Annotated in this window: 44 protein-coding genes and 3 pseudogenes (1 of these 47 running past the window's edge); 37 read left to right on the top strand and 10 right to left on the bottom strand. The window is 56.1% G+C overall.

Annotated elements, in window-relative coordinates; all coding sequences use genetic code 11:
- Positions 1–1,086 carry the 5' portion of a porin gene (locus tag AWB78_RS30540; protein WP_062610357.1) on the bottom strand. It extends 90 nt beyond the left edge of the window, so only the first 1,086 of its 1,176 coding nucleotides appear in the window; it begins with the start codon at positions 1,084–1,086; its stop codon lies beyond the left edge, outside the window.
- A 439-nt stretch (positions 1,087–1,525) separates the two neighbouring features.
- On the opposite strand from AWB78_RS30540, the gene AWB78_RS30535 reads away from it, so the two are divergent.
- Positions 1,526–2,884 (top strand): MFS transporter, encoded by a 1,359-nt coding sequence (locus AWB78_RS30535; RefSeq protein ID WP_062610356.1) that lies wholly within the window; start codon positions 1,526–1,528, stop codon positions 2,882–2,884.
- 270 nt (positions 2,885–3,154) lie between these two features.
- Positions 3,155–4,750 carry a carboxylesterase/lipase family protein gene (locus tag AWB78_RS30530; protein WP_082883476.1) on the top strand — a complete coding sequence of 532 codons (1,596 nt, stop codon included), beginning with the start codon at positions 3,155–3,157 and terminating at the stop codon, positions 4,748–4,750.
- A 200-nt stretch (positions 4,751–4,950) separates the two neighbouring features.
- Here AWB78_RS30530 and AWB78_RS45410 read toward each other — a convergent pair whose 3' ends face one another.
- Positions 4,951–5,523: an SDR family NAD(P)-dependent oxidoreductase gene (locus AWB78_RS45410; protein ID WP_198399385.1), complete on the bottom strand. Its 573-nt coding sequence runs from the start codon at positions 5,521–5,523 to the stop codon at positions 4,951–4,953.
- A 464-nt stretch (positions 5,524–5,987) separates the two neighbouring features.
- Here AWB78_RS45410 and AWB78_RS30525 point away from each other — a divergent pair, with 464 nt between their 5' ends.
- The 23 genes and pseudogenes from AWB78_RS30525 to AWB78_RS50150 all read left to right on the top strand — a co-directional run bounded on the left by AWB78_RS30525 (position 5,988) and on the right by AWB78_RS50150 (position 33,390).
- Positions 5,988–7,589 carry a Re/Si-specific NAD(P)(+) transhydrogenase subunit alpha gene (locus tag AWB78_RS30525; RefSeq protein ID WP_062610354.1) on the top strand — a complete coding sequence of 534 codons (1,602 nt, stop codon included), beginning with the start codon at positions 5,988–5,990 and terminating at the stop codon, positions 7,587–7,589.
- Between the two features lie 13 nt (positions 7,590–7,602).
- Positions 7,603–9,015: a Re/Si-specific NAD(P)(+) transhydrogenase subunit beta gene (gene pntB, locus AWB78_RS30520; protein WP_062610353.1), complete on the top strand. Its 1,413-nt coding sequence runs from the start codon at positions 7,603–7,605 to the stop codon at positions 9,013–9,015.
- A gap of 969 nt (positions 9,016–9,984) precedes the next feature.
- Positions 9,985–10,932 (top strand): helix-turn-helix domain-containing protein, encoded by a 948-nt coding sequence (locus AWB78_RS30515; RefSeq protein ID WP_062610352.1) that lies wholly within the window; start codon positions 9,985–9,987, stop codon positions 10,930–10,932.
- Positions 10,933–12,264: 1,332 nt separating this feature from the next.
- Positions 12,265–13,752 carry an aldehyde dehydrogenase gene (locus AWB78_RS30510; RefSeq protein WP_062610351.1) on the top strand — a complete coding sequence of 496 codons (1,488 nt, stop codon included), beginning with the start codon at positions 12,265–12,267 and terminating at the stop codon, positions 13,750–13,752.
- A gap of 30 nt (positions 13,753–13,782) precedes the next feature.
- A complete protein-coding gene (locus AWB78_RS30505; RefSeq protein WP_074173567.1) occupies positions 13,783–15,444 on the top strand; it encodes a GMC family oxidoreductase in 1,662 nt (553 codons plus the stop codon).
- Positions 15,445–15,579: 135 nt separating this feature from the next.
- A complete protein-coding gene (locus AWB78_RS30500; protein ID WP_062610366.1) occupies positions 15,580–16,317 on the top strand; it encodes an SDR family NAD(P)-dependent oxidoreductase in 738 nt (245 codons plus the stop codon).
- A gap of 69 nt (positions 16,318–16,386) precedes the next feature.
- Positions 16,387–17,259 (top strand): alpha/beta fold hydrolase, encoded by an 873-nt coding sequence (locus AWB78_RS30495; protein ID WP_063959050.1) that lies wholly within the window; start codon positions 16,387–16,389, stop codon positions 17,257–17,259.
- 458 nt (positions 17,260–17,717) lie between these two features.
- Positions 17,718–18,887, top strand: coding sequence for an ABC transporter substrate-binding protein (locus AWB78_RS30490; protein WP_062610348.1), 1,170 nt, complete (start codon positions 17,718–17,720; stop codon positions 18,885–18,887).
- Positions 18,888–19,004: 117 nt separating this feature from the next.
- Positions 19,005–19,880, top strand: a complete 876-nt coding sequence (locus AWB78_RS30485; RefSeq protein ID WP_062610347.1) for a branched-chain amino acid ABC transporter permease — start codon at positions 19,005–19,007, stop codon at positions 19,878–19,880.
- An 85-nt stretch (positions 19,881–19,965) separates the two neighbouring features.
- Positions 19,966–20,823: a branched-chain amino acid ABC transporter permease gene (locus AWB78_RS30480; RefSeq protein ID WP_157697674.1), complete on the top strand. Its 858-nt coding sequence runs from the start codon at positions 19,966–19,968 to the stop codon at positions 20,821–20,823.
- A gap of 16 nt (positions 20,824–20,839) precedes the next feature.
- Positions 20,840–21,586 (top strand): ABC transporter ATP-binding protein, encoded by a 747-nt coding sequence (locus AWB78_RS30475; RefSeq protein ID WP_062610345.1) that lies wholly within the window; start codon positions 20,840–20,842, stop codon positions 21,584–21,586.
- The gene (locus AWB78_RS30470) at positions 21,576–22,298 is read left to right on the top strand and encodes an ABC transporter ATP-binding protein (RefSeq protein WP_062610344.1); all 723 of its coding nucleotides are present in this window, start codon (positions 21,576–21,578) and stop codon (positions 22,296–22,298) included. Before AWB78_RS30475 ends, AWB78_RS30470 begins: the two co-directional genes overlap by 11 nt.
- Before the next feature lie 102 nt (positions 22,299–22,400).
- On the top strand, positions 22,401–23,231 hold the full coding sequence (locus AWB78_RS30465; RefSeq protein ID WP_062610342.1) for an enoyl-CoA hydratase: 831 nt from the start codon (positions 22,401–22,403) through the stop codon (positions 23,229–23,231).
- Positions 23,232–23,253: 22 nt separating this feature from the next.
- Positions 23,254–24,405 carry a CaiB/BaiF CoA transferase family protein gene (locus AWB78_RS30460; RefSeq protein WP_062610340.1) on the top strand — a complete coding sequence of 384 codons (1,152 nt, stop codon included), beginning with the start codon at positions 23,254–23,256 and terminating at the stop codon, positions 24,403–24,405.
- Between the two features lie 174 nt (positions 24,406–24,579).
- Positions 24,580–25,761, top strand: coding sequence for a CaiB/BaiF CoA transferase family protein (locus tag AWB78_RS30455; protein ID WP_062610338.1), 1,182 nt, complete (start codon positions 24,580–24,582; stop codon positions 25,759–25,761).
- Between the two features lie 233 nt (positions 25,762–25,994).
- Positions 25,995–27,179, top strand: a complete 1,185-nt coding sequence (locus AWB78_RS30450) for a porin (RefSeq protein WP_062610335.1) — start codon at positions 25,995–25,997, stop codon at positions 27,177–27,179.
- A 969-nt stretch (positions 27,180–28,148) separates the two neighbouring features.
- Positions 28,149–28,405, top strand: a pseudogene (locus AWB78_RS48585) (cupin domain-containing protein); the annotation flags it as partial.
- Positions 28,397–29,143: an SDR family oxidoreductase gene (locus tag AWB78_RS30445; protein WP_062610365.1), complete on the top strand. Its 747-nt coding sequence runs from the start codon at positions 28,397–28,399 to the stop codon at positions 29,141–29,143. The pseudogene AWB78_RS48585 and the gene AWB78_RS30445, both read left to right, overlap by 9 nt.
- Before the next feature lie 28 nt (positions 29,144–29,171).
- The gene (locus AWB78_RS30440; protein ID WP_062610333.1) at positions 29,172–29,669 is read left to right on the top strand and encodes a (R)-mandelonitrile lyase; all 498 of its coding nucleotides are present in this window, start codon (positions 29,172–29,174) and stop codon (positions 29,667–29,669) included.
- On the top strand, positions 29,659–31,281 hold the full coding sequence (locus AWB78_RS30435) for a carboxylesterase/lipase family protein (protein WP_082883475.1): 1,623 nt from the start codon (positions 29,659–29,661) through the stop codon (positions 31,279–31,281). The genes AWB78_RS30440 and AWB78_RS30435 overlap by 11 nt, the downstream gene beginning before the upstream one ends.
- 74 nt (positions 31,282–31,355) lie before the next feature.
- A complete protein-coding gene (locus tag AWB78_RS30430) occupies positions 31,356–32,135 on the top strand; it encodes a carboxymuconolactone decarboxylase family protein (protein WP_074173572.1) in 780 nt (259 codons plus the stop codon).
- Positions 32,136–32,264: 129 nt separating this feature from the next.
- On the top strand, positions 32,265–33,248 hold the full coding sequence (locus AWB78_RS30425) for an aldo/keto reductase (protein WP_062610329.1): 984 nt from the start codon (positions 32,265–32,267) through the stop codon (positions 33,246–33,248).
- Entirely contained in the window at positions 33,235–33,390 is a 156-nt protein-coding gene (locus tag AWB78_RS50150; protein WP_445344267.1) for a LysR family transcriptional regulator, read from the top strand. Before AWB78_RS30425 ends, AWB78_RS50150 begins: the two co-directional genes overlap by 14 nt.
- Positions 33,391–33,821: 431 nt before the next feature.
- Here the strand turns inward: AWB78_RS50150 and AWB78_RS30420 are convergent, their stop codons facing one another.
- Positions 33,822–35,402: an isocitrate lyase gene (locus AWB78_RS30420; RefSeq protein ID WP_062610327.1), complete on the bottom strand. Its 1,581-nt coding sequence runs from the start codon at positions 35,400–35,402 to the stop codon at positions 33,822–33,824.
- Positions 35,403–35,724: 322 nt separating this feature from the next.
- Between AWB78_RS30420 and AWB78_RS30415 the strand changes: the two genes are divergently transcribed.
- Complete coding sequence (locus AWB78_RS30415; RefSeq protein ID WP_332460121.1) at positions 35,725–36,735, top strand: LysR family transcriptional regulator; 1,011 nt, start codon at positions 35,725–35,727, stop codon at positions 36,733–36,735.
- Positions 36,736–36,850: 115 nt separating this feature from the next.
- Here the strand turns inward: AWB78_RS30415 and AWB78_RS46865 are convergent, their stop codons facing one another.
- Positions 36,851–37,297 (bottom strand): hypothetical protein, encoded by a 447-nt coding sequence (locus AWB78_RS46865; RefSeq protein WP_157697672.1) that lies wholly within the window; start codon positions 37,295–37,297, stop codon positions 36,851–36,853.
- On the opposite strand from AWB78_RS46865, the gene AWB78_RS49865 reads away from it, so the two are divergent.
- A complete protein-coding gene (locus AWB78_RS49865; RefSeq protein ID WP_374729498.1) occupies positions 37,184–37,987 on the top strand; it encodes a zinc-dependent alcohol dehydrogenase family protein in 804 nt (267 codons plus the stop codon). The genes AWB78_RS46865 and AWB78_RS49865 overlap by 114 nt on opposite strands.
- Positions 37,988–38,069: 82 nt before the next feature.
- On the opposite strand, the pseudogene AWB78_RS30405 reads toward AWB78_RS49865, so the two are convergent.
- Together AWB78_RS30405 and AWB78_RS30400 are read right to left on the bottom strand one after the other, a co-directional pair.
- Positions 38,070–38,746: pseudogene (locus AWB78_RS30405) on the bottom strand (IS630 family transposase); the annotation flags it as partial.
- A 118-nt stretch (positions 38,747–38,864) separates the two neighbouring features.
- Positions 38,865–39,458: a DUF2889 domain-containing protein gene (locus tag AWB78_RS30400; protein ID WP_062610321.1), complete on the bottom strand. Its 594-nt coding sequence runs from the start codon at positions 39,456–39,458 to the stop codon at positions 38,865–38,867.
- A 501-nt stretch (positions 39,459–39,959) separates the two neighbouring features.
- On the opposite strand from AWB78_RS30400, the gene AWB78_RS30395 reads away from it, so the two are divergent.
- A complete protein-coding gene (locus tag AWB78_RS30395; protein WP_062610363.1) occupies positions 39,960–40,769 on the top strand; it encodes an enoyl-CoA hydratase-related protein in 810 nt (269 codons plus the stop codon).
- A 554-nt stretch (positions 40,770–41,323) separates the two neighbouring features.
- Here AWB78_RS30395 and AWB78_RS30390 read toward each other — a convergent pair.
- From AWB78_RS30390 to AWB78_RS30375, 4 genes are read right to left on the bottom strand one after another with little or no spacing between them, the layout of a single operon-like run.
- Positions 41,324–42,601, bottom strand: coding sequence for an acetyl-CoA hydrolase/transferase family protein (locus AWB78_RS30390; protein WP_062610319.1), 1,278 nt, complete (start codon positions 42,599–42,601; stop codon positions 41,324–41,326).
- A gap of 10 nt (positions 42,602–42,611) precedes the next feature.
- Positions 42,612–43,034 carry a Zn-ribbon domain-containing OB-fold protein gene (locus AWB78_RS49860; RefSeq protein WP_062610317.1) on the bottom strand — a complete coding sequence of 141 codons (423 nt, stop codon included), beginning with the start codon at positions 43,032–43,034 and terminating at the stop codon, positions 42,612–42,614.
- A complete protein-coding gene (locus tag AWB78_RS30380; RefSeq protein ID WP_062610315.1) occupies positions 43,031–44,242 on the bottom strand; it encodes a thiolase family protein in 1,212 nt (403 codons plus the stop codon). Before AWB78_RS30380 ends, AWB78_RS49860 begins: the two co-directional genes overlap by 4 nt.
- Positions 44,235–46,484, bottom strand: coding sequence for a CaiB/BaiF CoA transferase family protein (locus AWB78_RS30375; RefSeq protein WP_157697671.1), 2,250 nt, complete (start codon positions 46,482–46,484; stop codon positions 44,235–44,237). The genes AWB78_RS30380 and AWB78_RS30375 overlap by 8 nt, the downstream gene beginning before the upstream one ends.
- 500 nt (positions 46,485–46,984) lie before the next feature.
- Here AWB78_RS30375 and AWB78_RS30370 point away from each other — a divergent pair, with 500 nt between their 5' ends.
- The 9 genes and pseudogenes from AWB78_RS30370 to AWB78_RS30335 all read left to right on the top strand — a co-directional run bounded on the left by AWB78_RS30370 (position 46,985) and on the right by AWB78_RS30335 (position 57,294).
- A complete protein-coding gene (locus AWB78_RS30370) occupies positions 46,985–47,770 on the top strand; it encodes an enoyl-CoA hydratase/isomerase family protein (RefSeq protein ID WP_062610311.1) in 786 nt (261 codons plus the stop codon).
- A gap of 27 nt (positions 47,771–47,797) precedes the next feature.
- Positions 47,798–48,574: an SDR family NAD(P)-dependent oxidoreductase gene (locus AWB78_RS30365; RefSeq protein ID WP_063959049.1), complete on the top strand. Its 777-nt coding sequence runs from the start codon at positions 47,798–47,800 to the stop codon at positions 48,572–48,574.
- A 20-nt stretch (positions 48,575–48,594) separates the two neighbouring features.
- Positions 48,595–49,737 (top strand): acyl-CoA dehydrogenase family protein, encoded by a 1,143-nt coding sequence (locus AWB78_RS30360; protein WP_062610307.1) that lies wholly within the window; start codon positions 48,595–48,597, stop codon positions 49,735–49,737.
- Between the two features lie 104 nt (positions 49,738–49,841).
- Positions 49,842–50,621, top strand: coding sequence for an SDR family NAD(P)-dependent oxidoreductase (locus AWB78_RS30355; protein ID WP_062610305.1), 780 nt, complete (start codon positions 49,842–49,844; stop codon positions 50,619–50,621).
- Positions 50,622–50,834: 213 nt separating this feature from the next.
- The gene (locus tag AWB78_RS30350; RefSeq protein WP_062610302.1) at positions 50,835–52,226 is read left to right on the top strand and encodes an MmgE/PrpD family protein; all 1,392 of its coding nucleotides are present in this window, start codon (positions 50,835–50,837) and stop codon (positions 52,224–52,226) included.
- An 8-nt stretch (positions 52,227–52,234) separates the two neighbouring features.
- Complete coding sequence (locus AWB78_RS30345; RefSeq protein ID WP_062610299.1) at positions 52,235–54,418, top strand: CaiB/BaiF CoA transferase family protein; 2,184 nt, start codon at positions 52,235–52,237, stop codon at positions 54,416–54,418.
- Positions 54,419–54,637: 219 nt separating this feature from the next.
- Positions 54,638–54,979, top strand: a pseudogene (locus AWB78_RS49855) (EamA family transporter); the annotation flags it as partial.
- Complete coding sequence (locus tag AWB78_RS49850) at positions 54,915–55,448, top strand: DMT family transporter (RefSeq protein ID WP_374729497.1); 534 nt, start codon at positions 54,915–54,917, stop codon at positions 55,446–55,448. The pseudogene AWB78_RS49855 and the gene AWB78_RS49850, both read left to right, overlap by 65 nt.
- Positions 55,449–55,944: 496 nt before the next feature.
- Positions 55,945–57,294, top strand: coding sequence for an MFS transporter (locus tag AWB78_RS30335; protein ID WP_096031872.1), 1,350 nt, complete (start codon positions 55,945–55,947; stop codon positions 57,292–57,294).
- The last annotated feature ends 377 nt before the right edge of the window (positions 57,295–57,671 follow it).

The raw sequence follows: 57,671 nt of genomic DNA, 5'->3' as shown, positions 1-57,671 counted from the left end.
TCCCGTAGACGACGTTCCCGACGCCTTTTGCCAACCGGCGCCGAGATACACGTCGGTGCGTTTGGAAAGCAAATAATCAGCCATTGCCATGACCTCGTGGTAATGCTGGTTACCTAAAGTGGCGCCGTTCGCCGCCGTGACGCCTTTTCCGACCGTATAGTTATACGCGGCCGAGAGAATCACAGACGGTGTGAAGAAATACTGCACGCCTGCATCTATGTCATTGAAACGCGCGGTCGCTCCCGATAGCGCGGGGCTCAGATTGGCGTATTGAACATTTGAAGCAGAGGCGGCAAAAGTAACCGGTCCGAGCGTATAAGTCCCGGCTACGATAGCAACTTGGTAAGCGGATGCACTGACGTACCCGCTGTTGAGAGATTGACTAAGTTGCGATGCCCCGTTAGCGTTTCCTGTAAAGAAACCAGAACCGGGCATTGAAGACGTAGGATTCTTGAAGTATTCGAACGCTGCTCCAAGCTTGACCGGTCCACCTGCAAAGCCGACACCTATCGAGTATCCACTGTTGGCCGTCGTGTTACCCGGGACACCGCCGACGGAGTATGCGCCGCCGAAGGAAAGTCCCGCGACGGTAGGGCTCATATAGCGCACCGTGTTGTTAACGCGCACCGAGTTAGCTGTGTTATCTAGATCGCCTGGGTGCGTGAAAACGACTGATCCGATCAATCCCGCCGCCGTGAGAGGCTCAGCAAAGTAAAAGATCATGTCGTACTGACGCCCGAGCGTAAGAGACCCATAACGAGTGCTGCTCAGGCCCACATATGCCTGCCTACCGAATGCGGTTCCACCCTGACCGAACTGACCGTTGTTGAGGTTGACGCCGGACTCGATTTGAAAGATTGCCTTCATCCCGCCACCAAGGTCCTCGTTGCCAAGCAAACCCCACCGGCTTCCATAGATTCCAGTTAAAGAATCCAAGAAGATGCGCTTGCCACCGTTGGGTCCCCCGGTGTTACTCAAGTACATCAACCCTTCATCAAGAACCCCGTACAGCGTTACGGAACTTTGCGCGTAAGCGGATGAACTAAATGCAATAGCTAGTCCGATGGCTGTAGCTGCCTTTCTCATTGCTCGTCTCCGGCGTTGTGTATCGTCTTATGTCTCTATTGGCAGGGATGCAAGCCACGCGCGGCCCTCCGGGCTCAAACGTCGAGCTTGTGCGCGAAACGCGCATATATCACCTAATACGAATCTAACCTGCGGATATTGATGCGACTAGGTGCCAATATCGGGATAGCCTTATGCAGCTGAGCATGAATTGAAGGAAGATTTCCTCGCTATACTTCGAGCACGGAGACAGGCCGGCTAACGCGGTGAGGTTCGCGGATTGGTATGAAGCGGTGCTTGAGGCCCTAGCGTGTTGTTTTTGGTCGCCACCACATATGAACTGTCTTAATGACAGAGTTCGGTGCAGATTGTCCCGTTCGTAACCAAATAGTACGAGAAGGCCGCCACGGACGTTGGCTGTTAAAAAGGCAAATTAGCCGATAAAGATCCAGGAGACAACATGCAGTCATTTGAGAACGGGACGATAGCAGCTGCTGCTAAAGTCGACGACGCCCATGAATTGGAGCGGGACGTTGAGCGACGGACTATTGCGAAGGCTGCTACTCGGCTCATCCCACTCATTATGCTGTGTTACTTCACGGCTTATCTTGATCGTACTAATGCTGGAATAGCGGCGTTGCAAATGAACAAGGACATCGGCTTGACCGCGTCGATGTTCGGCTTCGGCTCCGGACTGTTCTTTCTCCTGTACTTCACGATGGAGGTTCCTTCGAACCTCTTGATGGTGCGGTACGGAGTTAGACGGTGGGTCGCTAGGATCATGTTCACGTGGGGACTCGTTGCGGGAGCGATGGCATTCGTCAAAGGACCCATCGGGTTTTATGCAATACGTGCTTTGCTTGGCGCTGCCGAGGCTGGCTTCATGCCAGCAATTGTTTACTATCTCGGGCAGTGGTTCCCTGCCCAGTATCGAGCACGTGTGTTAGGAGCCTTGAATGTAGCAGGTCCGGTCACGTTTCTTATTGGTGCGCCGATCTCCAGCGCCTTGCTTGGTCTGGATGGACTTTGGGGTTTTCGAGGTTGGCAATGGATGTTCATTGTCGAGGCAGTACCTGCACTCATACTCACCGGGGTTGTGTTGAAATGCCTGCCTGACCGCCCGACCGCCGCAAAATGGTTGACGAGCGAAGAATCTGCTTGGCTGACCAATCGGTTAGCGGCCGACGACCGCGAAATAGAGGAAAACGTTCGACACTACTCTGTAATACAGGCGATTCTTTCAATGCGCGTTCTGCTTCTCGGTTTCGTGATGTTCAACGTTGTTGTTACCGTTTACAGCATTGGTTTCTTTCTGCCGCAGATCGTCCAGACTTTTGGGCTGAGCGATTTCAAAGCTGGCCTCATCTCGGCGATTCCTTTCATTGCTGGCAGCATTGGCATACCTCTAATCGGTTGGCGTTCGGATATTGCTAAGGAACGCTATTACCACACCGCCGTTCCGCTACTTATCGCTGCGGCAGGACTCGCGGTAGCTGCACTGAGCCCTGACCTGATGATCAAGATGATTGCGTTTAGCGCAGTAGCGTTTGGAGCTTATGGTTGCGTTTCAGCGTTTTGGACGCTGCCATCTACATTCATGTCCGGTGCGGCGATGGCGACAGGGATTGCGGTGGTGAACTCGATTGGCGCACTAGGTGGGTTCGCTGGACTTTGGATTATGGGATTGTTGAAAGATGCAACTGGGACGTTCAACGGAGGCCTATATTTTGTAGCCGCAATGGATGTATTAGCAGTGGTCGCGCTTATGGTCCACCGATCGCTGAAGCGGACGAAAAAAATTCGCGCGCTGCACCAATAAAACATGCGATAGCAGTTTTTGACTCCCGTGGCGGTGCGGATTCTTCCAATTGCGGCGAGGTTATGTTCGAAGAGACCGCATCTTCTTCGATAGGTCATGGATTTCTCGCGCTAGCTTTAGGTAGGCGTTAGCGTTGGCGTACATACCCGCGAATCAATTGTTCCATAATTAGCGCACGTTGCCGATTGACACTCGCTTGTTCGGCAGTGGCTGATATCGCGGACGTTCAGTATGAGTTTTTAGGTCATAGTCCAAAAAGTAGGAGACAGCATGGTCAAGTTCAGACGTATTGGGTCGATCGCTGCATTAGCAGTAGCCGGTGCAATCGCAGGATGTGGGGGCGGAGACGGTTATCGTAGCGCGCCATCAATCATTGTGAATACCGACAACGGGCCGATGCAAGGACTTGACGATGGGACGATGAAATCGTATATCGGAGTGCCTTATGCCGCGCCGCCGGTTGGCGATTTGCGGTGGCAACCTCCTCAATCACCGCAGCGATGGACAAAGACATTTGATGCGACACGATACGGCAATTCATGCCCCCAGAATGCTGATCTTGGGGCGTTTGCGTCGGCCGGCGGTGAAGAAGACTGCTTGTATCTGAACGTCTACGCTCCGGACGACCGTTCCAGCATTAGCGGGCCTTTGCCGGTGTTCGTCTGGATTCACGGAGGAAACCTCACAGTCGGTCAGGGTGCCGACTATAATCCGCACGATTTGGTGGTCAACGGAAAGGCTATTGTTGTAACGTTCAACTACCGCCTCGGCGTATTGGGCTTTTTTTCCCAACCAAACATTGACAATGAAGGCCATACGTTCGGCAACTACGGGCAGATGGATCAGACGTTCGCGCTTGATTGGGTTCAACGCAATATCGCAGCGCTAGGGGGAGACCCAAAGAATGTGACCATCGCTGGTGAGTCGTCAGGCGGGACTAGCGTTCTCGCGCAGATCACCTCACCTTTGGCTGCAGGAAAGTTCCAACACGCCATTGTCATGAGCGGTGGCGCGGAAATCATCCGCCATCCGTTTTTCGGCGCCTCACGGCCTGTTGAATACGCTCGTAAGTTGGGCACTGACTTCACGACAGCGGCGGGCTGCGGAGATCTATCGGCTGCTTGCTTGCGCAAGCTGAGCGCCAAGCAGGTGCTTGCTTTACAGAATCCGTTCATTGTCAATCAAACGATCATCGACGGTACCTTTATGCCGATGCATCCTGGGGATGCGTTGCGCACAGGGAAATTCAATGACGTAACGATCATTGACGGAACGACGCGCGACGAGGGAACCTTTTTTGCAGCGCTTCCCGAGAATGCTACCGGAAAGGCAATGACGGCGGATGGATACAGAGCTGGCCTCGTGTCGTGGTTCGGAGAAACGTCGGCGACGGTGGCAGGCGAATACCCGCTGTCAAACTATGGTTCACCGTCGGAAGCGTATGCAGCAGTCGCTACCGACTATTTGTTTTCCTGTCCCGCTATGAACATTAACAAGTGGACGTCTAAAAAAACCCGTGTGCACGCGTACGAGTTCGCGGACCGCACCGCCCCGTCCTACATTCCCCCGACTAGCTTCCCGCTCGGTGCAGCCCATACATTCGAGTTGGCGTACATCTTCCCCGGTTTCCATGGGGGGAACGGTTCAACGGCCGAGCTCAACGCTTCGCAAAAGAGCTTGTCCGAAGAAATGGTGAGATTTTGGACGACCACATCGAGCAGTGCTTCCTGGACAGACTGGCCGGCCTATACGTCTGAGCAAGCGAACGTACTACAATTTTCCCTGCCGGGCCCTCAGGTGATCAACGGTGCTGGCTTCGAGAAGTATCATCACTGTGCATTTTGGAACGCCCTTGGCGTCTATTGATACCACTGGCATGCCAACGAGTCGCGTATAAACTCGACCCAAAGGAGGGGCAGGCAAGGCCTGAGCGAAGTGGGCATGTCGGCGCAGACGTCGCGCAAATGGCTGAAGGCATCTGAAGCCGATAAGCTGAGTAGCTCCGGATTGAAGGTTGTCGCGCCATAGCAGCTAGAGTTTTCACGTCTGCCAGCTGAGAACAAGCGCTAGCAAATGGAGCTGTGAGGAATGGCCCGTGTATGGGCAGTTCGGAAGAATAGGTGTGCCCCGACTCGGAGCGACGTATTAGCCGCTCCGAAATTCGCAAAACTATGCCCTTTATAGTTCTTGCGCCGACAGAAGATCACTTCATCCGGTCCACGTCGTCCGGCTGGCTCACCGCGAATGCGAACATTCGGGCGTAACTGCTTTGGGGAATGCCCACGCGATTGACGTATTCTCGATTGGCTATTTGAACGTCCGCGTCGCTGATGTGGTGAAGAAGCTCCCTCGTAACTGCTCCCGGCGAGATGAGCGTGGTTCGGATGTTGTAGGGTTAACTTCTTGAGGAGGTCCCTTGACAACGCGCGCACGGCGTACTGGGTGGCCGAATAGACAGCCGACGAAGGGAACACCTTGTGCGCGGCTACGGACGCAGTCGTAACGATGTGACCGGACTTCTGCGCTTCCTCTGCATTCGCGCTTCGGACAACTGCATGCCCACCTTGGGCAAGCGGCGCGGCGACCAATACCAACTCGGAAATGGCTGGCTTGTTTCGATATACGCGACAAGGGATCACTCAATAAAACGGGAATCGCCCGACGTCTGGACTTTGCGTACGAATTGCTCCTGGACGGCTTGTCCCGCATGCCATCGGGCGACGGGATTGCAATTGGCTTTTGGTGCGTTGCTCCAAGCTGTATGCGAATTCTTGACGATTGCGACAAGAGCGCACATCTTGTGCGGGTTTGTACCTAGTAAGGTGCGGAAGCGCCCATGACAATAGGGTGTTCGCCAATACGATTTCGAGACATAGGCGGCTTCCACAAACAAACGATTGACATACGTCGGCTCCACCTTAGAATGGCGATTGCTGCACCGCACCACAGACTCTTTGCTCTTCCTTACCGTCGTTGATCAATTCCGACACCTCGAAGTGCACGCGGGTATCTCGAGGTGTCGGAATTGTTCGTGCTCCTTAGGCAACAAGAGCTGAAGCACAGACCAGAGTTCCTAGCGATCGCCATTACCTCAATTGACAACATGACATTTCTGATTGGAATTCCTCAGGAGACAGCCACCGGGGAGCGGCGTGTAGCAAGCGTGCCCGAGGTGGTCGAGAAACTGATCAAGCTTGGGTTGTCGGTTGCCGTGCAAAGCGGCGCCGGAGCAGGTGCGAACTTTGGCGATGACGACTATCGCGCGGCCGGTGCCGAGGTCGTGGCGTCGGCCGCCGAACTGTGGGCTCGCAGCGATATCGTTTTCAAGGTGCGCGCCCCGAGCAGCGAGGAAGTGGCGCTCATGCGCGAGGGCAGCACGTTGATCGGCTTTGTCTGGCCGGCCCAGAATCCCGAATTGATGCAGCAACTCGCCGCGAAACGGGCTACCGTACTAGCCATCGACTCGCTGCCGCGCACGCTGTCACGCGCGCAGAAGATGGACGCGCTCACCTCGATGGCCGGCATCAGCGGCTACCGTGCGGTGATCGAGGCAGCCCATGCTTTCGGCCGCTTCCTGAACGGTCAGGTCACTGCCGCCGGCAAGGTCCCGCCTGCCAAGGTCTTCATCGCCGGCGCGGGCGTCGCGGGCCTGGCTGCAATCGGCACCGCGGCCAGTCTCGGTGCGATCGTGCGCGCCAACGACACGCGCGCCGAGGTGGCCGACCAGGTCAAATCCCTGGGTGGCGAATTCGTCAAGGTGGACTACGACGAGGAAGGCTCGGGCGGTGGTGGCTACGCCAAGGTCATGAGCGAGGGCTTCCAGCAAGCGCAGCGCGCGATGTACGCGCAGCAGGCCAGGGACGCGGACATCATCATCACGACCGCACTGATTCCCGGCAAGCCGGCTCCGAAGCTCATCACCGCCGAGATGGTGCAGTCGATGATGCCGGGCAGCGTGATCGTGGACATGGCAGCGGAGCAAGGCGGCAACTGCGAATTGACCGTGCCCGGCGAGGCCGTGGTGCGTCACGGCGTGACGATCGTCGGCTACACGGATCTCGCCTCGCGCCTGGCGCGGCAGTCGTCCACGTTGTATGGCAACAACCTGCTGCGCGTGGTCGAGGAACTGTGCAAGACCAAGGACGGCACGATCAACGTCGACTTCGACGATGACGCCATCCGTGGCCTCACGGTCATCAAGGAAGGCAACATCACCTGGCCGCCTCCGCCGATCAAGCAGCCGGCCGTCGCCCCCAAGCCTCAGTCAGCCGCGCCGGCAGTGGCCGCGCCCAAAAAGAGCAACGGCCACGGCCAGAGCGAGCCGATGTCGGCGAGGTCGCTGGCCGTCGTGTTCGGCATCGGTGCACTGGCGTTCTTGCTGGTGGGGCTGTTTGCGCCGGCCACGTTCCTGTCGCACTTCACGGTGTTCGTGCTGGCCTGCTTCATCGGCTACATGGTGATCTGGAATGTCACGCCGTCGCTGCACACGCCGCTGATGAGCGTGACCAACGCGATCTCGTCGATCATCGCCATCGGTGCGCTCGTGCAGATCGCACCACCGCTGGGCGAACTGACCGCAGGCGCAGGAGACCGGCCGTCGGGGCTGATCCTGGGCTTGGCCGTGGGCGCGTTGGCACTCACGGCCGTCAACATGTTCGGCGGCTTCGCGGTGACGCGGCGCATGCTGGCGATGTTCCGCAAATAAGGGGACGACAACGATGACTTCCAACCTGACTACCGTCTCCTATATCGGCGCGGCAATTCTCTTCATCCTGAGCCTTGGCGGACTGGCCAATCCCGAAACCGCGCGCCGCGGAAACCTGCTCGGCATGATTGGCATGCTCATCGCGGTGCTGGCCACCGTGCTCGGTCCGCGCGTGTCGGCCGAAGGCATTCCGTACGTTCTCGCTGCGCTGGTCGTCGGCGGCGCGGTCGGCCTGTTCGCCGCGAAGAAGGTGCAGATGACGCAGATGCCCGAGCTGGTCGCGCTGATGCACAGCCTGGTTGGCCTGGCGGCCTGCCTGGTGGGCTTCGCCAGCTATATCGACACCTCCGTGCAGTTCGCCGGCGCCGAGAAGGCGATCCACGAAGTCGAGATTTATGTGGGCATCCTGATCGGTGCGGTGACTTTCGCGGGCTCGGTCATTGCGTTCGGCAAGCTGTCGGGCAAGATCGGAGGCAAACCGCTGCTGCTACCGGCACGGCACTGGCTGAACCTCGCCGCGCTGCTGGTGGTGATCGTGTTCGGCCGTACGTTCCTGCATGCAGAGACGATTCAGGATGGCATGACGGCGCTCGTCGTGATGGCGGCGATTTCGCTGCTGTTCGGTGTGCACATGGTGATGGCGATTGGCGGCGCCGACATGCCCGTGGTGGTGTCGATGCTCAACAGCTACTCAGGCTGGGCGGCGGCGGCCACCGGCTTCATGCTCAGCAACGACCTGTTGATCGTGATCGGCGCGCTGGTGGGCTCGTCGGGCGCGATCCTGTCGTACATCATGTGCCGCGCGATGAATCGCAACTTCATCAGCGTGATTGCCGGCGGCTTCGGTACCGGTAGCGGCGTATCGGCACCGGTGGGCGCCGGTGCGCAGCCGGCCGGCGAGGTGGTGGCAGTGAGCGCCGCCGAAACCGCCGAGCTGCTGCGCGATGCGAAGAGCGTAATCATCGTGCCCGGCTACGGCATGGCCGTGGCGCAGGCCCAGCACACGGTGTTCGAACTCACCAGGCTGTTGCGCGAAAAGGGCGTCGATGTGCGGTTCGCGATTCATCCGGTGGCGGGTCGCATGCCGGGCCACATGAACGTGCTGCTGGCCGAAGCGAAGGTGCCCTACAACATCGTGATGGAGATGGACGAGATCAACGCTGACTTCCGCGAGGCGGACGTGTCAATGGTTATCGGCGCGAACGACATCGTGAACCCGGCTGCGCAGGAGGACCCGGCGAGCCCGATCGCCGGCATGCCGGTGCTGGAGGTCTGGAAGGCCAAGACCTCGATCGTGATGAAACGCAGCATGGCCTCGGGCTATGCCGGCGTGGACAACCCGCTCTTCTACAAGGACAACAATCGCATGCTGTTCGGCGATGCCAAGATGATGTTGAGTGAGATCTTCGGGGTGTTGAAAGCCTGAGCGCGGCGAAGCGGAGCTCGGAAGAACACCGAAGCGAGGTCGAGGAGGGTCGTAACGCTCAGCTGGGCGTCGACAATGGCGTTGTCGACGCCCGGAAGGGGCTGATCGCCGCCGCGTGTGGCGCACAGGAAGTGCGAGCCGATGCCTACGCATGCGGCAGCATGTTCTCGCGCCCGCGACGACGGTGCCGGCAGGTGCTTGCCCTTAGAGCTGCGCCTTCAACCTCTCGTAAAATCGGCCGTCGTCAGTTCGAGGCGGGACGCCGGATGCGCCAGCAGCTTTTGGTGGGCGATCGCGTGAATGCGGTTGAATCCATCGTGGAAGGTCTTTAACCTCCTGGCGTCGTCTGCACGAAGAGTCGACCAGAAGTATGACTCAAGTGCGCCGTGCTTAAATCATACAATCGACCAAGCCGTTCCCGTGGTCGAGACCAAAAACCACGCCGCGGCGATCAGCCGAAATCTCAGGTTCAAGATCGAGCGTTTTCAACGGACTTCAGCACGTTCTTGCCGCCGCTGGATTTCTTCCACCTAAGCAGATTGACGCCGTTCGGGGTGGGGCGTCCATTTCATTACTCTTGGCGTTAGCTCCGGTACCGACTCCGGGGATAGTAACGGCGCATACAATCCGCAGTTAAACGAACAAAGGCGCAAATCCCGTCGCGGTTGGGGAGTCGGTCCAAATCTCGGGAACCTGATCCTCATCATAAGGATATCTAATAAGGCTTTGGGCGAGTGCAACGCGGAACTCTTCGCCTGTACGCTCTGGCGACTCAGGTGATTGCACGATATCCACTGCATCGGCGCATCGAGCAGTTGGTCTTTCGATCAGGTGCTTCCTTAACTGTCCACGGAGGTAGGTCACCCACCGCAGGGCTCCCCGGGTTTGCTCGAATAGCCAGATGAAATTTCCCGATTTATTGTCGCGGAGGAAAGTTCGGCCAGACAACGTATCGCTCTTATTGAAGCAATGATTGAAGAATTCGACACTTCGGTCGTGCAGTCTTCTCGACGACTCACCTGCTATCACGAGTTCCTTTCACGCTTCTACTGCGACGTGGACCGCCCCTTCTTCGCGGATTCTTCCGACCGGTTCCATGCACGTGTCACCCAAAAGCCGATAGGGTTGCTAGGCGTGGGTGACATTGCGGCATCGGGCTTGCAGTACATCAGGACGCCCGCCGCTCTCAGCCGCAATCCCAGCGATGATATTCTGGCTAGCCTTTTAGTTGAGGGCCGTGCGTCGTTTGAACAAAATGGCCGTCAAACTTCCCAAGACGCCGGGGACATCCTTCTCTGCGACACAGCAAAGGCATACAAATACAATTTTTCAACCGACTATCGAATCATTTTACTGAAGATTCCCCGCAAGCAGATGCTCTGTCGATTGCCGGACGTCGAAAACCTCACTGCGATGGCGCTCGACGGTAACTCGGCGATGGGATCGTTGGCCGGCACCGTCATCTGGGGTGCGGCGAATGTAAACGCAGACCTCGAACCCTGTGCTGCGTCGAAACTGGCATCGTCGGTCATCGACATGCTGGCCGCATCTATCGAAACTGAGTTTCACGGAGTTAAGAGTCTTCTTAATAGACACGAAGACGTATTACATCGGGCCAAAAAGCACATTGAGGCAAATTTGGGCGACCCGGAGCTTGACGTAGATAAACTTTCTAACGCGATAGGCGTGTCGCGGCGCACCCTGAACCGAGTCTTCGCATCGCACGGAACGACAGCTGTGCGGTGGTTATGGCAGAAGCGATTGGAAGCAAGTCACGTGTGGATTTTAGAAGGACGCTCGAAACGCATTGCTGATGTGGCTATTGCCTGCGGCTTCAGCGACTTGTCTCACTTCAGTCGTGTCTTCAAGAAGACTTACGGGGTTGCGCCTCACGTGCTGGTTAAACAGCAGGCGTAATTGACATGCGGTGGGAATGTTGCCAGGTCAGCCGCATCCTACGCGGGTTTCGCGGCCGCGCTATCGATAAGTGAACTGCCTCTTATGCGCGGCGCGAGCTGCGAGACATCGCTAGCAAGCACCAGCATGTCACCCCAATCCGAGCGGTCCAAGCAGCGAGGCCTCGTCGTACAGATTCGCTCACGGATGTATAAAGGGCTAATGTCCTGATGCTTTCCCGCCTTCAGCCCGAATACCACGTGGACCAAAGACGTGAACCGCATGATGCAAACTACCTGAATTGCCACTCTTTTGTCGTGCCGATAGACGCATGTAGTCCAAGTAGCTCCACTTTGACCATGTTCGGGCCAACGTTGAGCACAGCGGGCAGTGCTGATGGCGCGAACGGCTTCTCGTCGTCAATCCCCCGCGACGAAGCGCGTTCGACTGCCAGCGGAGTGCTTACAAGACGCCGAAAGGGTCAAGTCGTGAGTTGCCCAGCGCTTGCCTTTCCGAGGAAGACATCATTCCGTCGTCGTCGGCGTTGATGCCCTCGATACGGGCAGTGCACTATCGTCTCATCGGCATAGTGACAAGCCGTCGCAGTTTTCCGGATCCGTTGGTGTCGGCGGCAAGCCGCTGACGGTGGCGCGGGTATGTTGCCGGCACCAACCACAGCGGTAATTCCTCTCAGTTGTTTTCAATCGTTCAAGGGCAGCCCTTAGCTTCCAAAACGACAGTTAGAAGGGCGTGCCCGGTTCAGTTGCCGACTTTCCAGCAGATTGTTGCGCAGCCGCCAGTTCTTCGTGCTGCTTTTGCACTAGCGTCCGTCAGCGACTCGTCTCGCCGGCCCCTCTGATGGCCTTCGCGATTTTCCCGTACGGTCGCACCTGCTCTGCGGAGAGGAAATCAGGACGTCGCCTTCGGTCCAGACCCAAAAGAACAATTCCGGTCGAGCACCACGTCGATGAGTTCGGCTGCGGTGAACTCACTGCCTCGAGCCGTCTTGCCGCGTATAAGAAGCACGACGAACGCTTCCACTAGCGGCTCAGCCCTGGCGACTATCCAGCGACGTAGAGGCCGCTGAACTCGACCCGCGAGACGTACCGCAGGCTGCGGCTTGCGTTGGCGCAACCAGACCATCCATTCTGTCGTGCTGAGTCGCGCAATTGGAATGGAGGTCTTTTATATTTGGTGGAACGGGCGAAAGCTCCCTACGCATCCATACGACTAAGAACGTATTCGCAGGAGATCGGAAACGTGACTCTAGTCGTATTTTGATTTTGTTCCCGGTCCCAACCGCGCGAATACCATCGCGCGGTTGAACTCAATGATTCTCTTGAGAACTTCAGAATGAACGATTATCAACATTGGATCAACGGCGCTTCGGTGCCCCCGGCGAAGGGCGAATGGCTTGAGACGTTTGATCCGTATGAAGGAAAGCCGTGGGCTCGGATTGCACGAGGCACGAGTGACGACGTTGATCTCGCAGTTTCGGCAGCGCGGCACGCGATGTATGAGGGTCCATGGAGTCGAATGACCGCTACGCAGCGTGGACAGGTGTTGCGCCGCATTGGTGATTTACTTGCCGATCCACGCCACGCACAGCGTCTCGCGGAGATTGAGACGCGTGACAACGGTAAGATCTTGGCGGAGATGCAGGGGCAGCTAAAATATCTTCCGGAGCACTGGTATTACTTCGCTGGACTTGCCGACAAAATCGAAGGCGCCGTACTACCTATCGACAAACCGGACATGCTGGCAATGACATACAAAGAGCCTGTTGGTGTCGTTGCAGCTTTAACGTCTTGGAATACACCGTTGACGTTCTTTGCGGCGAAGTGTGCCCCAGCCCTCGCCGCCGGTTGCGCCGTTGTGCTCAAGCCCTCTGAGTTTGCGTCAGTCAGTTCACTTGAGCTCGCTGCGCTGACGAAAGAGGCAGGGCTACCAGATGGCGTTATCAACGTCGTGACAGGGACAGGACAGGAAATAGGCCCGGCATTGGTAGAGCACCGGGATGTGGCAATGATAGCTTTCACCGGCTCAGACAAGACAGGCGCAAATATCTACCAGGCGGCAGCGCGCTCGCTAAAACGAGTGGCGATGGAACTGGGCGGAAAGTCGCCGAATATAGTATTCGAGGATGCGGATCTTGACGCGGCGTGCATTGGCGTGGTCTCTGGCATTTTTGCTGCCGCTGGACAGATGTGCACCGCCGGATCTCGGTTGCTTGTTCAAAATTCAATTCGCGAGGCGTTCACGGATCGTCTTCTTTCGATCGCCAAAGACCTTAAGCTAGGCGATCCAAAGCGAGCGGATACCAACATCGGACCGATCGCAACCAAGCCTCAGTACGAAAAGGTACTGCATTACATCGAGTTGGCAAAGCAAGAGGGCGCTCGGTGCATCCTCGGGGGGAATCCGGCGTCCGGTCCACGCTTAAATGGTGGGCAATTCGTCGAGCCTACTATCTTCACAGATGTGTCCAACAAGATGCGCATTGCGCAGGAAGAAGTATTCGGTCCAATTCTGTCCATCATCGGATTCGAAACAGAGAAGGACGCCATCGAAATCGGCAACGATGTGATCTATGGTCTGGCGGCAGGCGTATGGACGCGCGACATCGGCCGGGCCGTTCGTATGTCAAAGGCGATTCATTCCGGGTTGGTTTGGGTCAATACATACCGGGCATACAGCGTGATCGCGCCGATTGGCGGGATGAAGCAGTCGGGCTTGGGTCGGGAGTACGGAATCGACGCCGTTCGAGAATATCTTGAGACCAAGACGGTGATGATATCGACGGCTGCTGGCGCGCCATCCAACCCCTTCGTGCAGCGGTAGTCAAGCGCTATGTCTCATTGGAAAAGTGAAGTGCTCCCCGATCTGAATTCTTTCGATTACATCGTTGTTGGCGCAGGGAGCGCGGGCTGCGTATTGGCTGGCCGTCTCAGCGAAGATTCCTCCCGTCGAGTTCTTGTTCTGGAGGCGGGTCCACGTGACGTGGCGTTGATGAAGCCTTTTGGACTTAGCTACTACTTCGATATGTCGCGATTCGAATGGGGATACTGGTCACAGCCAGATCCCACTCGCAACATGCGAACAGACCACTGGCGAAGAGGCCGCGTGGTTGGTGGCAGCGGAAGCGTAAATGGCATGAATTATGTGCGAGGAACGCGCGCGGACTATGATCGGTGGGCTGCAATGGGTAATTATGGCTGGTCTGCGGACGACGTTATGCCTTTGTTCAGGATCATCGAGCGCTGTGAACCGGGTTATGCTACCTCGCCGGATTATTCAATTCGTGGCGCGTCCGGCCCGTTGTCTGTACGTGAAGTGCGCCACTGTCATCCGCTAACGGAAGCGTTTCTGCAAGCAGCGCAGGCGGCAGGATTCGATCGGACACCGGACTACAACGGCGCGCAGCAAGAAGGGGTCGGATATGGTCAATTCAACCAGCGCCGTGGAATGCGCTGGAGTTCCGCGGATGCGTTCTTGAAGCCGGCGTTGCAACGTAAAAACCTGCATCTAATAACCGAGGCCTTGGTTCACAAGCTGAACATAGAAAAAGGGCGTGTGACAGGTGTCAGCTTCGAATGGGACGGTGTGATGCTTGAGGCCAGCGCAGCTAAGGTAATCTTGTGCGGCGGCGCCATAAATACGCCGCAACTTCTGATGTTGTCGGGCATTGGTGACGCTGAGAGTCTTAAAGCACTGGGCATTGATGTAGTACTGGATCTTCCATCGGTGGGCCGTAACTTAATGGAGCATCCGCTTATCAGACCGACGTTCCGAGTCAAGGCGCCGAGCTACAGCCCGTCCCATGGAATATGGCAGAAAGGCAGATTCTTAGCGAAATATCTTTCGACCGGACAGGGACCGATTGCAACTTTAACTGAGGCGCAGGCCTTTCTCAGAACCTCGCCAGAAGAATCCGAGCCGGACGTCCAAATGCACTTTGGGGTCGCCGGTGTCGTCTACTCTGATGATCCGAGTTTCTACAAGGGGCTTAAAGTCCTTCAGTATCCATCGTTCTCTGTGTCCATAAACAAGAGCTATCCGTTGAGCCGCGGGCAAATTCGCCTTGCGAGTTCGGACGTGAAGGCTGTTCCCTTAATCGAACCAAATCTGCTATCCGACGATCGCGACGTCGAAACACTGGTTCGAGGCATCGGAATTCTGCGTCGGATTGTCAGCAATGCTCCGCTGGCTGAAATGATTGTGGAGGAGGTCGAGCCGGGAGCGCTATCCATTTCTAACGAAGCTCTGGGCGCGTATGTGAGAAATCGTACAGGTTTAGCCTACCACCCGGCTGGTACATGCCGCATGGGTATCGACGATGATGCAGTTGTGACGCCGGACTTAAAGGTCCGAGGTGTGGAAAACCTTTGGATTGCAGACGCGTCGGTCATGCCGCATCTTATCAGCGGCAACATCAATGCCGCTTGCATGATGATTGGTGAGAAATTGGCGCGTCAGTTCACTAAGGGCGAGCAAGAAGGCAGGAGGTCCGAGACCCTTGTTGCGAGCGCTTAAGGTCGCGGTGGATTGCCTGCACAATTAGCACGTGCTTGCAACGGACCATCAAGGAGTTGAAAGGCTCAGCAATAGGGCGGGGTGGTTCGCATGTTACGCAAGGGTCCGAAGGGCCTCTTGCTAGGGGAGGATGGTATGCGTTTGAACGGTCGTGTCGCATTTGTAACAGGCGCGGGTGGCGGTATCGGGCAACAAATTTGTCGAAGATTCGTGGCGGAGGGTGCTTCAGTACTTGCGGCTGACCTTACCTTGGATGCGGCGCAGTCTGCGACCAACGGAACAGCAGCGTTGCCAGTGCAATGTGACGTAACCGCAGCTTCCAGTGTCTCTGCCGCTTTGGAGCGAGCGGTATGCGAATATGGCCGGGTAGATATACTTTGCAATGTTGCCGGTGGCTCAACAGCGGCCGACGGCCCGGTGACCGATGCGTCTGACGACGAATTCTGGCGGGCTATTCGTCTTGACCTTTACGGGACGTTCACGGTTTGCAAATACGGTCTGCCCCATCTCATTAGGGCGGGCGGAGGCAGTGTAATAAATATGGCGTCCATGGTGGCGCTTACACCGGTACTGGGGAAAGACTGCTACACAGCCGCTAAGGGCGGGGTCGTGGCGCTCACCCGATCAATGGCCCTTGAATTTGCGTCGCACCGAGTTAGAGTGAACGCGATCGCGCCCGGCATCACCCGCACGCCTCGAATTGAAGGATTTCTCGTTGGCAACGAGTCAATGCAACGCATTGCGGACCGACATCTTCTCGGGCTAGTAGACCCAATGGATATTGCGCATATGGCGGTCTATCTAGCGTCGGACGAGTCTCGATCCGTTACGGGTCAAGTGATGGCTGTAGATAGTGGCATAACCATGCGCTAATGCATTTAGCTTAGCAATTACAAGCTTTATGATCACCATCCGACTTCCGTTCCCATTTAGAGAACATCCATGCCTTTAGCCGAAGCACCTGGGGCGCGCCTTTCATTCGAAGCTACCGGAACCGGCACGCCGATTGTATTTGTCCACGAGACCGCTGCGGACCAACGTAGCTGGGAGCCGCAGGTCCGCTGGTTCTCGCGTTTCCACAAATGCATCACTTATAACTCGAGAGGTTACGCGCCGTCGGAGCGGTCAGCAGAGCCCGCCGACTTCCGAACACTGGCGACCGACATTGGCCACGTTATGGATGCCGCAGGCGTTGATCAAGCCTTTATTGTCGGACTCAGCATGGGCGCCTATTTTGCAATGCACTTCGGTTTAGCTCATCCAGAGCGCGTATGCGGCATGGTGCTGGCCGGCTTGGGGACGGGTTCGGACGACATCACCCAATTCAGGACTGCAACCCGGGCAGTCGCTAGGGCAGTGCGGAGCCAGGGAATAAAGGCGTTCGTCGATCAGGTGGTTGACAGCTCACATCGGGTGCAGCTCCAGAACAAAGACGTCCGCGGTTGGAACGAGTTTTTGATGCATCTGTCCGACCTTGACCCGCACGGAGCGGCTGACCTCATGGAGTTTTGCCACGCGACGCGGCCGCCGATCTACGATTTCGAGGCGATGCTGCACGGCACGAAAATTCCCACATTGATTGCGGTCGGCGACGAGGACACGCCTTGCATTCCACCTGCTTTGTTTTTGAAGCGAACGATCCCCCGCTCCGGCCTGTGGATTTGTCCAAAGACAGGGCACGCAATCAATCTCGAAGAGCCCGGACTGTTCAATAGGGCGGTGCAGGACTTCATCTATGCGGTGCAACAAGGAGCATGGACGGATCGGGATCCCCGCAGTCTTGCCAAAACTGTGGTTCGAGTTATGGAGAGATAGAACGCTAACCAGCGTTTGCGACCTTTATATCCGGCATTCATGAGGCGTCAGCCGGGACGGGTAGGCCTTGTTATCGGGCAAACTCGCCCGGAGTCATTTCCTTGAACTCCGTATGAGGGTGAGCCTTATTGTGCGGTCGCTTACCGCGACGCTTTAAGCAGACGTCTCCCCTATGAATTAGCCGAAGTGGGCGGATATCCCTATAGGATTTTTGTCAAATCGAATGACTGCAGAATGTAGTAATTAACCTAATGTAGCAATAAACGTGGGTTTGCGCGCGGTGCAAAGATCCTTAGCCTTACCGCCTCGTAGTAGATCGAAAGACACGGCAGTATGATTAGAATAACTAATAAAGTGGCGCGCTCAGAAGCTTGAAGAATCGCGCAGTGCGATCCACCTTCCAAGCTGCGTCAGAAGGCACATAACATAGCGCGGAAGCCGCGCATGGAGACAGGCATATGAAAACCATTATCTTTCTTAGCGCTTTGGCCACTGCGTCTGTGGTTTCTGCGACTTCAGTTAGCGCTGGTGAAACGATCAAGTTTGGGCTCTCGGTCCCGCTGTCTGGAGCAGGCGCTCCGTTCGGTAAAGCATCGCTATACATGTGCCAACAAGCTGCGGCGGAGATCAAGAACGCGGGTGGCATTAAGGTTAAAGGCAAAGCCTACAATGTAGAATGCATCGCCTACGACAACAAATATACAGCTGCGGAAGGTGCGAAGGTTGCCCAAACCCTGGTTAACCGTGATGGCGTCAAATACATGTGCGCCGTTGGAAGCGCACCCATCGCCGCAGCACAGTCTCTAACGGAGCGCCAAGAAGTATTGCTCTTTAGCCAAGGCTGGGCCAAAGGCTCGAAGGGGCCAAAATACCCGTTGACCTTCTCGGATATCGTAACCCCTTTCGAGGTCGGTCCGGCGATGATTAAGTTCATTACGAGCACATACCCGGCCGCCAAGACCGTTGCGATGCTTAACGTGAGCGACTCCACCGGTCGAGAATCGGAGCAGGCATTGCGTCCAATGTGGGAGAAGGCAGGACTCAGAGTAGTGACTTCCGACTTCTACGAACGCGGTACGACGGAATTTCAACCCATCGCGCAGCGTCTGGCCTCTTTGAAACCTGACGTCGTGGAATTGGGCTCAGCATTACCGCCTGACGCCGGCCAGATCTTCAAGGAGCTTTCTGTGCTTGGCTGGAAAGGGGTAAAGGTCGCAACCGCTAGCACTGCTGCCGAAGGTCTAATTGCAACAGGAGGGCCTGCGGCTGAGGGTGTATATATGGGTGCGGCACTCACGTTCGACGGTCCCAATGCCACCCCTCTACAACGTAGGTTGAACGCTGGGCAGGTTCCTGTCTCGGGCGAGTCGCTGGGTTTGGCCAGCATTCCCTGCTACGACGCTGTCCACATGCTGAAGGCTGGCGCCGAGTACGCGCAAAGCCTCGAGCCCACTGCCATCGCCGCTGTTATGCCGAAAGTTAAATTTAACAGCTTTTTCGGAGACGACATCGGTTTCGGCGGAAAAGATATCTACGGATCAAATGTCCAACCTATGCTCCCTGTCTACATTACTCAAATCGTGAACGCAAAGGTCGTCGAGCGAGCAAAGGTGCTTCCGAGGCCCTGACGATTTCCACCATTTCGAAGCGGCCCTACACGTCATGATGCCGAGCTGTAACGGCGCAGACAATGGACCACTGGGGCAACAAGTTTTCGATCGCGTCATCAAAAGGAGGCAAACATCGTGCAGACTGCTCTGCAGTTGTTAATCACAACGCTACAAATCGGCGCAGTGTACATTTTGTTTTCACTTGGGCTAACGCTTATCTTCGGTGTAATGCGCATTGTGAATTTTGTGCACGGGCACTTTTTCGCTCTGGCTGCGCTGATGATTCCAGTTCTTGTTCCAAAGATGGAAGCGTTTGGATGTGGCGTATTTGTGGCTTTTTTGTTATCTGCTGTCGTTGGGGTTGTCGCCTCTTTAGCGCTGGCAGCCATTGTGTTTCGGTTTGGAGTGTCAAAATTCCTTCGTGATATGGAAGGTGCTTTCATCCTCACCATGGGAATGGCTCTCCTTCTTGATGGTACGTTTCTAGCGTCTTTTGGTGGCAACGTGCACGCCGTGCCTCAAATCATCGAAGGCAATGTGAAAATCTTCTCTGCGGTAATCACGACTCAAAGGCTCATGCTATGTCTCGCCTCCGCGGTTATGACCGGAATATTGTTCACGGTCCTTAGATCGACGAAGCTCGGGCTCGCCTTACGCGCGGTGGCTTCTGATCGCGAAGCCGCCCTGTTGCAGGGGATTCCCTACGGACGCATCGCTTTGATTGGCTTCCTGCTAGCCGCGCTTATGGCCGCAGTGGCAGGAGTGTTGATCGCGCCGGTTACGATCGTCACGCCGTTCATCGGTTCGGATTACCTAATGAAAACGTTCGTCGCGGTGGTCGTCGGAGGACTGGGAAGTATTCCCGGTGCAATCGTCGGATCAATTCTTATTGCATTCATTGAAGCGGTCGGCGGATTTTACTTTGATGCGTCGACTGCAACCATTGCGATGTTTTTGATTGTCATTGTCGTTTTGCTTTTCAGACCGAGGGGGCTCCTTGCACACGCCTAAAATTTTTGGAGGACGGTGGATCGTAGGTGCCGTCTTAGCTATTCTGGCGACGTTCCTTTTCAGAACGCCGTACACGGCGAGTCTCGTGAACCTTATCGCGATCGCGGCCCTGACGGCCGCAAGCATGCGGTTCGTCATGCTCATAGGGGAAGTAAGTTTCGCCACGGCCGCCTTCATGGCCGTCGGCGCATATGGCGCCGGCGTGGCTACGACGATCTTTCAATGGCCGTTCATTGTAGCGATGCTTATCGGCCCGGTCATCGTCGCGCTCGTGAGCTTCCCGTTTGGCCTGGTGACACTGAGAGCGAAAGGCCCCTACTTCATGCTGATCAGCTTTGCCTTCGCAGAAGCGGTCCGGATCGGCTTATCAAAAGCCGATGTCGTCGGTGGAGTGTCCGGTATGGCGGGTATCTTCCCCCCCCGGTGGCTCGACCACTGGTTACCGACCTTTGTGGTGGCGGTTGTATTGCTGCTCCTGTTCGTGCTCTATGTTGTCGAAAAATCTGATTTCGGAAAGGTACTTGTGGCGATCCGCGATAACGAGGATATCGTCAGCACCGTCGGCCTCAACGTACTAATGTCGAAGGTTGCTTGTTTTGTCCTTGCATCTTTGTGCGCAGGGGTCGCAGGTAGTCTCCAGGCGTTCGTGAACAATGTAATCAGTCCGGGCGATTTCAGTTTCCTTCTGGCGGCTTATGGCCTCGCTTACGTCAAGATCGGCGGCGAGTCGTCCTTGTTCGGAAGCGTGGTAGGCGCGATTGTGTTGGTACTTTTAAGCAGCTTCGCCCTCGGCTTGGGAGCAGGTGAACATTTTGTCTATGGTGGTGCAATCGTACTGGCCATGTTGTTGATGCCAAAGGGACTCGTCGGGGTTTCGTGGAAGAGATGGCTCCCGGCCAGTCGGAAAAGGACTGGTAAGCGCACAAAGATCGTCACATTCTAATCCGGGAGAAACGAGCATGGCCGAAGGGAATGCAGTCTTGCTGCAGACGACTAACGTGACCCGCCGGTTCGCCGGTCTCGTGGCAGTGGCGGACCTTAATTTGACAGTATGCGAGGGAGAAATTCTCGGTCTCATCGGCCCTAATGGAGCTGGAAAGAGTACTACGTTCAACCTTATCAGTGGCTTTTTAAAGCCGTCCAGTGGCAGACTTGAAATATTCGGAAAAGATTGTACGCGCAAGTCACCCACTGAAATCAGTCGCATGGGGTTGGTACGGACCTTTCAACATGGTAGCTATATGCGAAGCATGACCGTACGGGACAATATCCTGCTGGGCACAATTCACTGGTTGTCTGGGGCATCCAGCGCTCAGCGTCAGCAACGTGTCGCAGAATCCGCAGACATACTTGGACTGACCTCTCATCTGGACAGGGTCGCTGGCTCGCTGCCGCATGGTATTCAGCGACTAGTGAGCATTGCGCTTGCGCTGGCCACTAGGCCACGCCTGCTTTGCCTTGACGAACCGTTGACCGGCCTGAACGAGACAGAGGTGGCGTCAACATTGAACGCACTGCGGACGATCCGCGAACGTTTCGGCTGCACCATCCTGCTGGTTGAGCACAACATGAAAGCAGTCATGGCCCTCTGCGACCGAATTGTTGTGCTACACCATGGTCAACAGCTCGCGACCGGCTCCCCAAGCCAGATTCGTTTGAATGAGAAGGTCATTGCTGCCTATCTGGGCTCTCGCCATGGAAAATAAAGCTCCGTCGCTAAAGGTTGAAGGCCTCAGCACCTTCTACGGAGAAGTGCCCGCCATAATGGATGTGTCGATGGAGATACGGCGAGGCGAGGTCGTTACGATGGTCGGCGCGAACGGCGCCGGGAAGTCAACCGTCATAAAAAGCGTTTCTGGCATTCTCAAGCCGAACGCCGGAAGAGTGAAACTGTTTGGGGAGGATGTAACTGGCTACAACGCGGATGCGCTCGTGAAACGAGGCCTGTCCGTTGTGCCCGAGGGACGCCGGCTCTTCAGTGAGATGACGTTGAAAGAGAATCTCGAGTTGGGCGCCTATACGCGAAGCGATCGATCGGGTGTGCGCAGAGACATGGAGCGAGTGCTCTCATTGTTTCCAGAGCTTAAGCCTCGGCTCACCACTTTGGCAGGGAAGTTCAGCGGTGGACAGCAGCAGATGGTCGCTGTCGCCCGAGCGCTGATGAGCAATCCTCGGGTCTTGTTGCTCGATGAGCCAACGATTGGACTAGCACCCGTGATTGTCGACCGGATATCTGCTCTATTGTTGGAGATTGCCAATAGCGGGGTCGACATTCTCGTAGTCGAGCAGAATGCTGAGGTGGCGCTGGAGATTGCCCACCGCGCATACGTGTTGGAGGGTGGCCGTGTCATTGCGCAAGGGGATGCGAAGACGCTTGCCCAGAGCGAGCAGATTCAAAAGGCTTACTTAGGAATCTAAAGACCTATAGCTTCGATTTTAGTTAAGCGTAGCGGTCTTTACCTGTTCGACGCGCCAGCAACAACTCCTTGGTGCCAGCATGAAAATGGAACGAGACCGACAATGGAGATTCAAATGGATGGCGCAAAATCGAAATTGATCTTGGACGATGACCGGCCGGGTCGCGTTAGGGTCGATATAAATGGCGGCGTAGGTTGGATAGAACTCGATAATGTTCGGAAGCGTAATGCGATTTCTCTCGCAATGTGGAGAACGCTAAAGAACGAGCTAGATCGCCTGCGCGACGACGACAATATTCGTTGCGTCGTCATATACGGGCGTGGTGAAAAAGCATTCTGCTCCGGCGCGGACGTGGCGGAGAAACAAGGGAACGATAAGTCCACGACAAGCGCTGACGCTGACGTAGCTTTACCTACTCTTCGGGCACTGCAGGAATTCTCGAAGCCCACCATAGCAATGATTTCCGGCTACTGTCTCGGAGCGGGCGCTGCAATCGCGCTGGCGTGTGATCTTCGTATCGTAGGGGAGAGCGCTTCCTTCGGAATTCCGGCGGCGCGACTAGGCCTGGCCTATTACTATTGCCTTGCCAAGCGCCTCACCGAAGTCGTCGGACCGTCAAAGGCGAAGGAGATTATTTTTACGGCCGACCGTTATGACGCAAACAAGGCACTGCGGATGGGACTGGTCAACGAGGTGATACGCACGAGCGAGTTGCGCGAGACAGTGGGAGAGACCGCTCTGCGCATCGCACGTAACGCGCCGCTTACGGTCCAGGCAGCAAAACAGGCGATTGAAACTGCCGTTAGCGATGCACCGATCCGCGATATCGCTCGGTGTAACGAGCGGGAGCGCGCTTGCTTGGAAAGCGAAGACTACGCAGAGGGCCGACGCGCGTTTGCGGAAAAGCGCGATCCGGTCTTTCAGGGTCGCTGAAGACAAAGAAAATGGAGGCAGTATGCCAGGTGCCTTGGACGGACTGAGAGTCATTGAGGTGGCACAGAATATCGCGGGACCTCTGTGCGCGATGAACCTTGCCGATCATGGGGCTGACGTTATCAAGGTCGAACCTCTGACGGGTGAAGGTGCGCGTAGCGTGCCGCCTATCGTAGAAGGCGAAAGCGCGGCCTTTATGATATGGAATCGCAATAAACGCAGCATCGCACTAGATCTAAAGAAGCCGTCAGATTTCGACACTCTGATGAAATTGGCCGCGGATGCCGACATCTTTTTGCAAAGCTTTCGGCCGGGCGTAGCTGCGCGTCTGGGGATGAGTTGGGAACAACTCAACGGGCGTTTTCCGCGTTTGATCTACGGATCAATCTCTGGCTATGGGCAAACGGGACCGGATGCGGCACGCGGCGGTTTTGATTTGATGGCGCAGGGCATGTCGGGCCTTATGAACATAACAGGACCGCGCGACGGTCAGCCCCATCGGTTACCGATTCCCATCTGCGATATCGCGGCCGGACTAAACCTAACCATCGGACTTCTTGCTGCTGTGGAAGCACGGCACCGCACCGGGCGTGGACAACACGTGGAGACCTCTTTGCTAGAAGCCGGCATCAGTTTGCAACTCTACGAGGCAGCACACTACTTTACCACGGGCACTAACCCGCCCCGCCTTGGACAGGCGCACCGCGGGGTGGCACCGTATCAAGTCTTTCCCTGCTCTGATGGCTATGTAACCGTCGGAGCAGGGTTGCAGCACTTTTTCGAAGCGTTCTGTCGTTTCGCGGAACTTCCTCAATTGATCGAAGACCCGAGGTTCATTGAACTGCATGATCGCGTAGCACACAATGACGAACTCGTGCGCTTGCTATCTGCCGCGACAGTGCAACATCCCGTGCACTATTGGGTGAACGGTCTTGACCAAATTGGCGTTCCATGCGCCCCCGTGCTGAACCACGATCAGTTGTTCAATCATCCGCAGGTCGTCCACCGCGGGATGGTCGAAACCGTGTCTCATCCAAAATTGGGACCGACGAAGACCTTGGGTGTATCTGTGAAACTGAGCGACACGCCTGGGAGCATACGCATGCCGGCACCAATGCTCGATCAGCATGCCGGCGAAATTCGCCAGACACTGGAGCGAACCAGAAGCAGCTAACCCATCCGCTTGTTCTCAAACGAGCGCTTCAACGTGGACCGGCCTCCTCGCTATGCAGCTCTGCGGCCGGTGTATAGGACCTTGCTTACCATGTGAGCCGTTTGCGGTTGTCGCTATCTATACACTCTAGGTGACGCGACAGCTCGCCCCATACCAAATCGGAGGAGAGTACAGATGTCGTCGCTCAACGGAATGCGAGTCCTTGATCTGACTCAATACCTATCTGGTCCATACTGCACCATGCTTCTTGGTGATTTTGGAGCGGACGTAGTCAAAGTAGAAAAGTTGCAAGGTGACGATCAGCGACGATTGAGTCCATTCGTCAACGACGAAAGCGCGCCATTCATGGCGATTAATAGGAATAAACGAAGCATTACGCTCAACCTCAAATCAGAGCAGGGGAAGTCAATCCTTTTCGAGCTTGTGCAGAAATCCGATGTGCTTGTAGAAAACTTTCGTCCAGGGATAGCCAAGTCTCTCGGAATCGACTACGAGGCAGTGAGGCAGGTTAACCCTGGAATCATCTATTGTTCAATCTCGGGTTACGGGCAAACTGGCCCATGCAGGACTAAGGGAGGCTTCGATATCCTGGCTCAGGGAATGACTGGCTTGATGGACGTCAACAGTCCATCAGGAGATCGTCCTGTCAAGATTCCGGTTTCGTTCCATGATATCGGCGCCAGTCTAACCGCCTTATATTCGATCCTCTGTGCCTATATTCACAAGCTGCAGGGTGGAGCGGGGCAATATCTCGATATTTCTTTAGTCGATTCAGGCCTGTCGCTCGTTCCAGTTGAGGCCGCCGCCTATTTCGTCAACGGGGTGGTCCCGAAGGTGGCGGGAACCCAGAACTTGTTGGCGGCCCCGTATCAAGCCTACAAGACAAGGGATGGTTACGTGGTCGTCGGGGCCAGCAATCAGAAGCTGTGGGAGAAATTCTGCAAGCAGGTGGTGGATAGGCCAACATGGATTGAAGACACACGGTTCGCCACCGTTAGCGATCGAGTCGCGCACATTGACGAACTTGAACGCATTATAGAACTCGTGTTAACGCACGAGGACACAGGTTACTGGGTCGAAAAGCTCGATGCGGCTGGAATTCCCGGCGGACCGATCAACACGTTCGACCAGGCACTCCGAGATCCTCAGGTAATCGCGCGCGACATGATAGTCGAGCTAGAGCATCCTCGTGCCGGAAAGATTAAAAATCTGGCGAGTGCAGCCAAAATGTCAGGGACCCCGGCTCAAATACGAATGCCTGCGCCAACTGTCGGTCAGCATACCGTCGACATCTTGAGCGAAATGGGATTGACAACCTCTGAGGTCGAGGCACTTAAAAGGGATAAGGTGGTGTGAGTCGATCGCACGGCAAGCGAGATCACCGAGGCGGTGGTACGGAGAGGACGATAAATCGCGCTCGGCCTTTTTCTGACGTGGCCTCTTAGCGTCTTCACGAACAACGCCGCCCAAAACGATCCTGCATTAAGTAATCCGGGCGCTGCTGGTTTGCGGCCCGGACGAGGTTGCATCTTTAATATCATTTTCATCGTAGATGTCGTGTAAATTATTATTAATTAGGATATCGAATAATGAAGAAGAGAATGCAGTTCATTTATATCGGCGCGACAGTGCTTTGCCTGTTAAGCTCGACAACTCAAGCCCAAAGCTCGGTTTCTCTCTATGGTATCCTGGACGAAGGGGTCATGTTTACCAACAACGTTGGTGGCCCGACCGGAGGAAAGCGGATTGCTCTTGATTCGCTGTCTGGAATCAATGGTAGTCGCTGGGGTTTTACGGGGAGCGAGGATCTCGGCGGCGGACTTAAGGCAGTCTTCACCATGGAGTCCGGCATTAATGTCAACAACGGTGCCGCTGGACAGGGAGGCACAGCATTTGGGCGCCAGGTGTTTGTAGGGTTGAACAGTGGACGCTACGGAAGCCTGACGTTGGGTCGGCAGTACGACATGATTTTTTATTTTCCTGAGCCCATCACCGCTGCAGGAATTGGATCGGCAATCTTTGTTCACCCAGGCGATCTTGATAATACGGGAAACACTGTTCGAGTAAACAACGCCGTGCGCTACATGAGCCCCACGCTTGGGGGGTTCTCGTTCGGGGGCGAGTACAGCGTGGGCGGCGTGCCTGGAAATACGACCGCGAATAGCGGTTATTCGCTCGGTGCCGGGTACGCAAATGGTCCGTTCAAGGTTGCGGCCGCCTTTGAATACTTCAAGAACCCTACGTCGGCCACCGCAGGCTCCGGTTTTTTTACGAATAACGCTAACGGTGCATCTGTTCTCGCCGGGAGTCTAAATAAGGGATACGTCACCGCGACAGCGTACCAGGTGGCAGTCGTAGCAGCTAGTTATGCGTTAGGACCGTTGACGCTGATGGGATCCGGTTCGAACATCCAATACGCGAATCTAGGCGTTGGGTTCGCGGATCATACAGCACGCTTCAACAACGTGGATTTTGGAGCGCAATACGCTATCAGTCCGTCGCTGTTCCTTAGCGGTGCGTACAATTACCTAATCGGGAAAGGGGTCGAGACAGCGAGTGGATCGACTGTCGGCAATCAGCACTATCACCAGGTCGCCGCCATGATCGACTACTTTCTTTCGAAGAGGACGGATGTCTATTTGGGTGCTGGTTGGCAGAAGGCCTCCGGTACGTCGTCGACAGGCGCCGCCGCCGTCGCGGCCTTTGCAAACTTGGGCGATTCTTCCAACAATCATCAGTTTCTTGTTCGCGCGGCCCTCCGGCATAAATTCTAGTAAATCGTCTGGAGGTGAAAAAGCGCTGAACGCTGCACACTGGGTTGTTTCGTGCGTCCCACGGGGCGCACCTAATAATGCGAGATCTCGAACCGACGACTGAGCATGTGAACGACTATGGGCTGTTGGACATCGTCGCCAATCGCTATGACATTGGCGCGCGGTCGGGCGACGAAGTGACTAAGGATAAGATCCCGTGCGCATTGCGCCGCATAGGACCATCGCTACGGTCGCCTCACCTGGCTAGCTGCAGTGAAGATAACGAGTGCCGACGCCTCAGGATTTGCTCCAACACGAATGCATCAACCTGCGATTTCCTACGAGGCACTCGCTGCTGCCATGGGATCGATATGAGGGGCGGCGGGAGGTGCTGAGGGGCAACTCGTCCTTATAAACTCCTACCAGATGGTCGAGGGTGCCCTTGCTGGTCTCGGGCTCGCATATGCGCCGAAAAACCTGGTTGGGGCGCACGTGGAAGCCGGGAGGCCGGGTTATGTCCTGGAAGCTTTCTGCGTTCGGGTCGCGCACGGCGTTTTGTTTTGGCAGTCTTCCAGCACTCCCTCGCTTCAGTCGGGTGATGCCTTCGGCGTTGCCGCGGGTGTCCGTGCCTTCGTTGTGAGGGGGCGGTCAGGTTTCCTTTCGATATTGGTGAATCAGATTCACCTCGGCATCCCGATTTTACTATCTTCCGGACGAGTCGCCCAGGCAATAAAGTACCGATGAACCGACATCGCGGGGGCTTGCGGCGAAGCTGGGCGGCTTTGGACGGGTTGCAGCAGCCATGAGTCAGCGCCACTAGTAGATGCGGACTGCCAGACCGGGCGATCGGCCGGCACCACGCTCCTCGTCTCGAATCGCATGGTTCCAGATGAGAACCCGTGATGAGAGCGGGTTTGGCAATGGCATGGTCGGCGGAAAAGTAACATCGCATCGTTGACGCGGTCGATCTAAAGACCGCCGTCATGCGCCATCGTCATTTTCGAGCCTGCCGCGCGCACGGCTTGATACGCACTCACTCGGACAAACGCTGGTCGTCACATCCAGCTGCGGCTGGACTCCGCGCGAGGGCGAGCCGGTCGTTGAGATTCGCGCGGGACGTGATCTGATGCCCGTCGGGGCACAAGCGCTGGCACGGTGCCATGACGCATATCGCGGTGCAGGAAGCGCTAGACGGCAAGAGCACGTCACTGATGAACTATATCTCTCGGAGAAATGAAATGAGCAGCAATATCGAAGGCAAAGTCGTCGTTATCACCGGCGCATCCAGCGGCATGGGCGAGGCGGCTGCCCGTCATCTGGCAGAGCTAGGCGCCAGCGTCGTCCTTGCGGCACGTCGTACTGACCGCATCGAGAAAGTCGCCGCCGAAATCACGAGCAAAGGCGGCAAGGCGGTGGCCGTCTCCACCGACGTGACTAGCTTGGAAGATACGCAGAAGCTCGTGGATACCGCCGTCGAAACCTTTGGCCGCATTGATGTTCTGGTCAATAACGCAGGTCTCATGCCGCTGTCGCTTGTCGAACAGGCGAAAGTGGATGAATGGAACCAGATGATTGACGTCAACCTGCGCGGCGTTCTACACGGCATGGCCGCCGCGCTGCCCTACATGAAGGAGCAGAAGTCCGGTCACATTATCAGCACCGCATCCGTGGCGGCCTACAAGATTTTCCCAAGCGCCGCGGTCTATTGCGCCACCAAATTTGCCGTTCGCGCCTTGTCGGAAGGACTGCGCCAGGAAGTGACGCCCTACAACATCCGAACGACGCTGATTTCGCCGGGCGCGGTCAAGACCGAACTGCTCGACCACATCAGCGATAAGGATGTGCAATCGGCGAACGCGGATTATGTGGGTAAGGTCGGCATCTCGCCCGAAAGCTACGCCCGCATGGTGGCCTTCGCGATCAGCCAACCCGAAGACGTGGACGTCAACGAAATCGTCTTCCGACCGACGGCACAAGAACTCTGAACTGAATTTCGGAAAGGAATTGGACAGCATGAAAATGTCGTCGTTCTTGAACGTCGCCCTGTACGTCGCAGTGTTTCATGCTGCCATCAGCAATGCGGCCCAGACGCAGGTAAGCACTGCTCCAGTTTCTGCTACTCCGCAAATCATGCGCGCAGGTAGCCAGCCCTCGGTCGTTGCTCCTGCTGACTATTTCACTGGACGAGTGCGCATCGACCCGGTTTGGCCGGCCAACGCCGACATCAATGCCGCGGGCAACCTGGTGACGTTCGAGCCGGGCGCGCGCACGGTTTGGCACACCCACCCCAAGGGACAGTACCTCATGGTCGTTTCTGGCGTAGGGCTTTATCAGGAATGGGGAAAGCCGACACGGGAGCTCCACCCTGGTGATGTGGTGTGGTGCCCACCAGGCATCAAGCACTGGCACGGTGCCACACCTACGACTGCGATGACGCACCTCGCGGTCAGCGGCACCACGGTGGGTGGCGAGAACGTCGAATGGATGGAGAAAGTCAGTGATGCGCAATAAAAGGCCCGGTAACCTTGCGGCATCGCGTGCACCCGCACGAATGGCTCGCTTGTTCGTGGCGGTCGGTTTGTGCGTGCAGTTGACGACGGGGCCGGTCGCATGGGCGCAAACTACCCCCGTAGTCGATGTCGATAGCGGCCCAGTTCGCGGCATTAACGATGCCAAGATGAAATCGTTTCTCGGCATCCCCTACGCAGCCCCGCCAGTCGGCGACTTGCGGTGGCGTCCACCTCAGGCACCCAAGCCTTGGTCGAAACCGCCAGAAGCGAGCAAGGTTACCAACGAGTGCCCGCAGAACGGCGATCTCGGAGTATTCGCAAGCGCGGGGGGAAACGAGGACTGCCTCTATCTGAATGTTTATGTGCCACGTTCGACCGGTGACCGGCGGTCATTGCCCGTGTTTGTATGGATTCATGGCGGCAACCTGACGGTTGGACGTGGAGCCGACTATGATCCGCGGAAATTGGTGGCTGATGGAAACGTGATTGTCGTCACAATCAACTATCGCCTTGGTGTGTTGGGATTCTTCTCCCATCCCAAGATCGATGGCGAAGGACATCCCTTTGCCAACTACGGTCAGATGGATCAAACCTTTGCGTTGGATTGGGTTCAGCGCAATATCCGAAAATTTGGCGGTGATCCTGATAACGTGACCATCGCCGGGGAGTCGTCGGGGGGCACGAGTGTCCTCGCGCAAATCATTTCCCCTTGGGCGGCCGGGAAGTTTCAGCACGCGATCATCATGAGTGGCGGCGCCGAGATCATCCGGCATCCTTATTTTGGTGCGACGCGCCCGGTGGACTACGCCAGAAAAATTGGATCCGGCTTCGCCAATGCCTCGGGCTGCAGCGACCAGAGCGCCGCCTGCCTTCGCGGGCTCAGCGTGGCTCAAATCCTCGCTCACCAGAAGGACTACATCGTCAACCAGACGATCATAGACGGTGACTTCATGCCCATGCAGCCCAGCGATGCGCTGCGGGACGGAAAATTCAATCACGTCACCATCGTTAATGGCACGACTAGTAATGAAGGGACGTTTTTCGCGGCTCTGCCGGAGAACTCGACGGGAAAGGCGATGACCGAAGAGGGTTACAGCGCTGGACTTGGCGCATTCTTCGGAGATAAGTCAGAGTTGGTCGCACGCGAATATCCGATTGCGGATTATCAATCCCCAAGCGAAGCCTATGCCGCCGTCGCGACGGATTATCTGTTCTCGTGTCCAGCGTTGATGATCGACAAATGGGCATCGGAAAAGACGACGGTTCACGCCTACGAGTTCAACGACAGGACAGCCCCGTCATATATTCCTCCAACGACCTATCCGCTGGGAGCCGCGCATACCTTCGAGCTTTCCTATATCTTTTCCGGCTTCCACGGCGGGAAGCTCGGTTATGCAGTCAAGCTGAACAGCTTCCAGAAGAAGCTGTCCGACGAGATGGTGCATTTCTGGACATCCGCGAGTAACACAGCGCAATGGGCGGATTGGCCGAGGTTTGAGGGGGCACAACCAAGCCTCATGCAATTCATGCTGCCTGAAAATCACAGATTGCCCGTCACCGAATTTGCGAAGCGCCACCACTGCGATTTCTGGGACTCCATTGGGATTTACTGAACCGGTCGGCGTCGTATTGCGGAACGCTTCATCGAATGATTGCAACTTCGGGCAATCACGGGGATCCTAACAACATGAAAAAAACTCTGACGTTACTTTTACTATGGATGGGTGTACTGAATGTTGCTAATGCACAGACCGTGTCTCTGCATGGACAAAATTCAAACGACGGAGTGAATGTGAGCGGGGTATCGCCTGCACTCTCTCGCTATATCAACGAATCGATTGAGAATGACTTGTGGAAGCGACCGCAGCTATCGTCGCGCGAACGAAGCATTGTTACGGTGGCGGCATTGATTGCACGGAATCAGACAATCGAGTTGCGGTCGGAAATCTTTCATGCCCTAGCCGATGGTGTGAAGCCGTCTGAAATATCGGAAATCATTACGCACTTGGCCTTCTATGCCGGGCTCGGTAATGCCAAGGCCGCAATTGCGGTAACGGCGAAGGTCTTTGCCGAGTGCAAGATCGGTGTTGACCAGCTCCCTCCCGCCTTACCACGGCTCCTGCCAATCGACGAGAAGGCTGAAGAGCGTCGCGCGGGAATTGTTGCCCGGGATGTCAGGCCGGTCTCGCCGGCTTTGGAGCACTTCACGAACGATCCACTCTTTCATGACTTATGGCTTCGCCCGGGATTGTCGCCGCGCGATCGAAGCCTGGTGACGGTTACCAGTCTTATCGCCAATGGACAGCTGGGTCAGGTGGCTTTTCATCTCAACAAGGCTATGGATGGCGGCCTCACTCGTAAACAGATCGGAGAGGTAATCGCGCAAATAGCGTTCTACGCCGGCTGGCCCAATGCCTACGGCGCGGTAGCGATTGCCGCGCAAGTCATGGATTCGAGGCCGAAGTAGCGAATCTGGATAACTCTTTAACAGAGCAAGCGCGACGGTACTCGTTTCGGCCGTTCTAGTGGCGTCCATCGGTGAGGAACAAGGGGCGCATTCGCGTCGTAGTCGTGTTTTACGAATAGGAGGATTTGAATGAAGAAGCGAGTCTTGGGGAAAAGTGGTTTGGAAGTGTCGGAATTGGGCTTCGGCTGCATGGGCCTTTCCTTCGGTTATGGCGCACCAACCGACGAACGCGAGGCGATCAAGCTAATTCGGTCAGCGCATGATATGGGTGTGACCTTCTTCGATACGGCGGAAGCCTATGGTGCTGTCAACGAGGAACTTCTGGGAAAAGCGCTCGCTGGAGTCCGAGCTGAGGTGGTTTTTGCCACGAAGTTCGGATGGAAGGATGGCGACGCGCGAACAGGCGAACTGGACAGTCGCCCCGAGCGTATCAAGCTTGTCGCCGAGCAATCGTTGAAACGCTTGAAGACGGATCGTATCGACCTGTTCTATCAACATCGCGTCGATCTCGACGTGCCAATTGAGGAGGTGGCCGGCGCGGTTAAGGATCTGATTGCAGAGGGCAAGGTCAAGCATTTTGGCTTGTCGGAAGCAGGTGCGCAGACAATTCGCCGCGCACATGCCGTGCAGCCCGTAACCGCGTTGCAAAGCGAGTATTCGCTGTTCACGCGCGAACCTGAAGTGGAAATCCTGCCGACGCTGGAAGAATTGGGTATTGGGTTCGTACCGTTTAGCCCACTGGGCAAGGGCATCCTAGCCGGCGCGGTTGATACAGGCACGACTTTCACGGATGGCGATATTCGCCGCACGCTTCCACGATTCCAGGGTGAAGCGCGCGAGGCCAATCTGCAGCTCGTCTCTGCGATTGGCGCGATCGCCACACGTAAGAGCGCAACGTCTGCGCAGGTTGCACTTGCGTGGCTACTTGCACAAAAATCGTGGATTGTGCCAATTCCAGGTACGACCAAGCTCCATCGCCTCCAAGAGAACGTGGGGGCTATCGATGTGGAAATCACTACCGACGAGATCAACGAACTCAATGCCATCTTCTCGAAAACAGCGGTTCAGGGCAATCGCTACACCGAGCAGAGCATGAAGCTTGTCGGGCGCTGATTCGATTATTGCTGAATGGTCGGAGGCGCGTGCTGAGACCAAGGAACTGGAGGAGGAACTAGGCGCCCAACTTTTTGGGCGCACTGCGCGCAGCGCTCGGTTGACCCGTGCAGGCCAACTGTTTCGAGAGCATGTGCCGTGAGTGTTGACGGAACTACAGCCGATATGCGATAGCGTGAAGGCCGCAGCTAACGGTTTCCACGGACAGTCGCGAGTCACTCTCTCGCGTGGCACTCCGCCGTCGCTGCTTCGACCTTTCTGGCCTTGTGCCGCCAAGACAAAGACAGAGGGCGGGGACGTCCCGCCCAAAACCCCACTTCTTACGTGTCTTTTCTCCATGCCGCACCTAAACGAATTGCGAGGGAGCTCGGCTAGTCGAGATCGCAGCGCGACTGTCAATCCATTGAATCAGGGGGGACGGTAACGTGGACAAGTTTGGACTGGTCGCGCGGGGCAATCCAGACCACGACGGCTAGCGTTGGGACGGTCAGGTACGGTGACGAAGATAGAGCCGCAATCCGATAAAAAAACACCAACCCGTATCCAGGTTGGTGTTTTGAGGCGTTGTCGGTATCAGAACTGGTTCATGGTGTTGTCTTTACCCGCCGCTTTCAGGGCCGCGTCGCCACTGAAATACTCCTTGTGATCGTCGCCGATGTCCGAGCCCGACATATTCTGGTGTTTGACGCACGCGATGCCCTGACGGATTTCCTTACGCTGCACGCCAGCCACATAACCCAGCATGCCCTGGTCGCCGAAGTATTCCTTCGCCAGGTTGTCGGTCGATAGTGCAGCGGTGTGGTACGTCGGCAGTGTAATCAGGTGATGGAAGATACCCGCTTCGCGCGACGCGTCGGCCTGGAACGTCCGGATCTTTTCGTCGGCGAGCACTGCCAGTTCAGTCTCGTCATATTCCACGCTCATCAGCTGCGCGCGGTCATATGCCGACACATCCTTGCCCGCGGCCTTCATTGCGTCATACACCTGCTGACGGAAATTCAGGGTCCAGTTGAACGACGGACTATTGTTGTACACCAGCTTGGCGTTCGGAATGACCTTGCGAATCTCGTTGACCATTCCGGCGATCTGCGCGATATGCGGCTTTTCGGTTTCGATCCACAGCAGGTCTGCGCCGTTTTGCAGCGAGGTGATGCAATCCAGTACGCAACGCGCTTCGCCCGTGCCGGCGCGGAACTGGAACAGGTTGCTAGGCAGGCGCTTGGGACGCAGCAGCTTGCCGTCGCGCTTGATGACGACGTCCCCGTTGCCCAGTCCATCGGCCGAAATTTCGTCGCAGTCGAGAAACGAATTGTATTGGTCGCCGAGGTCGCCCGGTGTATGGGTTACGGCGATCTGCTTAGTCAGTCCGGCGCCCAGCGAGTCGGTACGGGTCACGATGACGCCGTCGTCCACGCCCAGTTCTAGGAACGCGTAGCGGATCGCGCGGACCTTGGCCAGGAAATCCTCGTGCGGCACGGTGACCTTGCCATCTTGGTGGCCGCACTGCTTCTCATCGGACACTTGGTTTTCAATCTGGATGCAGCATGCGCCCGCTTCGATGAACTGCTTGGCCAGCAAATACGTTGCTTCGGCGTTGCCGAAACCCGCGTCGATGTCGGCGATGATCGGCACGACGTGGGTTACGTGGTTGTCGATTTTTGCCTGGATGGCGGTCTTGGCGGAGCCTTCCGCAGCGTCCAGCTGGCGGAACAGTCCGCCCAGTTCACGCGCGTCGGCCTGGCGCAGGAAGGTGTACAGCTCGCGGATCAGCGCGCTGACGGAAGTCTTTTCGTGCATCGACTGGTCCGGCAGCGGGCCGAACTCGGAGCGCAGCGCAGCCACCATCCAACCGGACAGATACAGGTAGCGGCGGTCGGTGCTGTCGAAGTGCTTCTTGATGGAAATCATCTTTTGCTGGCCGATGAAGCCGTGCCAGCAGCCCAGCGACTGGGTGTATTTGGACGGATCGGCATCGTAGGCGGCCATGTCGGCGCGCATGATCTTCGCGGTGTATTTCGCGATGTCCAACCCCGTCTTGAACCTGTTCTGGGCGCGCATGCGGGCGGCATGCTCGGGGTTAATGGCATCCCACGCGCTGCCGTGCGTCTCTTTCAAACCGTCAACTGCCTTGATGTCGTCTTGATACTGGGCCATGTATTTCTCCTAAGAGCAAAGCGCGTTTGCATGAATGGATTCAGGTGCCGCCCCGCACATCGAGCGAACTGCATGACTCAATAGTAGCGCCGCGCGGTGCAGGTCTTATATAAGACATAAGACATATTTTGTGTTTATTAATCAGAGGGATACGCAGCGTTTTTTGCGATGCAAAACAGGCTTTCAGCACGCGAGAAATCGTTGCCACGCGAAAATGCGAGTGAATTCCGCGATGCGAAACGCGCTTTCGGGTATTGGAGGAACGCACTTGGCGCCGAGGTAAGTGCATTGATTGATGCCGTAAGCGGGGCATGCCATCGCGATGGATGCTGCCCAACGGGCAAAGTGGCAATGGCGACGTCAGGCAATTCCGCGATTTGCACAGAAGACGGTAAAATTGGATTGGATCTGTGAAATCGGTGCACCAATGCAACGTCCCAATCTGGCAGAGCTTCAATCATTCGTCACAGTTGCTCGCGAACGTAGTTTCACGCGAGCCGCTGCACAACTCGGTGTTTCTCGCTCGGCGCTTAGTCATTCAATGCTCGCGCTCGAAAGCCGACTCGGCATCCGTCTGTTGAGCCGAACCACACGCAGCGTGTCGCTAACTGAGGCGGGGACGCGGTTACTCGTCGCTATCGAACCGCACCTAACGCAGATCGATACAGAACTGTCATTGCTGACTGAATTGAGGGATACACCGGCAGGGCGGGTCCGTATAAGCGCGACCGACTACGTTATCAATAACGTCCTTTGGCCCAAGCTCGCGCCGCTAGCCCGAATCTATCCCGACATTGAACTGGAACTCTCCGTGGATTACGGTCTGACAGACATAGTCGAACACCAATACGACGCGGGCGTGCGCACCGGAGATCAAGTTGCGAAAGACATGATCGCAGTCCTGTTGACAGGGGACCGCCGTCTTGCCGTAGTAGCGTCGCCTGAGTACTTGCAGGGCCGACCTATTCCTGCCGAGCCCGGAGATCTCATACAACACCGATGTCTGAATCTGCGATTGCCTACGTACGGAAGCCTAGCGCCATGGGAACTCGAAAAGGACGGCAAGATCGTTACGGTGCGGGTTGGTGGGGCTGCCGTTTTCAACAGCGTATATCCCGTTCTGCAAGCGGCAATTGATGCGGTCGGCGTGGGATTCGTCCCCCTCGACCTTGCTCAGCCGCATTTTGACTCTGGAACGCTTGTGCCTCTGCTGCCCGATTGGTGGCCGATGCTCCCGCTTTACTTGTACTATCCGCATCGTCGGCAGACGTCGTCGGCTTTCGCGGCAGTGTTAGATGCATTGAAAGCTGCAACGGACGAAGGTAGTGCTTAACGACACGCCTCCGTAGACGCCGAATTGTGCGGTTCTGAAACGGGACTGGAGGGCGCTAACGCGTGAAGTGGCTGGGCGCGGTCAGCGGATACTCCGGCAGGCATCGCACGCACATTCAGCCACGGTCGACGACACTGTGCCAGAATCCGCCGGTCCATCCGAGACCAGGGCTGCCGAAGGCCATCGCGAGATCAAAGAAAGAGGAAGTGTAGATGTCCGTCGCCATGCCAAGATTTGAAGTTATCCCGATGGTCGCGTGCGCGCCGCAACCAGCGTCAGTAGCTACCGAAATTCGAAGCGAATGATTATGCAAAACACCGCGCTCAGCTATCATCGTTTCGGCATGCCGGAGAAAGAACTGGCTCTGGAAAGCGGGGAGATCGGCGCCGTCCTGGGCCCAAAATTGCGCGCGCGTATGGCGCTTTCGCCCATTAATCCTTCCGATCTCATCCCTATTACGGGTGCTTATAGGCACAGGATTAAGCCGCCGCTTGTCGCTGGCTATGAAGGGGTCGGAGTCGCTGTAAGCGTCGAGCACGGTAGCGACCTTCGAATTGGTCAACGCATTCTCCCTTTGCTGGGACCCGGTACTTGGCAGAGTTTCGTGGACTGTGATTCCAGATGGGCGATTCCTGTACCGGACTACATAGATGACAATACGGCCGCTCGCGCTTATATCAATCCGCTTGCCGCAATGCTCATGCTTAAGCGGTGGAACCCGCTCGGCCAACGAGTGCTTATGACCGCAGCAGGATCAAGCTGTGCTCAGCTACTCGCGCAGTGGGCGTTCGCCCTTGGGGCTAAGGAGGTATCAGGGGTGTATCGATCGCGGGAGCATCGAGCTACGCTGGAACAACTCGGTGTGCGTCCCGTTGCAATTGACGATATCAGGGAACTCACACAACTTGCGGGCTACGTCGATCTCGCGTTCGATGCGATCGGAGGCGACGTTGGGAGGGTAGTCCAGAGCGGCATGCGGAAGGAAGCCGCATTCGTATCCTATGGGCTATTTTCGGGCAAACCTATTGCATCGAATCGACGCGGTCCATCTCTAGCCCGATTTCATATCCGCGATCAGTTGGAAGATTTGACGCCAGTAAGATGGCATGAGTGGTTTAACGAAATTTGGCAGCGTTTAAGATACACAAGCCTTCCTCCGACGACGTGCTTTCCACTAGCGAACTGGAAGGATGCGCTTTCACTGTACAGGCAGTCCGGCCGAAAGACCAAGCCCATACTCGTTTTATCATGATGCCACGGCGTCGTGAACGGTAGAATGGACACGCGTCGGGACGGCAAGTCGATTTACCCCTCTACTACGCAGACCCGTGCCACGTGATCACATCACGCTGGATGCGCGAGAACCAGTTTTCACTTTGTTCAGCCAGGACGAGTAGGTCGGTGTGAAGTGCAGACGTAGGTTGCGATGCGCGTTGAGGAAGGAGGCCACCCGCTACGTCTTATGGCTGCTCATGTTGTCGCTAATGACATGGATTTTTCTGCGTTTGGGCTGGCTGGCGACAACGTCGGTCAGGGACGCCACATACTGTTCGCCGTTGTGGCTCGCCGCCGTTTGCGCAGCACTTCGCCTGTCGCAGTATTGAACGCTGCTAACAGGCTGAGCGGGCCATTGCGCTTGTACTCCGCGCCGTGACTCTCGGCGCGCCGGGCGACAGCGGCAGCATCCGGTCTTTGCGGTCGAGTGCCTGAATCGCGGTCTTTTCGTCCACACAGCACACCGCACGTGCGCCGGCGGGTTCAGGTAAAGCTTGATCAAGTCGGCTGCTTCAGCCTCGAAGTCCGGGTTGTTAGAGACCGTATGCCGCTCAAGTTGTTGCGGCTTGATGCAGTGCTTGTGCAAAACACGCTGCACGGTCGAGACCGACACGTCGCCGAGTTCTGCCGTGAGTTTATAGCTGCTCCAGTGTGTCGAGCCGTCGGCGGATTTGTACTTGAGGTTGCGGTTGAGCACCCGCGCCTCAAGTTTGCCCGGCGGCTGCAACTTTGCGCGTCATACGTCCGCCGCACGTATCGTTCGACTGAGTGGGCCACAACTACCGCAAACCCTAGCAAACCCAAGCGATTGCCAAGCGGCAGCATGCGGGGCGTAGGAGCGCCGCTGGAGGAACTTACGGCGTTCGGTTACCCGAAGGGCGATAAAAGTTAGGCCAAAGGTGTTGCACCACATCGCCGTGTGCGACATACGCCCAACAACTGTCGATTTTAACCGGTCGGCCGTCCTTATCGAGTTCCGGGGCCGTGTTGATTCGGACGTCCGCTAACGTCTGGTAAGCCGTGGTGGCCATTGGCCCAAGTAACTCCATGAGATGAGTGCAACTCGATGCTCCTTTGAGGCGACTTTTCACCTCGCGGCTCCATCCCTGAATCATGCGTAGGCCAATCAGCGAGTCGAAGTTGGTCCCGCCGCTCTTGCACGCCGCATAAGGCGCAAAAGCGGTCTGTGTATCGATGGATTTCACCGTCAGGGACTGGTCGAATACTATACGAACGGTCATGTCGTGAATGGTGGCATTCGCCTTGATTACTCCTCTACCAGGACCCGGAGGTGAAAAATCGTACGCTTTACGATCCGTTACGCGACCTTCAACTTCGTATAAACCATCGCTGCGTCGGTAGCCATGCATCTCGATGGTTCGAGAATGCAGTTTTTCGCGCCTTGTGTTCGACAATCCCTCAGTACTATCGGCGTTCTTTGCTTCCAATTTGCCACCTCAAATTAGTTCCTGTCGAGACGCATTCGCGTAGCGAAATTGAATTATCCGCCGTGTCTCCACTTCCGCGCTTTGAATCGCGTCCAACCCTGATTGTAAAGCTCCGAACCCTCCTCTTTGTAGCGCCCTACTTCATCGAGCGTGCGGCTAACGTCATCGCTCATTCCATCGTTCTTCCAACGTATGCAAACGGGCGCGAATCGTCACCGGCGGATCGACGAAAGCAAAAGCGTTTCTGGTCGATTTTAAGCCCGGCTCCATACGTTTTCTCTCCCGTAGCGTTAGTTATAGGCCTGCCGATTGGACCTTGAGTCGCCGATTCAGAGCAAATCTCGCTTGACTTTGTTCGAACATTTACATAGTATTAGTTTTGTAGAACAAGGTAAAGAGGTGAGGCTTTCGGTGTAGCAAGGTGAGCCCGATGAACAGTGTGCGCAGCGCGTTCTGACGGCAGGGTGTAGGACTACGAATCGTAGTAAATTGGAGAAGCTGATGGCGTCTAACCATTACGAAGACATTCTGTACCAAGAGCAGAATGCGACTGCGACTATTACGGTCAACCGTCCGGACAAGCTGAACGCGTATCGGACGCGGACCTATGATGAAGTGATTGATGCGCTCCACACGGCCGGGTTCAACAAATCCATCGCATCAATTGTGCTAACCGGGGCAGGAGATCGAGCGTTTGGCGTGGGGGGCGATACGTCAGAGAAGAAATCCGAGCGCAAGGGCGGCCGAGGTGTGGTAGGCGTCTCGGTCGAGCTGCTTCAATCAGCGATTCGCGAGGTTCCGAAGCCAGTCATAGCGAAAGTTCGCGGCTATGCGATCGGTGGCGGGAATGTCATCGCGACGATTTGCGACCTGACGATCGCGGCGAGAAGCGCTGTCTTCGGCCAAGTGGGACCGACCATGGGATCGGTGGACCCGGGTTTCGGAACGGCATACCTTGCGCGCATCGTCGGCGAAAAGCGTGCCCGCGAGATTTGGTATTTGTGCAAAAGGTACACCGCAGACGAAGCATGTGCGATGGGCTTGGTCAATAAGGTTGTCGATGACGAGCTCCTAGACGAGGAAGTCGACAGTTGGTGTGCTCAACTTGCGCAACGGAGCCCGACAGCGATTGCGATCGCCAAGCGCTCGTTTAATGCCGATTCGGAGAACATCAAGGGTATTGGTGCACTTGGCTATCAGGCATTGGCGCTGTTCTATGGCACCGACGAGTCCAAAGAGGGCGTAAACGCCCGTCGGGAGAAGCGTCCTCCGCGCTTCTACGAGGTAGACAGCGTAGAAGAAAAGGCTTGATGTAGGTTTAAGTCGTCTGAAGCAGACGACCGGCGGAGCTCCGGCGCGACAGGTCGCGCCGGAGCAATCAATACGAGTGTTTCGCTGTAATCTTGTCCATCGCCGTAGCGGCAGAATATTCGCAGTGGCGCCGTTGACATTGACGTGTGCGTCAGTGGCAGGGCATTTGTGCCTGCTCATCGGTATCAGCCCAGGACGAAATTAATTCGAAGATCCAGAACTGAGCTTGTCGGCTATCACCGTTGTCGCCCGCTTATGTTAGACCAGGCAGTGGGCGTTCCAGCGGGAAGCCGCCGAGGACCCAAGGCTGGGCTTGTCGGATAGATTGAGCGCTGTTCCTGTTCGGACAGGGACGAGCCGACATCAGCCTGCGCAGCTTGAATATGCAGCCGCAGTGTTGGCAAAGGTGCCCTATGTCCGCGAGTAAGCAATGCGAGGGGACTCGTAGATCCATCCCGTCAAGCAGGGCAAGAAGCTCCGAGCCTCCATGCGTTGGAGCTCTCGCTTGCGAGAGCGTCTGTTTCGATGTGATCCGGCTAAAGTGACTCACTGACTCAGCGACAAAAGCCGGGAATTTGTGCTGCTTCACTTTCGAGACGTTCGCGATCGTCAGGATGCGCCAGTTGCAGCATTTCGCGAACGCGCTCCCGGATCGATTTTCCTTTCAACCTCGCCGCGCCGAATTCCGTCACCACCCAATCTGCGTCGGCTCTTGCCGCAGTTGCGATCCCGCTCGAAAGTCTTGAGACCACGCGGCTGTGTTTTCCGTCGTTCGAGCGTGCAGGGAGGGCGATTATTGAGCGGCCACCTGGAGCAATGGACGCGGCCCGCGAAAAGTCTGTAAGTCCACCGACCGTTCCTAGATAGTGCCCGGCCGCGGTTTCGCCATTCACCTGCCCGGTAAGGTCAACCTCAATGGTGGAGTTCACTGCTACAAAATTGGGAAATTGGGCGAGAACGGAAATCGAATGTGTGTATTCGATCGGATCCACTCTGACCAGCGGATTCTCATGCACAAAATCGTAAAGTTTTTGGCTGCCGAAGACTCCGCCGGTTACTGATATACCGCAATCGACAGGTTTTGTTGCATTTGTCACCACACCCTGTTCGACGAGGTCCACCATGGCGTCGCTCAGGATGCCGGAATGCAGACCTAATTCTCTATGTCCTGTCAACCCACCTAGTATTGCATCCGGCAGAGAGCCGATGCCAAGCTGAAGAATCGCCTTGTCCGGAATCAACGTGCCGACCCTCTGGGCTATCAGCCGATCCGATTCGCTCGGCGAGCGCCGAGGGAGCGTCGCAATCGGATAGTCGCTGCGTACAATGAAATCGACATCGGCAATGTCCAGAGTTGCGCTTGAATGACTCCAAGGAGCCTGCGCGTTCACTTCTGCAATAACGACTCGCGCTTGCCTAACAGCGGCGGGAAGGTAGCTGCAGATTGGGCCGAAGCTAAGCGAGCCGTCGCCACGTTGCGCAGCTTGCAAAAAGACTACGTCGATTGGGATGGTGCCGTCCGAAAAAAAACGGGGAATGTCGCTCAGGTGACAGGGAATGATGTCGAGTACGCCGGCGCGTGCGAAGTCCCTTGCGCGGCCAACAGCGCCAATACCGACAAAGTCAAAGCAGTCAGCGTGTTCGACCGCGATGGCCTCAGCATAGCTGCTGCCGAGGAAGACGCGGACCCGCCCTCCAAGGTCGTACCTTTGTTCGATTAGTGAGCGTACCAGGGCAAGAGGTTCACTGGTTCCCTGTGACCATATGACCGTATCGCCAGGACGAATCAGGCCGGGGAGATTCAAGGAGCAAGCATCTATCTCGACTGGCATATCGCGACCTCTAGGACTCATTTGTGTCGAGCACCCATTGATAGATCAGCCATTCGGTGGTCCCGGAAGTCACAGGGACGTATCGGATGCTGACCGGCGCATCGAGCCGGAGTTGAGCTGTGCCGCTATTCGCAAGGTCCGCTATGACGAGCGGACCTTCCTCAAGTTCGACGCTTACAACGACATGGGGAACAGGGAACTCCTCGAAATACTGTCTGTGGAAGGTTGTCCATGCGACAATCCGCCCTTTCCCAGTGACGGGTCTCCATTGCCACTTCTCCGAAAGACAACGGGGACAGACGGGTCCGGGCGGATACCAAACGTGAATACAGGCGTCGCATTGCTGCAGGCTGAAAGTACGAAGGCTTACCGCCTCCCAGAAGGGGCGATCGTATGCTTCAATGATGGGCAGCGGTCTCGCACTCAGTATCATTTGCTACCTCTCGTATAAATCACGCTTGCCACCTTTCCAGCAACGTCGGAGATGTATTGCGCTCTTCGGAGATTCTCGACTTGTCGCTTCCCGGCATGCCCGCGCAACTGTCGCACTGATTCCACTTGGTGGTTCCAGCCCTGCATGTACGATTCGGAGAGGTGTCCGCCCGACGTATTGACGGGCAAAGAACCTCCCGGCTCGATCTTTCCGTTTGCGATAAAACGGGCGCCCTCCCCAATGGGGCAAAATCCAAAACCTTCTAGCGCGAACAGCACATGTGGACTAAAGCTATCGTAGACCTGCAGCATCCCGATATCCGACGGTCCGAACCCAGCCATCTCGTAGGCCTGCTGGGCGGCACTTCGATGTGCTGTGTGGTAGAAGTCAATTAGCCGGGGACGAAGGCTCGTGGCGTCGCGATTCATATCGCTTCGGGAAATTCCGGTGATGAGCACAGGAGATTGCCGCATTCGCTTGGCCCGTTCGGCCGTGGTAAGTATGAGCGCGACCCCTCCATCGTTTACCAGGCAGTAGTCAGGAAGGCGCAGAGGTTCGCAGATGTAACGGGCGGACAGATAGTCGGCGACCGCGAGGGGTTGCCTCATGATTGCATTGTCGTTCAGTTGCGCAAACTTGCGTTGGGCCACTGAAATACGAGCTAGGTCTGCTTCGCTGACATTGTGTAACGCCATGTACCGTTGCGTCATCATCGCGTAAAAGCCGCCTTGGGACGTCATTCCCCATGGCGCGTAGTTTACGTACGCCCGAAATCTCGCGCCCTCAGCCGTCGGACCACCATACTGCTTCTCATTGCTTCGCTGATCATTGCCGTAGACCAGAGCGACGCACTCTGCAAGCCCGGCATGAATGGCGCTCGCAGCCTCAACGATTGCATTGACAGCGTCAGCCTGTGACGACCAACTCGACTCGATGCCAAGCACCTCACCAGTTCGCTCAATTGATAGAGTTGGTCCGACAACGAGACCATCGATGTCGGACACATCCAGACCGCAGTCATCAAGGGCACGCTTTAATGCGCGCGTGGCGAACGTGTAGGCGTCGTGGCCTGGGGCGATGGTCGGGTCCGCGCGTTTCCTTTGAGCGAACTCTTTGCTGCGCACGTAATCTGTGGCGTAGTCTGTATCTCCGATGCCAACAATCGCGACTTCGTCAGACAGACGCTTCAGTCGATCAAGGTTAGGCATGGTATGTGGATGCTCCGATGTGTGTGTCAGTGGAAGTCGATGGCTGCGTCGGATCATCTTCCGGATTGCCGGCGGCGAGGCGTCCCATGACGGAGCGGACCCGCGGAGGGGTGCTCAACAGACCAAGTGGACAGTTGAGTACAAGCCATGGCTCACCTTCCTGGCTCGTCGACCTCAACAGAATTTGTCTGGCGGCGGTCTGTGCGTGTTCAAAGGCTTCCCTGACGGAAAGCACTGGTGCGCAGTTGATGCCGGCTGACGTCAATTGTTCGATGACCGATGCTCGCGTTTCGCCAAAGGTCCTCAGCGTTTCGCGGAAGCCGCATTTTTGGGCTGCGGGGGCCTCGACATAGACATATCCGTCGCTCGCCCTAAGCAATTCAAATGGGGAAGGGCGGGCGGCAGGAGGCCAGTTGCTCTGGGTAATCCAGACGGACGTATCCTGCATTGAAATGTCGAAGTGGACAGCACTGCCGAATCGCTCGCGGTGAATCCATCCTGCGAGGCAGGCCAGCATTCCGAACTGCCCACCGATGGTGTCCGACGCCGATATGCCAGTCTTCATCGGTTCATCATCCACGAGCGTGAGGCTCATTAGGCCGGACATAGCCTGAATCACCGTGTCGAATGCTGGACGTCCTGGGTAGACAGAGTCGCCGCCGAACCCATTGACGGATACGGTGATCAGATGAGGATGGCTCTTCGCTAGCGTTGCTGCGCCAAACCCGAAGCGCGAGAGCGCGCCTGGCTTCATATTCTCAATCAGGATGTCGGCGTCTTCAAGAAGCTGGTTCAGCCGATCGCAATCGTCTCGTTTGCGCAGGTCGAGTACCCGGCCCCGCTTGTCAGTGTTGCTCAATGCGAAGATGTACGACTGGCCGTCTGCCCGCATCGGGGAACTGCGACGAGTCGCATCCCCCGAAGGAGACTCGATTTTTACGACGTCTGCGCCAAGTGCGCCCAGATGACGACTTGCAAGCGGTGCGACCGTGTAATGCCCAATTTCGATTATCCGGACGCCATCGAGCGGCCGCCCACGAAGAATAGGGTCGCCACTGACTGGCGTTGCCACCTGCACCTCTGCATTTCGCAGCTTGAGCCAGTTTTTAATCTCTTCGCGGTCAGCGTTGGGTGCCGGAATGTTCTTGGCATCCGACGACTGCTCGATCTCGCTACGTAGAGGAGAGCGCGCCAGGCGAACGTATTCACCGGTGGTCGGATCGAGCGACTCATACAGACTTCGACGATGAACCAGATTTGGCTCGGTCGATAGCGATTCAACGTGCACAATGGCGCCGCACGGGATGCCAATAGCGGACATGACCTGCTCGCATTCAGACATGGTCTGCCCAAGGCTCCACGCTTCAAGCAGGTCGTTCAACTCCACGCGGTTACGCATGCGGGCATCATTGGTGTGAAACCGCTGATCTTGAGCGAGCTCCGGTCGGCCGATCGCAGCACTGATCTTGGAAAAATGCTCATCAGTGGCTGCGCAGATTTGTACGCGACCATCACGCGTTCGGAAGCAGCCCCACGGCATATGCAACGGGTGATTATTGCCTACGCGCCCAACGTGTCTTCCTGCCTGATGGAGCGCAAGATAGTTTGGCAGACTGTTCACGGCGCAGTCGAAGATCGCCATGTCGATTCGCTGTCCAAACCCTGTTTGAAGTCTAACTTTCAAAGCGGCAAGGACGGCGCAACCAGCATAGATGGCGGTCGACATTTCAAGAACAGGCGACGTAGTGACGGCAGGTGGTTTTTCGCTTAGTCCGGTCGTATCCATCACGCCGCTCCATGCTTGAATTGCGGCATCGCTAGCAGCTTCTCCAGACATTGGGCCCGTGTGCCCGAAGGCGGTGATGTCACAAAGAATCTGCGGTGTCGGGCGCTCCATATTCCAGATGTCGATGTCCTCGTGCGACAGATCGGAACTCAGGATGATGACGTCAACGCCTTGCAAGAGGAGCTGCTTCAGGCGGCGGTCGCTATCTTTTTCTGGGTCGACGACCATGCTGCGCTTCCCGGCCATTGTGTTTGCGCGATTTATCCACTTTCCAGAGACCGTATGAGACGACGGCTCGATTGCAATTACAGTTGCCCCCAATTCTGCAAGTACCTTTCCACACGCGCCCGCTGCGACTCGCTCCCCTAGCTCAAGCACAGTCACACCAGTCAAAAAACAGTCAGCCTTTGTTGCCGACTCGTCTCGGTTCGACGATGTCGGGGTTGCCTTCAGCATGTGCCTCTCTCCCACGCAGTAGCGATCAAAAATTTGGCGATATTTCAACTTGATTGTTCGAACAATATAGGAGATGGTTTGAGTGGTCAATCGACATATTTAGTCAGACGTCCTCTGCCATTGGACGAGGACGCGCGGACGTGTCCCAGTAACTCGTAGCGCAAAGGCGAGTGCCTCGCCAACCCGCTCCGGCCAGGCAGGCTGGGACCGCTGAGCATTCGACCCGTTTGCAAGATCTAGAACCCGTCAGCGCCGAGGACAGCGCTCGACGCGCGAGATCGTCGCGTCAGTCCGGCAACGTCTATGACGTTTGGGCAGTGCTTTTCATTCTTCACAATGTTCGAACATTTATCACAAGTTAGTCACGGTGTGGGATGCTATTCGACTAGGGAAAATGCCTATGTATCGACCGGCTTTCAAGTTTTAGTCTTCGACACATGTGATTAAATGTTCGAACAAAGATTCTTGATCGTCGGGATGATCATCCCAGGAGGATAAGGGTGCGCGAATTCGAAACGGTTAAGGTCGAGCAGGTAGGGGCGGCAGGTGTACTCACACTCAACCGGCCAGAAAAGAGAAACGCCATCAATTTCAAGATGATGGACGAAATCGAGGCTGCCTTGGCAGACTTGGGCGTGAGCGACGCGGTTTACGGAGTGATCGTGACAGGTGCGGGTGCATGCTTTTCATCGGGCGTGGATCTCAACGGTATGCGCGACATGTCGGCGGCGCGGGATTTCACCGAATACATGTCGAGATGGCGTCGCCTGAACAAATTGTTCGAAACAAATCCGAAACCGATTGTGGCTGCGATCGAAGGTTACTGCCTCACGGGCGGCCTAGAACTAGCCACGGCGTGCGACTTGCGTGTTGGTGCCGAAGGGTCGTCTTACACCATCACTAGCTCAAAAATCGGCACCGTGCCCGGTGCGGGCGGGACGCAGCGTTTGCCGCGATTGATTGGTGTGTCGAATGCATTGGACATATTATTTTCTGCAGAGCCAGTCGACGCGAACCGGGCACGGCAGATGGGACTTTTGAACCGCCTGACTAACCGTGGCGGCGCGCTTGAAGAAGCGCTAAATATGGTCGAGACCTACGCACAGCGCGCTCCGTTAAGTCTTCAATTCTGCAAAAGAGCGGTCTATGCCGGGATGAATATGTCGTTGGACGATGCTCTGGAATTCGAGGGTTTTGTTGTAAACACCATCTATACAACCACCGACAAGCAGGAGGGCGTTCGAGCCTTCCTCGAGAAGCGCGCACCTCGGTTCACCGGGCGCTAACCTAATTTGAACGCCGGAGGGGCGAACATGAGCAAAAGAGTTGCCGTGGTAATAGGTGGTGCACGTGGAATTGGCTGGGCGAGTTGTCTTCGATTGGCGCCGAGTTGCGATTCAATTGCAATTCTTGACGTTGACGGAGCGCGCGCTGAACGAGCCGCTTGCGAGCTCAAGGAGCGATTTGGCATTCGAGCGATGGGCCTGTCGGTCGACGTTACGGTCAAGGAGAAGGTAGCCGCTGCGCGCGAAAAAATCGCCGATGCGCTGGGTACGCCTAAGGTCTTGGTTAACTGCGCCGCGCTCGTCGATGACAAGCGCTTCCTTGAGTCGACCGAGGCCGACTGGGACCGCATTCTATCTGTCTGTCTCTATGGAACCATGAACGCCCTGCATGAGTTCCTGCCAGCAATGTCCGCAGAAAAATATGGACGAGTCGTCTGCCTCGCGTCTGATTCCGGGAAAATTGGCCAAGCAAAACTGTCCTACTATGCTGCCGCGAAGGGTGCCGTCATTGCGCTCGTCAAGTCCCTCGCCCAGGAGTTGGGCCGCGATGGCGTCACGCTCAACATCGTTTCTCCCGGCGCGACCAATACTGAGATGCGAAACGAACGCGAAGATAGTCTCAGGGCTCAAATGGGAGAGGAAGCGTACGAGCGGCGGAAAAAGGCTGTCCTGAAGGCGTATCCGCTCGGCCGACTCGGTGAGCCGGACGATATTGGTGCGGCGGTCGGCTTCCTCTGCAGCGACGATGCGAGTTGGATCACCGGCCAGACTCTCAGTGTGAACGGTGGATTCACAATGGCATGAAGGCATAGGAACGAACTCCCATGGATTTCACGCTTACCCATGAGCAGCGCATGATGGTCGATACGACGCGGAGGCTTAACGAAGAGGTGCTACAACCGATTCTGGATGCCCACCCTTGTCACCGGTCGTTGCCGAAAGCTGCCACAAAAGAGGTACTTCAGCACTTGGCGCAGCTCGGACTGACCGCGGCGCGACTTCCAGAGTTCGCCGGCGGACCTGGTCTATCTGCTTTGGACTACGGGCTTATGTGCGAGCAATTGTCGCCCACGGTCGCGTTTATCCTTCTCCCGCACGAAACCACTATCACGCGGCTCCATCACGGCTGCAGTGAAATCCAACGCGAACGATGGATGCGTGAGCTTATCAGCGCTGAACGCATCATTTGCACCGCAGCGACGGAGCCTGATACCGGTTCCGACCCGCGCGGCGTGCGCGCCCGGATTCGGCGCCAGGCGGGCAGGCTTGTGCTGAACGGTCAAAAAATGTGGATCTCCAACGGTAGCGTTGCCGACCTCGTAAACGTAACTTGCCTCGACGAGCAGGGAGTTTTGGTCCGCGTCATCGTCGACAGGCAGCAGTCTGCTTTCGAAGTAAAAGAAATACCCATGATGGGGTTGCAGCAGTGCCACTTATCCGAGCTTTCTTTCGCCGACTGCTGTATACCCTTCGACAATCTGATCGAGGGAACCGGTGATGCGGCAAAAGTATTGACACTGACATGGCTCGCCAACCGGCCGATCATTGGGCTTTCTGCCGTGAGCTTGGCGCAACGTGCTTTTGAAGCTGCACAGGAGTATGCAATGACGCGTCGGCAATTCGGACGCGAGATCGGCAAGTTTCAGTTGATTCAACAGCAACTTGCCGACATCGAAACAGAGATCAGCGCGAGTCGACTGCTGTGTTACAGCGCGTTAGCAGCAATTGACCGTGGAGAGAGAGCGAATGGTGTTTCGGCGATGGCAAAGCGGTTTGCTGTGTCCGCGTGCGAGAGAGCTATCGCACTCTCGATGCAAGTTCATGGCTCGATGGGTCTTAGTCAGGAGCTCGGCTTGGAACAGATGGCGCGCGATGTGCGGATGCTTTCCATCCCTGATGGCACACCCGAGATCCTCACATTGATCCAAGGCCGTGAAATAACCTCCTACGACGCGTTCCGTGCTTGACGCGATTTGATTGAGAAACTTGCGCGTTGGTACGAATGCAGAGCGATGGTGGTATGGCTTCTTCGCCTGTCGGGTGCGACGTGTAGGAAAATGGAAGGCGATATATGAATCTGAAAGACAAGGTAGTCATCGTTACTGGAGCGGGTCGTGGAATCGGAAAGGCTGCTTCAGTCTTGTTCGCTCGTGAAGGAGCCATTGTCTGCGGGGTCGATTGGAAGATGGAACTCCTTGCGGAAACGGAATCGGCGGTTAGGGACGCGATTCCCGATGCTGCCTTTCATTCATACCAGTGTGACATTCGAGACGAGGACCAGGTTAAGACCACGGTCGCCGCAGTGCTCGACAAGTGTGGAACGATTGACGGTCTTTACAACAATGCGGCCGTCAATACGCGATCCGGATCCTGTGTTGATATGGAGATGCGCTCGTTCGATTTCACGATGGCAGTCAACCTTAGGGGATCAGTACTTCTCTGCCGGCATGTCATCCCGCATATGGTCGCCCAGGGGAAGGGTTCGATCGTTAACACGTCGTCTATCAACGCGCATTTCGGCGGGATGGGGTGTGATGCGTACTCCATTTCGAAGGCTGCGATTGAAACTCTAAGCAAGCAGTTGGCTTACACATACGGAAGTTACGGGGTGCGATGTAACACGATCTGTCCGGGTGTCATTCGCACAGAAGGAACTCTCTCTGCAGCGACGGACCCCGAGGCGGCGGAACAACGTCTAATTGGGCTTTCGGGTCCACTCGGACGGCCGGGAAAACCGCAGGAGATCGCTAATCTAGCTGCCTATCTGCTTTCAGATTATTCTTCGCTAGTTACTGGTGTGACAGTTTTCGCAGACGGAGGATTCTCGACTGGTGGGCGAAAGCTTTCATAGCGCTACCAAGTCCGTTAATAGTCGATGAGTGGTTTTCGTCGGGCGGAGGCGCGCATGAGACCGCACGGATCGTTGCGCTGCTGAAGCGAAAGAAGAAAATCGCTGATCCTAATATTGAATTCATCAAAAGTATGCCCTAACAGGTTCAACGTTTAATGATTAAGAATCGAGGAAATGGGAATCCGTTCTTAAAACCGTCGGAACCAAACGACAATGATGCTTACTGAACCCGTCGCGAAGCGACTTGGCAGATTTTCCGTTGACCTGCGGCTCGACACCGTTCCTGAGGATGCGACACGTCGTGCAAAGGATCTGTTGCTTGACCATATCGGGGTGTCGATGTTAGGCACGCAGAGCGACTGGTGCAAGCAGGTCCGAACCTTTACCGTGCGTGATAACACTGCCTCTGAGAGTGTCATGTATGGGGCACAACGAGTGGGGGTGAGGGCTGCGGCATTTGCGAACGGTACTGCGGCTCACAGCTTTGAACTCGACGATACTCATGAGGAGTCCGTCAACCACCCGGGCTGTGTGGTTATCCCGGCTGCGCTTGCAGTCGCTGAAAAGTTTCGCCGAAGTGGCGCGGACTTCCTTCTGGCAATGGTGACGGGATACGACGTTCAGTGCCGGATCGGGGCGGCTTTCGGAAACGCCATCATCCGCAACGGATTCCACCCTACGGCGACTTGCGGCGCCTTCGGATCTGCGGCAGCCGCGGCGACGCTGATGGGACTATCGACGCAGTCCGTGATCGACGCCTTGGGGCTGGCTGCATCTATGAGTTCGGGACTGATGGAGTTCGCGGCTGATCCTGAGCGGAACGTGGTCAAGCGGATCCACGGGGGCATGCCGGCGGAACGGGGCATTTTCGCGGCGCAGTTGGCTGCGGAAGGGATCTCCGCACCGGGCTCTTCGCTGGACGGCGAAAACGGGTTCGCCCGGGTTTTTGCAGATTCGTCGAACTTCGACCGCGTTTTAGATGGCTTAGGTGAGCGTTTTGAGATATCGGCGGTAAGTGTGAAGCGGTATGCCTGCTGCAAACAGTTTCATAGCTTGATTGAAGCTATCGGGGAGTGCAGGAAGCATCGGCCCTTCGACGCGAGCGATATCGACTTCATCCAGGTGTTCGGCACGAACGCGATGATCGAGGGACATATGGAGTACACGCCGCGATCGCCGATGGCAGCGCAGTACAGCCTACCGTATACGGCCGCCGTTGCCGTGATGCTGGACCCGGGCAGCCCACAATCGTTCACTGACAAGCATTACTTGAACCAGGATGTACTTGCTCTGACGAACAAGGTTAGGGCGGAATGGGACGAACGACTCGAAGGGATGTACCCAACCAGCTTCCCAGCCGGCGTACGAATTCGACTAAGAGCCGGGGAGGACCTTTTCGGTGAAGTTATTGACTCGAGCAGTTCTGCCCGAAGACCGATGGCTAGCGAGCAGATCGAAAACAAATTTCGATCAATGACCGAAGGAATTCTCAATGTAGCTGTTCAAGACGCAATTGTTGATGCAGTGAGCTCGTTCGAATGCGCTGGAAGCGTTGAATCACTGACTAGCTTGCTAGTCAGTGATCCCACTATGACCAAAACGTGAGGATCCACATGGCAGATTCCTTTATCACGCCCTCTGCAGGCTTCCTGGAGAACAAGGTTGTCGTGGAGATAGGCGATCGGACTGCGGTGGCCGCTTGCGGTAGCCTGCTCGCGGAAGCTGGAGCTACGGTTATCGTCGTCGAATCGCGCAATGCGCGTGAGACCGGGAAGTGGAGTAACCGCGCGTGTGCGACTGCAGGCAAGCTCAGCATTGTCATCGACAAGGACAGCAGCCGAGACAGCGAGATTCTTTCTGAATTGCTTGAAAGCGCAGACGTCCTGCTAGCCAGCACAGATGACCTTGACGGGTCCGACGTGTTCTTCAGCGGGTTTGATCCGAGGACTATCTGGGATCGGCCACGACCGGTAAAACAGATTGTCTGTGACATTACTGCATACGGCCACGCAGGGCCGATGCGTGGGCAGGGAGCATCGGAAGCGATGCTCCAGGCTGTTTGCGGGATCGCGACGTCGACAGGTTATCAAGAAGGGCCACCGGTGATTGGATCAGTGCCAGTGATTGAGATGAGCGCGGGCTTGTATGCGGCGTCAGCGGTGATTGCGGCTATGCGTGTCCAGCGCCTTCATGGTTTCGGTCAACGGATTGATATGGCCATGCTTGATGTGGGCTTCATGAGTTTGGCGAGCCAACTAGCGGTGCATCTGTCGGGCCGCCACTCATCCAGGTCTGGGAACCGGCATCCTTTGTTCGCACCATGGAACAGTTTCAGGACCAACGATGGCTACATCATGGTGTGTAGCGTCACCAACGAGCAATTCGCGCGTCTCTGCCAAGCAATCGAACGACCAGAGCTTGCCGGCGATGCTCGGTTTGTGTCCGTGGACGCACGCAAGCGAAACACCGGTGCACTGGAGGCAGAAATAGCGCAGTGGACGTTGAGGCATACGGTTGGACAGTGCATCGAAGCGCTGAGCGCCTTAGGCGTCGCTTGTGGACCCGTTGTAGAGGCTGCGGCTTTGGCGAACGAGCCCAATCTTTCGCACCGTGGTTTGGTAGGCGAAGTCCGCGACGCTGCTACTGCCGACGGCTCTCTCATTCCGACCACCGTCATGCGGGGGCGGCCAGTCTCCGGGATTTCGTCTACACGGGTACCCCGGAGCGGCGAGGACAAGGATGCGGTTCTTAGATTGTTGACCAAGCGGACTCGACTTGAAGGTTCCGGTAAGGTCGACGGCGACCCGCCGTCGGAGCGCCTTCCGCTTGACGGCGTACGGGTAATTGAGATCGGTCAGTATACGGTGGCTCCGTTAGCTGGCAAACATTTGGGGGCGCTAGGAGCCGATGTCATCAAGGTGGAGGCTCCGAGCGGAGACCCAATTCGCGGCGGAGCAGCCGACTCCGACATGGCTCCGATTTTTGCCCTGATCAACACCGACAAACGTAGTCTCGTACTGGATTTAAGGGTCGATGAAGACAAGGTGATTCTGCACCGCCTGCTCTCAGAGTCCGACATCCTCATTGAGAACCTGAGGCAAGGTGCGCTGGCCGCGTTTGGCTTCGGGCCCGACATCCTAAGAGAGCGGTATCCGCGGCTCGTTGGTTGCTCCGTGAGCGGTTTCGGTAGCGACTCGGTCTACCCCGGCCGTCCCGCGTTCGACACTGTTATCCAAGCGATGTCGGGGCTCATGGAGAGTGCGCCCGGAGAGACCGTTCCGCTTAAGCAAGGAATCTCAGCATCTGACATCCTTGGGGGCCAATTCGGACTTTTGGTGCTGCTTGCGGGGCTCGAGTATCGTGACCGAACCGGAAACGGCGTTTACTTCGATGTTTCCATGCAAGACGCCTCAGCTTGGGCGAGCCAGTACTGCTGGAATGGGGGGGGCGCCGGCGAGGCTGAGCGAAGGATCGTGAAGTGCAGCGATGGCTATGTCCTGGTCGAAAGCCTAGACGAGTTCGAGGACCAAAGTTCGCGCGATACCCGCGCGGTGTTCGTGAAAAGCTGCAACGAACGGGGGATGAGGGCTGTGCCGATACTGGAAATCTCCGAGGTCGTGAACGATACTCAAATCCGTGCGCGTGAACTTCTGCTTGAGCGCTCTTCGGTGAATTCAACGTGGACCGTCCTTGGTTCTCCTCTCAAGCTTCGCTCGACGCCGCCACGCGTGAGACATGTGATCGCGGGGCTAGGAGAGGATGACAAGACTATTGTCATGCCCCTCTACCAGCGATGAATCAATTGCGGTACTAAAGGGGGAAATCGGCTAAGGGGGCGCCAAAAGAAGGGTGCCGCCATTGGTTCGTCCGGTCTCTGACCAAGCCGAGAATGAACGAAGCATTGGCGACCTCGGAGTTCGGAAAAAACTTATCGCATTGAAACTCGCATGAGCGAACACACGGGCCATCGAAAAGCGGTCATATACATGCTGGCGTGAGCGGTATTTCTGCCAGCCGTGAATGCCGAAGTATCCTACCTGTCTCATGCTTACCCAATCGCGGAGTTACTTTGGTCACGGTATTCGGGTCACGTTGCATTCATGTTGGTAGTGTTCTTTCCTAGGCGTGGTCTTTCGCTATTTTCCTCGTCGCGTCCGGTGCTGCGGGGCCTCAGATCGAACTTGTTTTGCCTTTCTTCTTTCGTAATGTTTTATTCTCTGCGTCTCGTGCCTGTAGCGACTGCAACGGCGATTGGTTTCACGGCGCCGCTCATGGTGACTGCAATCGCTCCGCTTGTACTGCGGGAAAGAGTCGGGGCTAGAGACTGGATTGCAGTGGCCTTCGGGTTCGCGGGGGCTCTTATCATTGTGCGTCCTGCAACCGGACTACACCCCGGCCGCGGCTCTCGTCGTCGTAAGTGCGATGGCTCAAACGTCAACACAGATCCTTTCTCGCAAACTGGCGTCGCACGATCGACCCGAAACCTCGAATACCTATATGGCCAGTATAGGATTTCTCGTGGCGAGCTTGGCTCTTCCGTATAACTGGGTGTCCCCGCACGACGCTTTCGACGCAGTCGCGATAGCCGCATTGGGCGTCTTTGGAGGACTCGGACACTACTGTCTTGTGCGAGCGTTCGAGTTAGCGCTGGCACTTTTCGTATCTCCGTTCAACTACGCCCAGATAGTAGGTGCTGCGGCTCTCGGTTTCAGCTTCTTTGGGCAACTGCCCGACGCCCCAACATTCTTGGGCACACTCGTCATCATCGGTAGCGGTATGTTCTTCTTTTTCGCTCCGCGCACGATCTCGCAGTCCTCAGATCAGTAAGCGCGAGCTAGAAATACGGGCACGCGTCCATTCGGCCAAAATGTTCGAATAAAGTAGAACGAAAAACGCATGGAATTTCGACTATTGAAGGGTAAATGCCTATACTCCACAACACCTTAGGCTCGTAAATTCAGTGTATGCAGCGTCTATTTGTTCGAACGTTTGGAGCGAAATTGAACGCTTCCAGCTCAGCGGCGGGCATAGGTTTGTCCAGAGGAAAGTTAGGGGTGACCCCGTGAGAGATCGGTGACGTTTTGGGGGAGTGTCAATGAAATTACGATTAGTACAACGTATTAAAAATTTCCGTGGCCGAACGTAATGGGCCTGTTTCATCGGTTCATGTAAACGTCGAGATAAAAAAATAGAGTAATTGAGGTAGCCGTATCGTTGGGGAACCTTCGGAAGGGCCTCGATTTGCATGAAGGATCTGTGATCCTCATTCGAAGCGCCCTCTGAGCAATGAAAGCCATTCAATCATATGATTGAGGAGACAAAATTGGTTGCGAATTCATCTAGGCGAACATTGATCGCCGCTTCAATCGGTAACGTCGGCGAGCAATACGATTTCGCGGTCTTTGGGTTCACTATGCCAGTCATAGCGTCAGAGTTTTTTCCGCAAGGGGATCCAGTCGCTGCGTTATTGAGCACCTTCGCTATTTTCGCGGTTGGCTTTCTCGCTCGCCCATTGGGCGGATTAATATTTGGATACTTGCTGGATAAGCTCGGCCGCGTAAGGGTGCTGGCGCTCACAATTTGGGTGATGGCAGCTGGAACCGGCATTATTGGACTTGTTCCTACATATCACACGATAGGCCTGGCAGCTCCGTTTCTGCTGGTGCTGTGCCGACTTGCGCAAGGAGCAGCCTTTGGAGGCGAGTTCACAGGAAGCACGACATTGGTCTTGGAATCCGCTCCTGACGGAAAACGAGCGCGTTGGGTGGGAACTGGCCATTGCTTCAGTAGCCTACCGATTGCAGGCGTCGCCATAGTCTTGTTCTTCTTTCAACTTCTGATCGGCAAGGAAACCTATAGTGACTGGGGGTGGCGAATTCCCTTTTTACTCGGTAGCTTGATCGGGGTCATCGGATACTTTCTGAGGCGAGGCCTCGAAGAGCCTGAGGAGTACAAGCAGGCGTTAAAAAAAGCGGACAAGAAGGCCCCTCTCGAGTCGTTCTCGCCGGCCGGTCTGAAATCCATGCTGCACGTCGCGATGGTGATGCCGCTTCAAGCCGTAGCGGCCTATTTCCTTATCGGATACATGTACACGTACATGGTGAAGCAGGTCGGTTTGGACGTTGGAACGGCTCTTCTCGCGAATGGTGCTGGGATCGCTGTCTACGCGCTTCTTTGTCCGTTCACCGGCTATCTCAGCGATTGTTTCGGGCGAAAATTCATGATGTCTGCAGGAGCGGTATGGATTGCGCTCGTCGCTTACCTTTCCCTCCACATGGTCGCAAGTGGATCAGTTGTAGGCGCCCTCACTGGGCAAGTGATCCTCGCAATCGGAATTGGGATTTATGCCGCGGCGTGCACCGTGACTAGCGTTGAGGTATTCCCCACGCGTTACCGGGGTACTGGTCATGCAATTGCATACCAATTGACGGTCGGAGTGTTGGGCGGAACAACCCCGTTGATTTGTGGATGGTTGGTGAGCGTTCTTCACACGCCAATGGCTCCGGCATGGTATGTCACGGGTTTTGCAGTTCTAAATTTTCTGATGGTGCAATTTGTCCCCGAGACAAAGAACCTTACCCTTCGGACGTCTGTCGACACTCACGACAACGATCGTGAACTGAATGTATTCGAGGAGCGAGCGCGCGCGAGCGGCGCGGGCGACGTGCGGTAGTCGGTGAGCCATGCTGCGCATTCAGCGATGAATCGTGAGATGAGGTTTCGCTGTAGCTGGAAGCTTGTCTCACATCCAACAAGACTTTAACCATCACAATGACCGCGTCTGCTACGCGGATGGAGGCTAAGAATGTTAGGTTTGACGTTTCCGGGTGAATGTGAGGTTGAGCTTCTTCAGTTTCCGGATCCAAAGGCGGAGCAAGGAGAAGTCGTCGTTCAAATGAAGGCCTCGGGGATCTGCGGGAGTGATTTGCACCCATACCGTGGTCCGAAAGACCTCGCCAGTTTTAAGGCGGCATTACTGACCGGTGCACCAAATACTGCCTCGTGCGTTAGAGAAGTATGAATACGAAAACTGATGCGCGAAAACTGGAC

Source organism: Caballeronia calidae (assembly GCF_900044055.2).
Lineage (GTDB): Bacteria > Pseudomonadota > Gammaproteobacteria > Burkholderiales > Burkholderiaceae > Caballeronia > Caballeronia calidae.
This window is presented reverse-complemented; position numbering and strand designations above follow the sequence as displayed.

Bases quoted from the DNA above. Each gene is read 5' to 3' on its own strand.
- AWB78_RS30535 (WP_062610356.1), top strand. From the start codon at position 1,526: ATGCAGTCATTTGAGAACGGGACGATAGCAGCTGCTGCTAAAGTCGAC.
- AWB78_RS30530 (WP_082883476.1), top strand. From the start codon at position 3,155: ATGGTCAAGTTCAGACGTATTGGGTCGATCGCTGCATTAGCAGTAGCC.
- AWB78_RS30525 (WP_062610354.1), top strand. From the start codon at position 5,988: ATGACATTTCTGATTGGAATTCCTCAGGAGACAGCCACCGGGGAGCGG.
- pntB (WP_062610353.1), top strand. From the start codon at position 7,603: ATGACTTCCAACCTGACTACCGTCTCCTATATCGGCGCGGCAATTCTC.
- AWB78_RS30515 (WP_062610352.1), top strand. From the start codon at position 9,985: ATGATTGAAGAATTCGACACTTCGGTCGTGCAGTCTTCTCGACGACTC.
- AWB78_RS30510 (WP_062610351.1), top strand. From the start codon at position 12,265: ATGAACGATTATCAACATTGGATCAACGGCGCTTCGGTGCCCCCGGCG.
- AWB78_RS30500 (WP_062610366.1), top strand. From the start codon at position 15,580: ATGCGTTTGAACGGTCGTGTCGCATTTGTAACAGGCGCGGGTGGCGGT.
- AWB78_RS30495 (WP_063959050.1), top strand. From the start codon at position 16,387: ATGCCTTTAGCCGAAGCACCTGGGGCGCGCCTTTCATTCGAAGCTACC.
- AWB78_RS30490 (WP_062610348.1), top strand. From the start codon at position 17,718: ATGAAAACCATTATCTTTCTTAGCGCTTTGGCCACTGCGTCTGTGGTT.
- AWB78_RS30475 (WP_062610345.1), top strand. From the start codon at position 20,840: ATGGCCGAAGGGAATGCAGTCTTGCTGCAGACGACTAACGTGACCCGC.
- AWB78_RS30470 (WP_062610344.1), top strand. From the start codon at position 21,576: ATGGAAAATAAAGCTCCGTCGCTAAAGGTTGAAGGCCTCAGCACCTTC.
- AWB78_RS30465 (WP_062610342.1), top strand. From the start codon at position 22,401: ATGGAGATTCAAATGGATGGCGCAAAATCGAAATTGATCTTGGACGAT.
- AWB78_RS30460 (WP_062610340.1), top strand. From the start codon at position 23,254: ATGCCAGGTGCCTTGGACGGACTGAGAGTCATTGAGGTGGCACAGAAT.
- AWB78_RS30455 (WP_062610338.1), top strand. From the start codon at position 24,580: ATGTCGTCGCTCAACGGAATGCGAGTCCTTGATCTGACTCAATACCTA.
- AWB78_RS30450 (WP_062610335.1), top strand. From the start codon at position 25,995: ATGAAGAAGAGAATGCAGTTCATTTATATCGGCGCGACAGTGCTTTGC.
- AWB78_RS30445 (WP_062610365.1), top strand. From the start codon at position 28,397: ATGAGCAGCAATATCGAAGGCAAAGTCGTCGTTATCACCGGCGCATCC.
- AWB78_RS30440 (WP_062610333.1), top strand. From the start codon at position 29,172: ATGAAAATGTCGTCGTTCTTGAACGTCGCCCTGTACGTCGCAGTGTTT.
- AWB78_RS30435 (WP_082883475.1), top strand. From the start codon at position 29,659: ATGCGCAATAAAAGGCCCGGTAACCTTGCGGCATCGCGTGCACCCGCA.
- AWB78_RS30430 (WP_074173572.1), top strand. From the start codon at position 31,356: ATGAAAAAAACTCTGACGTTACTTTTACTATGGATGGGTGTACTGAAT.
- AWB78_RS30425 (WP_062610329.1), top strand. From the start codon at position 32,265: ATGAAGAAGCGAGTCTTGGGGAAAAGTGGTTTGGAAGTGTCGGAATTG.
- AWB78_RS30420 (WP_062610327.1), bottom strand. From the start codon at position 35,402: ATGGCCCAGTATCAAGACGACATCAAGGCAGTTGACGGTTTGAAAGAG.
- AWB78_RS30415 (WP_332460121.1), top strand. From the start codon at position 35,725: ATGGATGCTGCCCAACGGGCAAAGTGGCAATGGCGACGTCAGGCAATT.
- AWB78_RS30395 (WP_062610363.1), top strand. From the start codon at position 39,960: ATGGCGTCTAACCATTACGAAGACATTCTGTACCAAGAGCAGAATGCG.
- AWB78_RS30390 (WP_062610319.1), bottom strand. From the start codon at position 42,601: ATGCCAGTCGAGATAGATGCTTGCTCCTTGAATCTCCCCGGCCTGATT.
- AWB78_RS49860 (WP_062610317.1), bottom strand. From the start codon at position 43,034: ATGATACTGAGTGCGAGACCGCTGCCCATCATTGAAGCATACGATCGC.
- AWB78_RS30380 (WP_062610315.1), bottom strand. From the start codon at position 44,242: ATGCCTAACCTTGATCGACTGAAGCGTCTGTCTGACGAAGTCGCGATT.
- AWB78_RS30375 (WP_157697671.1), bottom strand. From the start codon at position 46,484: ATGCTGAAGGCAACCCCGACATCGTCGAACCGAGACGAGTCGGCAACA.
- AWB78_RS30365 (WP_063959049.1), top strand. From the start codon at position 47,798: ATGAGCAAAAGAGTTGCCGTGGTAATAGGTGGTGCACGTGGAATTGGC.
- AWB78_RS30360 (WP_062610307.1), top strand. From the start codon at position 48,595: ATGGATTTCACGCTTACCCATGAGCAGCGCATGATGGTCGATACGACG.
- AWB78_RS30355 (WP_062610305.1), top strand. From the start codon at position 49,842: ATGAATCTGAAAGACAAGGTAGTCATCGTTACTGGAGCGGGTCGTGGA.
- AWB78_RS30350 (WP_062610302.1), top strand. From the start codon at position 50,835: ATGATGCTTACTGAACCCGTCGCGAAGCGACTTGGCAGATTTTCCGTT.
- AWB78_RS30345 (WP_062610299.1), top strand. From the start codon at position 52,235: ATGGCAGATTCCTTTATCACGCCCTCTGCAGGCTTCCTGGAGAACAAG.